Source organism: Streptomyces sp. NPDC004667 (assembly GCF_040609475.1).
Lineage (GTDB): Bacteria > Actinomycetota > Actinomycetes > Streptomycetales > Streptomycetaceae > Streptomyces.
On the sequence record NZ_JBEXKC010000070.1, the window covers coordinates 1 to 41,664 of the forward strand.

Sequence of the window (41,664 nt, forward strand, 5' to 3'; positions counted from 1 at the left end):
CGGAACCCCTCTGGTCCCCGAGCCCCGACCGGATCGCCGCGGCCCGCGTCACCGCCTTCCAGGCCTGGGCCGCGAACCGCTTCGGCGCCCCCGCCCCTGTGCCGGGGGTGGCCGGTGCGGCGGGCCGGGCGGTGCGGGGCAGGTAGTGGACGAGGTCCTCGGTGTCCAGGTCCATCAGCTCGATGCCGGCGGTCCGGCGGAGCCCCTCCACCGCGACGGCCTCGGCGAACCGTTCCGTACGGCTGGTCAGCAGGAGCGGCAGCGCGCTCGTGTTGAGTTCGCGCAGGGCGAGGCCGAGGAGCCCCGTCGCGATCTCGTCGAAGCCGTCGAGCACCGGCAGGATCCACCCGGCGTCCACCAGCGCGGAGGCCAGCGGGGATCCGCCGGGTGCGCGCGCGTCGAGGCCGGGATGGTCGCGCAGGAGGCGCTCGATCAGCCAGTCGCGCAGCGTGGTGACGGCCGGATCCCAGGACCCGATGCTGAAGACCACCGGTACCGGCTCGCCCGCGGAGCGCCCGGCCAGGTAGTCGGTGACGAACCGCAGGACCAGGACCGTCTTGCCGGAGCCGGCCCGGCCGAGCACCAGCAGCCGTCCGGACCGGACGCGCCGGTAGACGTCGGCGATCCCGGCCGGGCCGCCCTGCGGGGACGCCGGGCCGCCGGGGCCGTCCCCGCGGTCCAGCAGGTCCTCCGGGGCCGGCCGCCACCGCACGGGCAGCGGGAACGGGTCGTGGACGCGCCGCTGTTCCTCCTCGCGGACGCAGCGGCCGTACACGTCGAGGGCCAGCGCGTCGGCGACCCCGGCCAGGGCCTGCGACGACGGCGGCAGCGGGCCGGCCCGCAAGGACCGGGGAGGTACGGCCGCCGGCTCGGGCGGGCGCGCGGGCACGGAACCGGCCGTCGCACCGGTGTCCCCGGCGGTGGAACCACTCCCCACGGCTGCGCCGGCGCCGGTGCCCGCGTCCGTACCGGTACCGCCGCCGGCGCCGGTGTCCGCGTCCGTACCGGTACCGCGCTGGGCGGCCAGCAGCTCCGTCCAGACGCCGTCCCGGTCGCGGCGCAGCGCGTCGGCCAGCGCGTGGGCGACCTGCTTCACCGTTCCCATCCGGGCATCGGTGGGTTTGCCGGTCTCCAGCCGGTGGATGGTGCGCACGCCCAGCCGGGACCGCTCGGCCAGCTGCTCCTGGGTCATCCCCGCCTCCAGCCGCAGCCCGCGGAGCAACGCGCCGAACCGGTCGTTCACCCGGACCCCTCCCACCCGGCCGCGACCGCGGCCACCGGTGACGGATGCCCTGCCGGATTCCCCCCGGAAACACGGGGCACGGGCAACCGGCCATATATGGCCGGTCGTTGACATGGTCCGCCGACCAGCGAGAACACCACGATGGGAACCGGTCGCCGCATCCGACGCGGCGTCCGACCCGAACCGAGGGAGACGACCGGTCCCATGACCACCACGAAGCCGCGCGGGCTCGCCCGCCGCCTCCAGTCCGTCATCGCGTCGACCGTCCTGCTGTTCGCCGGGGCCGCCGCCGTACCGCCCGCCGCGCACGCCGACCCCGTGCACCACTACTACATCGAGATCGGCGGCACCGGCGCGGCCACGGACGCCCCCGGGTGCACCAGCAGCTTCACGGCCGCGAACGAGCACTTGAACGGCGGGACCGCGGTTCCCGTCTGCTACCCGGCCAGCGGCGGCCCGTTCGTCGGGAGCCACAACGAGACGCCGGCGCCCTGGGGGACCCCGAGCTTCGGCGACAGCGTCAACGCGGGCTACTGGAACGCCCTGGCCGCGCTGGAGAGCACCCACCGCGCCGACCCCACGGCCCGCTTCACGATCGCCGGCTACTCCCAGGGGGCCTGGGTCGGCGACCTGCTGCTCCGCACGATCGCCGACAACGGCACCGAGGTGCCCCGCTCGCAGGTCGACGGCATGCTCTACTCCGACCCGATGCAGCCCGGCACGGGCTTCTGGCACCTGGTCCCCGAGGGGGTGCTCGTCCCGTTCGTCGCCGATTCCCCCGGCACCGGCCCGGAGGAGTTCCCCGGGGTCCCGGTCCGGCGCTTCTGCATCCGGACCGACGGGGTCTGTGACGCCACGTCCCTGGACTCCTTCTCCGGCTTCCTGCGCCAGCATCCCCGGTACTTCCAGGCGGGCAGCATCATCGAGGAGACCCTCGCGCAGCACGGGGGCAGCGGGACGGTCTGGTATCCGGCGCAGTGACCCGGGACCGCTGAACCGCGACGCCCCACCGCGACGCCCCACCGCGGCCCGGCCCTGTGGCCGGGCCGCGGCGGGGCCGCGGCGCGCCGGGCGCCGTCGCGGGCGGGCCGGGATCAGGCCGGGCCGCGGCCCGGCGGGCCGAGCAGGGCGGTGACCAGACGCCCGCACGTCGCGCGAGCGTCGAAGTCGGGGTCCGGGGAACGCGTCATCAGCAGGTGGTGGACGGTGCCGACGAGCGCGAGCGCGAGGATGTGCGGGTCGGCACCCCCCGGCACGCGGCCGGCGCCCTGTTCGGCCTCCAGGTAGCCGGCGACCGACTCCTGCATCGCCGCGTACCCCGGCTCCCCGGCCTCCAGCGCCCGCCGCGTGTGCAGGGAGGCGGTGGGCCGGGTCATCGCGAGGCCGACGACCGCGGGATCCAGGGAATCCAGCAGCGCCGCCGCGAAGTCGACGAGGTTGTCCGCGACGGTACCCCGTCCCACGCGGTCCGCCAGGGCTTCGGCGCCACGGGCACTGCGGGAGAAACGGTCCAGGACGAGCGCGGCGACGAACTCGTCCAGCCCCGCGAAATGCGCGTGCAGGACTCCTTTCGCGCACTGCGCCTCATCGGTGACCGCCCGGCTGGTCAGGGCGGCGGCGCCGCCCCGGGCCACGACCCGTTCGGCGGCGGCGAAGAGCCGCTCGCGAAGGTCGGGGATCGCCACTCCACGCGGAGACATGGAACCTCTTTCCGGAAAGCCGATTGCCGGTATGGGCGTGCGCCCATACTCTTTGGGCACTTGCCCATTCTATGGCGTGGAGGCATCCGATGGACCAGGCGAACCCGGCCGAGGGCGTGGCCAACAAGGACCAGGAGCAGGCGTGGAACGGCTACGAAGGCGCCTACTGGGCCCGTCACCAGGACCGCTGGGACGCCGTCAACGACGGCTTCAACCAACCGCTCCTCGACGCCGCCGGGATCGCGCCGCGCGACCGGGTCCTGGACATCGGCTGCGGAGCCGGGCGTACGACCCGGCTCGCCGCCCGACTGGCGGCGCGGGGGACCGCCCTCGGCCTGGACCTGTCGGTCCCGATGCTCGAACGGGCGCGGGCGAGCGCGGCGCACGAGCGGACGGCCAACGTCGTCTTCTCGCGGGGTGACGCCCAGGTCCACCCGTTCGCCCCCGGTGGCTTCGACGTGGCCCTCAGCCGGTACGGCGTCATGTTCTTCGCGGATCCGCGGGCGGCCTTCGCGAACATCGGGCGCGCCCTGCGTCCCGGCGGCCGCCTGTCCTTCGTCTGTGCCGCGCGGCCCGAGGAGAACGACTGGTTCCGGGCGCTGGCCACCCTGCACGGGATCCTTCCGGTGGGGGAGTTCGGCACTCCGGGGGCCCCGGGCATGTTCTCGCTCGCGGCTCCCGGGCGGGCCTCCGGGATCCTGGCTGCTTCCGGCTTCGAGGCGGTCGAGTCCGTAGCCGTGGAGGCGTACGGGGACTGGGGGCGCGATGCCGAGGTCGCGGCCGCGTTCCTGCTGGACACCGGTCCCGGCCGTCAACTCCTCGACCGGGTCGGGCCGGCGGAGGCGGAACGCGCCCGCCGTTCCCTCGCCGACGCCCTTCGCCCCTACGAGGGCGGCGGCGCGGTGCGGATGCGCAGTTCCGCCTGGCTGGTCACCGCGCGCAGGCCCGCGGAGTAGCGGTGTGGCGGCGGGGCGGAGCGGCGGTGTCGCGCCAGGGTCCTCCTCCGGCCCCGCCCGTGTGCGACCGGGTCAGAACGCGAGGACGGCGTTGCCGTTGACCGTCGCGGACATCGCGCAGGCGTTGGAGAAGGTGTGCTTCCAGGCGACGCGGGTGCCCTGCCACACGCCGTCCGCCGTGACGGTGACGGGGGCGTAGTGCATCGGACAGGCGCGGTCCGGGTCCGGCGCGCTCAGCAGGCGGTCGAACGTGCCGCCGGCGGACTTGAGGGCGGCGCACGCGGCCTGGGGGTCGGGGTGGGTGCCCGTGGCGGTCGGCGCGCAGCTGAGGGTGGACGCCCGTAAGACGGTGGCCGCCGCGTCGTCGCCCTGGGCGACGGTGAACACCAGGGCCGAGGGCGCGTACAGGCTGGTGGGCTTGGCCTCGGCCATGCCGGTCACTCCGGCCAGGCAGAGGAGGGCGGCGGCAGAGACGGTAGCGATGCGACGCACGACAAGACTCTCTTTCGATTCAAAGGCTGGATGCGATTCTGCTTTTCGGAACCGCTTCCTTACGTGCTTGAGCCTGTCTGATCCGAAGGGGAGACGCACATCGATGACCGATTTACGGACACACCGTCCGCATAGCGGCAACCGAATGGTCGTTCGGGCAGCTCAGTCGGGGTGCGCCGACCGCGCGCGGGCGTGCGGGCGCCCGGCTTCGTGGCCGGTGACCTGCTGTCTTTGGCGCGTCGGCGTACTGTCGGCCGCCCGCGATTCACCGGGCGGCCATGCAGCTTGTCCGGATAGCGCGGTCCTCACCACCGCCCGCCCGGCGCTCGGGTGCTACTGACCGACCTGCTGCCGATCGACCTGCTGCCGATCGACCTGCTACCGACCGACCCGCTACTGGCCGACCCTTCCGTCGACGCACTCGCGCAGCAGGTCGGCGTGGCCGCAGTGGCGGGCGTACTCCTCGACCCGGTGCACCAGCAGCTCCCGGACCGCGATGCCGTCCTTGCCCACGCGCTCGCCCAGGTCCGCGTGTTCGGCCAGCGCGGCGTCGGTCGCGGCCTGCTCGCGCTCCAGATCGGCGTACGCGGCGTCCACCACGGCCTGTTCGGCGACGGCTCCGTGGAAGTCGCCGTCGCGCGCGCCGTACAGCTTCGCCAGCGGGTCGCCGTCGGTGATCCAGTTGCGCCAGTCCCGTTCCACCTCGGCCAGGTGCCGGAGCAGGCCGAGCAGCGACATCGTCGACGGAGGCACCGAGCGGCGGGCCAGTTGCTCCGGGTCCAGGCCCTCGCACTTCATGCGCAGGGTCATGCGGTAGTTGGTCAGGAAGTCCAGCAGCGTCGCGAACTCGCCGTCCGGGCTGTTTCCTTCGGTGTTGCGAGGGTCATCGTCCGGGTCGGCCCACATGTCGGGGTAGACGGTCGCCTGGGTCCATCGTTCGGGTTGCTCGTCCATGCGGTCGATGATCGCCCGCGCCGGTCCGGTCCGCCACCGAGTTCCGGTGCGGGGGCGGCGGCATGGCGGCGTCGGCCGACGGGATGCCCCGTCACCCCGGCCGTGTCACGAAGCGGCGCTGGCGCCCGTGCCGGTCTCCACGCCCGCGCGGGCCTCCATGCCCGTACGGGTCTCCACGCCCGTGCGGTCCGGCCTGGAGTCGCCCTGCCTTAGTTCCGCGAGGAGTTCGCTCTGGCCGACCAGGAGTTCCGTGAGGATGCGGCGGGCCGCCCTCAGCAGATCGGCGACGTCGCCGCCGGCGAGCGCGTAACTCACCGTCGACCCGTCGCGGATGGAGACGACGATGCCCGACCGGCGCAGTACGGCGAGCTGCTGGGAGAGGTTGGAGGGCTCGATGTCGATCTCGGCGAGGAGCTCGCGCACGGGCCGCGGGCCGTTCTGCAGCAGCTCCAGGACGCGGATGCGGACGGGGTGCCCGAGCATGCGGAAGAACTCGGCCTTCGCCTGGTACAGGGGTACCTGGATTCCCACGCGTGCTCCTGCCATCGCCCGCAACGGCGCTCCTCCGCACCGGCGTTCCGGTCGGACAGCCCTCGTGCCCGTCCTGATGCCCCGTCGTCGTGCCCGTCGTGTCCGTCGTCATGTCCGTCGTCGTGCCCAATCATTGCGCCCGCGGGGCCCACGCCTGCCCGAGTTTGACTGCTTTCAGATATGCCGAGTTGAAGAAATCTTCAACTCGTGGGCATGCGTGGGCCCGGAGCACCCCGGCTACAGCTCCAGTGCCGCTTCGATGCGCTTCAGCTGGTGGCGGGCCATGGCCAGGTTGGAGTTGCCCTTGTCCAGTACGAGGTACAGGAACAGGCTGTTCATCCCGTTGCCCCCCAGCAGCCTGATGAGGTGGTACTGGCTGCCGAGCGTGATCAGCAGGTCCTCGATCTCGTCCTGCAGCCCCAGCATCTGCATGGTGCGGACCTTCGCCCGGATCACATCGGTGTTGCCCGCGGCGGCGACCATCAGGTCGAGGTCCTTGCCGCCGCCGAGGGTGCCCAGCGCCATCCCGCTGGTGTAGTCGACGAGCGCCGCCCCCAGCGCGCCCTCGATCGAGGTCATGATCTCCTTCAGGGACACTTCCACATTCGCCATCGGCGCCCGCTCCCTCACTCGCACGTCTGCGCCCGGCACCCATGTCGTAGGCGGGGCCGGACTGTTAGCGGCACTCACGCTACTGAGCGGGCGCCACGACGGGCGGGGAATGACGGAAGTGGCGGAAAACCTCTCCCGTGACCCCGCGTGGGGAACGCCCGCCGTTCCACGGCCTGCCTCCCGCGTGATCTGCGGATCACTCGCGAAGATTCTGGACGTCACATGGGGTTCCGTATCCCCTGTGTTCACCCGGTGGTGGGACGCGCGCCGCCCGAGGAGAGGATGTTCGCGCCATGGACCTGGACGTACCCGATTTCGGTATCCCTCAGAAGCTCGCCTCCCGCATGAGCATGGCCGAGCAGCACGACTACCTGCGCGCCCGGTTCACCCGGCGCGGCGCGCTGCGTGCGGGCGCGGTCACCGCCGCCGTGGCCGGGGTCGGCCTCGGCGCGGGCGCGGCATCGCCCGCCTACGCGGCCCCGGCCGTGCTGCCGGCCTCCTCCGAGCGGCGCGGCGTCGACGGTTCGCTGACCGCCCCCTTCGGACGCCACCTGCAGTACGGCGCCGACCCGAAGACCCAGATGCGCGTCTCGTGGCAGGTGCCCTTCGCCGTCAAGAAGCCGTACCTGCGCGTCGGCACCAGCCCCTGGGCGCTGAGCCGGAAGATCGACGCCGAGGTGCGCCACCTCAGCACCCCCGTCTTCAACGGCGGCAAGATCGCGGCCGCCGAGCAGTTCTACCTGCACGTGGGCCTGGACCGGCTGCGGCCCGGCCAGACGTACTACTACGGCGTCGGCCACGACGGGTTCGACCCGGCCGACCACCGCAACCTCGGCACCCTCGGCACCTTCACCACCGCGCCCGCACGCGCCGAGAACTTCACCTTCACCGCCTTCGGCGACCAGGGCGTGAGCTACCACGCCCTCGCCAACGACGCCGTGCTGCTGGCCCAGAACCCGGCCTTCCACCTCCACGCGGGGGACATCTGCTACGCCGACTCCTCCGGCGCGGGCGCCCCCGGCGACACCTACGACGCCCGCGCCTGGGACCAGTTCCTGGCCCAGACCGAGTCGGTGGCCAAGAGCGTGCCGTGGATGGTGACGACCGGCAACCACGACATGGAGGCCTGGTACTCGCCGCAGGGCTACGGCGGCCAGAACGCCCGCTGGTCCCTGCCCGACAACGGCCCGGACCCGGTCAACCAGCCCGGCGTCTACTCCTTCGTGCACGGCAACGTCGGCGTCGTCGCGCTCGACGCCAACGACGTCTCGTACGAGATCCCCGCCAACTTCGGCATCAGCGGCGGAAAGCAGACCGCCTGGCTGGACCGGCGCCTCGGCGAGCTGCGCCACCACCGCGACGTCGACTTCATCGTGGTCTTCTTCCACCACTGCGCGTTCTCCACCACCAGCTCGCACGCCTCCGAGGGCGGTGTCCGCGACGCGTGGGTGCCGCTGTTCGAGAAGCACACGGTGGACCTGGTCATCAACGGCCACAACCACGTGTACGAGCGCACCGACGCCATCAAGGCCAACCGGGTCGGCCGCAAGGTGGCGATCGGGGAGCGGACCGACCCGACCCGGGACGGCATCGTCTACGTCACGGCCGGCGCGGCGGGCCGCTCGCTGTACAGCTTCCCGGTGCCCGACTCGTACGAGGGCCACGTCGCGGACCGCGACAGCGTGGACACCTACCACTGGGCCAAGGGCGGTGCGAAGGCGACCGAGACCGTCGAGTGGTCGCGGGTCCGGTACACCAACTACTCGTTCCTCGCGGTGGAGGTGGAGACCGGCTCCCACCCGCGGCTGAAGGTCAGCGCGCTCGCCGAGACGGGGCAACGCGTCGACCACTTCGAGATCCAGCGCGGCCGGTAGTCCGGTGGTCCGGTGGCCCGGGGCGACCCGGGCCACCGGACGCGGGCAGGCCCCCCGCACGGGCCCCCGGCACGTGCCTCCGGCCGGATCACGCCGGGTTGGCCGGGAATGCCGGGGCCGGGGCGGGCCGGGAAGCGGCTCCGGGCCCGGCCATGCGTCGGGTGTGAGCCAAAGCGCCGGACCCCGCGCCGCCCCGCGGGTCCATCCCGCCCCACACAGTGCGTACGGTGCGTGTGCTGCCCGTATACAGTGTGTGATCTTCCTTCACGCACTCCCCGCAACCCCTTCGCGGGAGGGACACTTCCGGCCGATCCGCGGACGCACCCTTCCGGGCGGGGCAGACGGCGTACGTGTGTTCTGTCTAGCCTCCCGGGCCATGAGATCACCTCTGACGGGCCGTCTGGGCCTCGCCGCCGTCCTCGCCCTCGTCCTCGCCGTGTTCGGCCTCGCCCCCGCCGCGAGCGCCGACCCCGCGCCGGCCGCGCTGACGTTCAGCACGAGCAGCGCCACCACCACGCCCGGTGGCACCGTGCAGCTGTCGATGACGCTCACCAACAACAAGAGCTACGACGTCTGGTTCGTCTACCAGACGATCGACCCCACCTGGCTGACCACCCAGCGCCCCGACCTCAAGTACAGCTTCACCGGCTGTTCCCTCGCCACCGCCGCGGGCAGCACCTCCTGCGCCGGCACCGGTCCCGCCAACCTCGGCGGGAACTACGGCGCCACCATCCCGCCCGGCCAGAGCCGCACCGTCACGCTGACCCTCCAGGTCGCCGCCGACTCCGGCTGCAACGGCAACATAGGCTTCTACAGCTACTACTACGCGGAGTTCAGCGACAGCAGCAACGCCACCGGCGGTCCCGTGTACACGCCCGAGACCCGCGTGCTCTGCGCCTGACGAACCGCCCGCCCGCCCCGTCGAGGGCGATGGCTTGAAATAACCGGAGATCGGGTGTTCGAATGGTCTCGACCATCGGAGCCCGTCCGGCGGACCGCCACGGTCCGCAAAGATGCACCATTCGGGGCCCGGACCAGCGCGCAATCCTCTGCGCGCCTCCGGGCCCTCGCGCACGGGACGCCCGGAACGCACTCCGGTCCCCTCAAGTGATCCTTGAGTGCGCCCCCATTGTGCGCCTGCGGTTTTCCGCCGGTTTTCGCGACACCATCACAAACGCTACACAGAGACATCACCATGTGACGCGACGGATGCGTCGACGACTGGCTTCTGAGGGGGCGCCGGCGTCGCGCGAGGGGGTGCGTCCGCTCCGTGCGAGCCGTGCTCACCCCTGCCTGGGAGGGGACTTCACCGCATGAAGCGGAACATTCGCACCGCCGTGCTCACGGTGGGCACGCTCATCGCCGCGCTCGGCTTACCCGCCGGCACCGCACACGCCGACGACCCCGCGCCGCGCACCGACCTGCGCGTGCTGGTGGTGAGCGACGGCGGCCCGTCGACCGCCGCCATCGCGGCCGAACTGGACTCGGCCGGAACGCCGTACACCACCGTCGACCTCACCCGGGGCGGGCGGCCGACGATCGACGCCGCCTTCCTCGCCGACACCGTGGACGGCCGGCCGCGCGCCAAGTACCAGGCCGTGGTGATGCCCAACGACAACCCCTTCCCGGCCGGCTCGGCCGAGATGGCGGCCCTGAGCGCCTACGAGCGCACGTACGGCATCCCGCAGGTCGACGCCTACACCTACTCCCGGCCCCAGGTCGGCCTCCAGTACTTCGCCTCCGGCGGCTACGCCGGCAGCCTCGACGGCGTGCGCGCCGGGGTCACCGCGGCCGGCCTCGGCGGCCCGTTCGCCTACCTCGACGGGGCCGTCCCCTTCGAGGACAACTCGCCCACCGTCGGCGAGAGTTACGCCTACCTCGCGCAGCCCGCCCCGGGCGCCGACTTCACCACCTACGTCGACGCCCCCATACCCGGGACGCCGAGACGAGGATCGCTGGTCGGCGAGTACCGGCACGACGGACGGCGCGAGCTCGTCGTCACCTTCGTCTACAACCAGTACCAGCAGCAGTTCCGCCTGCTGGCCCGCGGCATCGTCGAGTGGATGACCGGCGGGGTCCACCTGGGCGCCTCGCGCAACTACTTCGCCGTCCACGTCGACGACGTCTTCGCCGCCGACGACCGCTGGGACAGCGTCCTCAACTGCACCCCCGGCGACGTGGACTGCGCCAACGGCGCGGGCACGCCGAGCCCGATCCGGATGACCGGCGCGGACGCCACGTACGCCGCGCAGTGGCAGACCGACCACCGCTTCACCCTCGACATGGTCTACAACGGGGCCGGCAGCCTGGACCAGCGCGAGGACAACAACGGCGTCGACGTGCTCGCCGACACCCTCATCGCCCAGCGCGACCGCTTCCGCTGGGTCAACCACACCTACACGCACGCCTACCTCGGCTGCGAGCAGGACGTCAGCGCCGTGCCGTGGAAGTGCGCCACCCTCCCCGGCGGCGCCACCAAGTGGGTCAGCAGGACGGCCATCAGCGACGAGATCGCGCTCAACCGCGTCTGGGGCCAGGGCGTCGGACTGCCCCTGCAGAACGACGAGTTGGTCACCGGCGAGCACTCGGGCATGAAGCTGCTCCCGCAGCAGCCGCAGGACAACCCCAACCTGGCGCTCGCCCTCGCCGACAACGGCGTCAAGTGGCTCGCCTCGGACAACTCCCGCGACCCCGACCAGCGCCCCGTCGGCCCGGCCGCCACCGTCGCCCGCTACCCGATCAACGTCTTCTACAACGCGGGCAAGGCCGTCGAGCAGGCCGACGAGTACAACTGGATCTACACCCGCCGGTCCCAGGGCGGCAGCGGAATCTGCGAGGACCACGCCGACACCACCACCTGCCTGCCCGCCCCGCTGGACACGGCCACCGGGTACGCGCAGTACATCGCGCCGCAGGAGGTCCGCACCGCCCTCGGCCACGTCCTCTCCAACGACCCCAAGCCCCACTTCATCCACCAGTCCAACCTGGCCGAGGAACGCATCGCCTACCCCGTCCTCGACGGGGTCCTCGACGGGTACGACGCCCTCTTCGCGGCCAACACCCCCGTGGAGAACCTCCGGATGAAGGACATCGGCGTCGAACTCCAGCGCCGCGCGGCCTGGAAGGACGCCGTGAAGGCCGGTCAGGTCACCGCCTACCGCATCGGTGACACCGTCACCGTCCAGGCCCCGAACGGCCTCGCGGTCCCCGCGACCCTGCTCCCCGGCAGCCGCCAGGGCACCGCCGCCTTCGGCAGCCCCTACGCGGGCCGGGCCTCCGGCTGGACGGCCTCGGCCGGGACGCCGCTCGCCTTCACCCTTCCGGCGTCCGCCGCCACCGGAGCGCAGTCCGCAGCCGCCACCTTCGCCCGGCCGGCTCCGCAGACCGCCCCCGCCCCGCGCACCGAGGTCCCCGCGGCCGTGCGCGAAGGCGGCTCCCGAGCCCCCAAGGGCTGACCGACCGGCGCACGCGAGGTCCCGGCCGCCCCTGCGCGGCCGGGACGGCCAGGTCCACCGACCGCGGCCACCCCCACATCTTTTCCGGCCGTGGAGCCCACCCATGCACGTTCACCACGGCGCGCGCCGCCCCGGAGCGACGCGTGTCACCCTGCTCACCGAAGGCACCTACCCGCACAGTCACGGCGGCGTCAGCGTCTGGTGCGACCAGCTCGTCCAGGGCATGCCCGACCTCGACTTCGACGTCATCGCGGTCACCGGCACCGGCCGCGAAGCCCTCGCCTGGGACCTGCCCGCGCACGTCCACAGCGTCCGCTCGGTCCCCATGTGGGGTGCCCCGCCCGAAGGCCGACGGCCCCACGGGCGGGCCGAGCGCCGGCTGGCCGCCGCGTACGAACGGTTCCTGACGGCGCTCCTCGACCCGCAGGCCGAGGACGGGTTCGCCCCCGCGCTCTACACGATGGCGCGCGCCGCCGCGGACGGGCAGCTGAGCCCGTTCCTGCGCGGCCACCGCGCCATCACCATCCTCGCCGCGGTGTGGAACCGTCCGGGACTCGCCGTCCGCGAGGCCCGCCCGACCCTGCGCGACGCGCTCACCGCCACCACCCTGCTGGAACACGCCCTGCGCCCGCTCGCCGCACCACCGCCGAGCGACGGCGTCGCACACGCGGTCAGCGGCGGCGTCGCCGTACTTCCCGGTCTGGCCGGACTCGAACGGCACGACGTACCGCTCCTGCTCACCGAGCACGGGGTCTACCTGCGCGAACGCTACATCGGCTACCGCACCGCGCCCTACCGCTGGCCGGTCAAGGCCCTCGTGCTCGGCTTCTTCCGGCTGCTGGCCCAGGAGAGCTACCGCCGGGCCGCCCTGATCACCCCCGGCAACCGCTACAACCGGCTGTGGGAGGAGGAAGGAGGCGCCGCCCCGGAGTCCATACGCACCGTGTACAACGGCGTCGACCCCGCCGCCTTCCCACCGGCCGGGCCCGAGCCCGAGGTCCCCACGCTGAGCTGGGCGGGCCGGGTCGACCCGATCAAGGACCTGGAGACCCTGATCCGCGCCTTCGACCTGGTCAGGCGTCAGGTACCCGAGGCCCGGCTGCGGCTGTTCGGCGGCACCCCCCGGGGCGGGGAGGCCTACCGGGAGCGGTGCGAGGCACTGGCCGCCGAGCTCGGACACGCAGACGCCGTCGTCTTCGAGGGCCGCGTCGACGACATCAAGGACGCCTACGCCGCCGGCAACGTCGTGATGCTCTCCAGCATCAGCGAAGGCTTCCCCTTCACCCTCATCGAGGCCATGTCGTGCGGACGGGCCACCGTCTCCACCGACGTGGGCGGCGTACGGGAAGCCGTCGGCGAGGCAGGACTCGTGGTACCGCCGAGGGACCCGGCCGCCATGGCCGCCGCCGCCGTGGAACTGCTCGCCGACGCCCCGCGGCGCGCGGCGATGGGCGAGGCCGCCCGGCTGCGGGTGATCGAACAGTTCACCCTGCGCCAGACCATCGACACCTTCCGCTCCATCTACCTGGAACTGCCCGCCCTCGCCCGGTCCGCCGCGGCCCCGCCCCGCATCGCGGTGGCACCCGTGCCCGCGCAGACGTCCACGGCGGCCGCCTCCGCACCGGCGGCCACCTCCGCACCGGCGACCGTCACGGGACCGGCCGTCGCGCAGGCACCCGCCCCGCAGCCGGCCGCCCCGGCCGGTACGCGTCCGCGGCGCCCCGTACCGTCCTGGGCCAGGGCGGACGCCCCCGAGGAGAGCACCGCACCGGCGGTCTCCGGCACGGGGAGCCTGGCCGGATGAGCGGACCCATGGACCTCGAACCGCGCCACGGGCAGGACGACACACTGGCGCTCCGGCTGGCCGTTCCCAAACGGCCGGCCCGCCCCCGCCGCGGCACCGGCACCCCCGGGCCGCGCGGGACCGCCCACGACGGCGAGGCCGTCACCCTGGGGCTGCGCCTGCCCGGACCCGCCCGCACCGACGAGGCCGTCAACGGGCTCGCCGCCGACATGGCCGACCGCGTGGGACCCGCCGTCCACCCGTACGAAGTGGCCGCGCTGCTGGAGGCGGACGGGCTCTCCGCCGAGACCATCCGGCAGCGCTACGGCCACCCCGACATCTTCTCCCTCGCCACCGCACTCTACGAGCGGGTGCCCCGCGTCTTCCCGGAACCGGCCCGCGCGGCCGACCCGTGGCGCCCCGACCACCTGCGCTGCCTGCTGCGCGGAGTGCTGTTCGCCCTCCCCGCCCTCGCCTACCTGCTCACCGCACCGCTGTGGCAACCGGGGAAGCACGCCGCAGCCCTCGTCGTCGCGGGCATCGTCTCCTGGGCGTGGGGCCAGGCCCTCGGCCACCGCGCCTACCTGTGGATGGTGGCCGGCCGGCGCGAGGCCGCCCGCACCCTGCTGCGCGGGGCCCCGCTCGGCGCCGCGCTCGCCACCGCGGCCGCCGCCGTCCCCGCCCACGGCTCCCCGGTGATCTGGGCGGCGGCCGCGCAGTCCCTCTACCTGGCCGCCGCGGGCGTCCTGCTCGTCCTGGGCCGGGAAACGCTGCTGCTCGCCGCCCTCTCACCGCTCGCCGCGGGCGCCGCCGTCCTGCCCTGGTGGGAACCCGGCCCACTGCTGCGCACCGGACTGACACTCCTGGCCCTCGCCGCCACGCTCGCCGCCGCCGGCCGCACCCTGCGCACCGAGTACGCCGCCGCGCCCGCGGCCGGCGAGGGCTCCGGGCCGCCGCTGCCGCGCTCCCTGCCCTACGGCCTGTTCGGCCTGGCCGCAGCCCTGCTGGTGCTGCTCGCGGGCCGCCGCGAGCCGTACGCGGTGATCGTGCTCACCGTCAGCATGGGCCCCGCCGAATGGCTGCTCTACCGCTACCGAGGTCTGTCGGCCGCCGCTCTCGGCGCGTCCGGGAGCCCCGTCGGCTTCCGGCTGCGGTCGGCCGGCGTCCTGGCCCTGTGCCTGCTCCTCTACACGCTCCCGCTGGTGCCCGCCGCACTGCTCACCGGCGCCGGCCCCGCCACCCTGCCCCTGCTCGCCGCGACCCTGTGGACCGCCCTGCTGCTCCAGGCCTTCGCGGTGGCCTGGGCCCCGGCCCTGATCTGCCTCGCGGCCGCCGGCGCCGCCGGCGCGGTCACCCTGTTCCACCTGCCCCCGGGACCCTCCGTCCTGCCGCTCTGCTGCGCCGGGGCCGCCCTGTGCCTCATCGGGTGCACGCTGCGGCTCCTCGGACGGCCCGCCTCCCATGCCTGACGACCCCGACCCGGCCCGACCCCGGACCGCACCCGTACCCGTACCACCCATCGAAAGGAGAGGTCGGTTGACCTCCGCACCGCTCGCAGCCGTCACCGGAGCCGAAGGCTTCATCGGCTCCCACCTCACCGAGTCCCTCGTCGCCCGCGGCTACCGGGTCAGGGCCATGGCCCAGTACAACTCCTTCTCCTCCTACGGCTGGCTGGAGACCCTCGCCCCCGACGTCCTCGACCAGGTGGAGATCGTCCTCGGCGACGTCCGCGACCCCGGCTCGGTCCGCGGGCTGCTGGAAGGCGCCGACTGCGCCTACCACCTCGCCGCCCTCATCGCGATCCCCTACTCCTACCGGGCCCCGCACAGCTACGTGGACACCAACGTCACCGGCACCCTCAACGTGCTGGAGGCCGTCCGCGCGCTCGGCACACCGCGCCTGGTGCACACCTCCACGAGCGAGACGTACGGCACCGCGCAGACCGTCCCGATCACCGAGGACCACCCCATCAACACCCAGTCCCCGTACGCCGCTTCGAAGGCCGGCGGCGACCGGCTCGCCGACAGCTACCACGCGAGCTTCGAGACCCCCGTGGTGACCCTGCGGCCCTTCAACACCTTCGGCCCGCGCCAGTCGATGCGCGCGGTGATCCCCACCGTCATCGGCCAGGTGGCGGCCGGGGAGCGCGTCATCACCCTCGGCGACCTGCGCCCCACCAGGGACTTCAGCTACGCCAAGGACACCGCCGCGGCGTTCCTCGCGGTGGGCACCGCCCCCGCCGAGCGGGTGGTCGGCCGCACCTTCAACTCCGGTACCGGTACCGAGATCTCCGTCGGCGACCTGGTGGCACTGATCGGCAAGGTGATGGACGTCCCGATCGAGGTGCGCGAGGACACCGAGCGACTGCGGCCGGCCGCCTCCGAGGTCATGCGGCTCGTCGCGGACGCGAGCCGGCTCACCGCCGCCACCGGCTGGGAACCGGCCCACAGCCTGGAGGAAGGCCTGGCGCACACCGTCGAGTTCTTCCGCGACCCGGCCAACCTCGCCCGGTACAAGACCGGCATCTACAACGTCTGATCCCACCGGACCCCACACCCCCCACGCCCACCCCACCGCCATCCCCACGTCCCCCCACCACGGCTCCGCACACGACTGATGGAGGAACTCCCCATGTACGCAGTGATCCTGGCGGGCGGCAAGGGCGTCCGGCTGCGCCCTTACACCACTGCCCTCCCCAAGCCGCTCGTCCCCATAGGTGACCAGCACGCCATCCTGGAGATCGTGCTGCGCCAGCTGTCGGCCGCCGGATTCACCCGCTGCACCATCGCCATCGGTCACCTGGGCGAGATCATCCGCGCCTACGTGGGCGACGGATCCCAGTGGGGGATGGCCGTCGACTACGCGACCGAGGAGAGCCCGCTGGGGACCATGGGCCCGCTGCTCAACCTCCGCGACCGGCTCCCGGAAAGATTCCTCGTGATGAACGGCGACGTCCTCACCGACCTCGACTACGCCGACGTGCTGCGCCGCCACGAGGCCTCGCGCGCGCCGCTGACCATCGCCACCTACCCGCGCAAGGTGCACGTCGACTTCGGGGTGCTCACCACCGACGCCACCCGCGTCGTCGGCTTCACCGAGAAGCCCAGCATGGACTATCGCGTGTCCATGGGCGTGTACGGCCTGAGCCGCGACACCCTCGACGGATACACCCCCGGCCTGCCGCTCGGCTTCGACGAGCTCGTCCTCGACCTCCTCAAGACCCAGAACCCGCCGCACGCCTACGAGTTCGACGGCTACTGGCTGGACATCGGCCGCCCCGACGACTACGACCGGGCCAACGCCGAATTCACCACCCGCAAGTCCCTGCTGCTCAAGGGAGCCTGAGGCACGTCATGCGCATTCTCGTCCTGGGACGCACCGGCTATCTCGGCGCGCACGTCGCCGACCGGCTGGGCGCCCTGCCGGATGTACGGGTCCTCGACGCCGGGCGCTCGCCCGGCGCCGGGTTCGGCATCGACCTCGCCACCGACCGGACCGAACGGCTGGCCAAGACCCTCGCGGGGGCGGCCCCCGATGCCGTGGTGAACTGCGCGGGGGCGACCGGCGGTGACCCGGTCACCCTCGCCGAGGTCAACTCCCGCGGACCCGCGGTGCTGTGCGCGGCACTGCGGGAGGCCGCCCCGCAGGCCCGCCTGGTCCACCTGGGCTCGGCGGCCGAGTACGGGCCGGGCGCGTTCGGCGTCCGGGTGGGGGAGTCGGCGGCCACCCGCCCGGTCAGCCCGTACGGGGCCACCAAACTGGCCGGGACCGTCACCGTGGCCACCTCCGGCCTGGACGCGGTGGTGCTGCGCGTGGGCAACCCGGTCGGGCCCGGCGCACCGGCCACCGGGCTGCCCGGCAGGCTCACGGCCCTGCTGCGGGAGGCCGGCCCGGACCCGGCGGCGGTGCTGCGGCTGGGCGACCTCTCCGCGTACCGCGACTTCGTGGACGTACGGGACGTGGCCCGCGCGGTGGAACTCGCGGTCACCGCCACCGGTCCGCTGCAGTCGGTGCTGAACATCAGCACCGGCGAGGCGGCGCCGGTCCGCGAACTGGTGCACGGACTGGCCCGCCGGGCGGGCTTCCGGGGGCGGATCGAGGAGAACACGGGCGCCGCGCCCGGCTCGGCCCGCTCGGCAGACGTGTCCTGGCAGTGCTCCGACGTCACGGCGGCGGACCGGGTCCTGGGGTGGCGTCCGGCCCGTCAACTGGACGACATGCTCGCCTCGTTGTGGGAGGCGGGCACCCGGAGCGGCAGCCCCGCGCGATGACCCTGCTGGTTCCGCTGTACGTACACCCGGCGGAGGACCCGGGGGCCTGGGCGCGGCTGATCGGGGCCGCGCCCCGGACCTACGCGGTGGTGCTCAACCCCGCGAGCGGTCCGGGCCCGCGCCCCGATCCCGCGTTCACGGCCGCCGCCTCGGCCCTGCACGCCGCCGGCGCGCGGCTGCTGGGATACGTCGACACCGCGTACGGGCGGCGGGACGGGGCGGAGGTCAACTACGAGATCCTGCGCTACCGGGAGTGGTACGGGGTCGACGGCGCTTTCCTGGACCGGGTGACGGCGGAACGCCGGGGGCTGCGCGCCTGCCGTCGCCTGGTCCGGTCGCTGCGCAGCCTGGGGGCGAGCACCGTCGTCCTCAACCCGGGCGTCCACCCGGACCCGGGCTACCTCCGCCTGGCGGACCTGGTCGTCACCTTCGAGGGCGACTGGAGCACGTACGTGTCGGCGTTCAGCCGGCCCGGGTGGACCGCCCGCCACCCGCCGGAGCGCTTCTGCCACCTCGTCCACGGGGTTCCCGAGGCCCTCGTCCCGCTCGCGGTGCGCACCGCCGGCGAGCGCGGCGCGGCGGTCTCGGGTCCGGTCACCGGCCACCTCCCCAACCCGTGGACCGAGCCGACCCCGGCCCTGCACACCCCCGGAAGCTGACGTCCGGCCGGGTGGCCCCGCCTCATCCGGAGGCGGGGTCCCCGGCGACCCGGAGGGTGGCGGGGCCGGCGGACGGCAGGGGGGCGGAGCGGCCGCCCTCGTGGTCCGCCGCGACCCCGTGCAGCGGGCGGGTGCCCTCGGCGGCGCCGGCCAGCCACCGCCAGATCGGGGCCGCGGCGTCGGAGGGATCCGGCGCGGACTCCCGGCCGGAGATCCACGTCGTGAGGGTGAACCGGTGGTCGGCGAACCGCCTGCTGGGGCAGGTCGACGGGACGACCTCGTGGAAGGCGGCGGCGGGGAAGAAGACGATCGTGTCGTGCTCGGGCTCGATCGTGCGGTACGTCTGGGACGGCCGCGCCCGGTGGCCGTCGACCACGGTGTCGTGGAGGCGGAGCTGGCCGCCGCCGAAGCCGCGGGGCCGGCGGTGGAGGTAGTAGACCGCGGACACGGCCGTGCTCACGTCGGGCACCCGCGACGCGTCGGTGTGCATCCCGTAGTGGCCGCCGTCGCCGTGCGCCGTCAGGACCGTCAGGGACCGGTCGAGCGCGGCCCGGTGGCCGAGGGACTCCTGGACGAGCGGCAGGCAGTCGGCGAGGTGCCGGCTGAACACCCCGCTGGTCACGGGAAGGACCAGCGAGTCCCTCCCCTTGTGGGACTCCTCTCCGGTCAGGGGGTCGGGCACGGTCCCCGCCGTGAAGTCGCCCTGCCGCCCGATCGCGTACTCCAGCAGGGCGTCGGCGCGTTCGGCGCCGAGGAAGTTCTCGAATCGGCACACCGGCGCCGGTACCACCAGAGCCGGGGACCATCGGTCGGAGGAGGGCAGGACCCGGGTGCCGATTTCCGTCGCAGAGGCCGGTTCCTTCGCGAATCCGCTCATGGCCCGGAACCGTACGCGCGCCCCGGGCCACGGCGAAGGAGCACAGGGGGGCGCACGGGGGAACGTCCACGGTGCCCCGTACGTGCGCCTCGGCGCGTGGGGGCCGCCCGGCGGGGCGGGTCAGTGGAAGACGCCCGCCCTGGCCGCCGCGCAGGCGGCGCGGGCCGCACGGCGCGGGAGTTCCGGGTCGGGGGCGCTGCGCAGGAGCAGCAGTTCCTGGTACAGCGGCGCCGTGGCCGTGACGAGCAACGCGCGGGCGTCCAGGCCCGGTTGGAGCTCGTTCCGGTCCACCGCCCGGTCGGCCACCGGCGCCGAGCGGGCGTAGCGGCCCTCCCAGAAGCGGTTCAGCGCGCCCGCGGCCTGTGCCGAGCGGAAGGAGGCGGCGATCAGCGCGGTGGTGAGGTTCGCGCCGGAGCCGGAGCCGGAGCCGGAGCCGGAGCCGGAGCCGTCGGTCGCGTCGGTCCCGCCCGGGCACAGGGCGTCGTAGACCTCCTGGTTGAGGGCCGTGAGGTCGCCCTCCAGGGACCCGGTGTCGGCCGGGCGCCAGCCGTCGTCGGCGGCCGCGTCGAGGACGTCGGCCAGCAGCCCGCCGACGTCGCGCCACCGCCGGTACACGGTGGTGCGGTGGACCCCGGCCCGCTCGGCGACGGCGTCCACCGTCAGCGCGTCGTACCCGGCCTCCACGAGGAGCGTTCCGACCGCCTCGACGACCTGCGCGCGGACACGGGCGCTGCGGCCGCCCGTCCGGCGCCGGGCGCCCTCGGGAGTGGACTCGGGAAGATCGCTTGCGTTCTGGGGGGACGTCATGTCACGATCTTAACGCAACATCCGTCGCTTTAGGGAGTTCCGATGCTCATCCGTCGTATCCGGCCCGCCGGCCGCCGCCCCGGTTCCGCCCCCGCCCGCCCCTCCCACCACCCGGAGACCCTCCATGACCGCGACCGACACCTCCGCACGGCTCACCGCGCTTGACGTCACCAAGGCCTACGACGGCCGCCTCGTCCTCGACTCCGTCACCTGCTCCGTCACGGCGGGGGACCGCCTCGGGATCGTCGGCGAGAACGGCTCCGGCAAATCCACCCTGCTGCGCATCCTGGCGGGCGCCGAACAGCCCGACGGCGGAAGCGTCTTCATCCGTTCCCGGGGCCGCGTCGGCCACCTCGCCCAGGAGGAGGAACTGCCCGCGCACCTCACGGTCCAGCAGGTCATCGACCGGGCCCTCGGCGAACTGCGCGGCATGGAAGCCGGGCTGCGCCGACTGGAACGCCGCATGGAAGACGGCGACACCTCCGTCCTGACCGCCTACGCCGACCTGCTGACCGCCTACGAACTGCGCGGCGGATACGAAGCCGACGCACGCGTCGAACGCGCCCTGCACGGTCTCGGCCTGCTGCGGCTGCGCCGCGACCGCCCGGTCGGCGCACTGTCCGGCGGGGGCCGGGTCCGGCTGCGCCTCGCGACGCTGCTGGCCGCCGAGCCCGAGGTGCTGCTGCTCGACGAACCGACCAACCACCTGGACGACTCCGCCCTGACCTGGCTGGAGGAGCACCTGCGCACCCGCCGCGGCACCACGGTGGCCGTCTCCCACGACCGCGTCTTCCTCGACCGCGTCACCACCTCCCTCCTGGAGGTCGACGGCGACACCCACACGGTCGTGCGCCACGGGAACGGCTACAGCGGCTACCGCGCCGAACGGGCCGCCGCCCGCGAGCGCGCGGAACAGGCCCATGAGGCGTGGACCACCGAGGTCGCCCGGCTGCGCGACGCCGCCGCCGGCACCGCACGGCGGGTGGCGCCCGGACGGGCCCGCAAGGACGGCAACAAGATGGCCTACGACCGGGCCGCCGGCCGGGTGCAGCAGTCCCTGGCGAGCCGGGTGCGCCAGGCCGAGGAACGCCTCGGCCGCCTGCTGGCGCACCCGGCGCCCCGGCCCGCACCGCCCCTGCGCTTCACCGTCGTCCCCCAGGGGGGCGAGGTGCGCGGAACGCTCCTCGCGGCGCACCGCGCCGAGGTTCCGGGGCGTCTGGCGCCGACCAGCCTGACCCTCGGCCCCGGCGACCGCCTCCTGATCGGCGGACCGAACGGCGCGGGCAAGAGCACCCTGCTCGACCTGCTCGCCGGAACGTCACAGCCCGCGCACGGCAGCGTCGAACGCCGGGGCCGCGTCGGACTGCTCCACCAGCTGCCGGACCCCGGGCCGGACGGGCGCACCGTCCTCGCCGCCTACGGGCAGGGACGCGCCGGACACCCGGAGGAACACGCCGAACAGCTGCTGGCGCTCGGGCTGTTCCACCGCGACCGGCTCGGCGTCCCCGTCGGCAGCCTGTCGGCCGGACAGCGGCAGCGGCTCGCGCTGGCGCGCCTGGTGACCGAGCCGTACGACGTCCTGCTCCTCGACGAGCCGACGAACCACCTCTCCCTCGCCCTGGTGGAGGAACTGGAGACGGCCCTCGCGGGCTTCCCCGGTGCGGTGGCCGTCGTCAGCCACGACCGGATGCTGCGCGCCCGCTGGCAGGGCGCGCGCCTGGACCTCGCGGCGGCGGCCCCCGCCGACGGCCGCTGCGCGGCGCTCCCGACGGCCACCGCCCACGCGGCCTGACCCCGATCCGCCCCTCGATCCGCCCCTTCCGAGAGGACCCGTATGCCCCACACCCTCACGCCCGACCGCTCCTTCCCCGTCTCCCACCCGGGCTCCGGCCCGTACGCCCTGACCACCGGCCCCGACGGCGCGCTCTGGTGCACGCTCGTGCACGCCGGCCGGATCGCCCGGCTCACGCCCGAGGGCCGGCTCGACGAGTTCCCGCTCGACTCGGACGTCTGCGGCCCCTCCCTCATCACCGCGGGCACCGACGGCGCGCTCTGGTTCACCCGCATGCGCGACGACCGGATCGGCCGGATCGACCCGGACGGGCACGCCCGCTCGTACGCCCTGCCCACACCGGGCGCGGGCCCGTACGGCATCGCGGCCGGACCCGACGGCGCCCTCTGGTTCACCCAGCTGCACAGCGACCGGATCGGTCGCATCGACACCGGGGGAGCGGTCGTGGAGTTCCCGCTGCCCGGCCTCGAAGGAGCCTTCCCCTCCATGATCACGGCGGGCGGCGACGGCGCCCTCTGGTTCACCCTCAACCAGGCCCACGCCATCGGCCGGATCACGACCGCGGGCGAGGTGACCGTCCATCCGCTGCCCACGCCCGGGGCGGCACCCGTCGGGATCGCGGCGGGAGCCGACGGAAGCCTGTGGTTCACGGAGATCGGGGCGGGCCGCATCGGGCGGATCACGACGGCGGGGGAGGTGACCGGGTTCCCGCTCCCGGACCCGGCCTGCCGCCCGCACGCGATCACCACCGCCCCCGACGGCTCGGTGTGGTTCACCCTGTGGGCGACCGGAAGGATCGGTTCCCTCACCCCCGAGGGGGACCTGGAGGAACACGCCCTCCCCGACCCCGCCTGCGAACCCCACGGCCTGGCGTTCGGCCCGGACGGCGCCCTCTACACGGCCCTGGAGACGGGGGAGATCCTGCGCCTCGTCCGCGGCGGAGCGTGATCCCCGCACACCGCCGGCGCCGGACCGGCCGGCACCCGCAGCGGCGGCGCCGGCCCGGTCAGGCGGCCGTGAAGAAGGTGTCGGGCACGCCGTCGAGGATGAACCCGTTGTCGAAGCGGACGCGGAGCGTCACGCGCAGCCGCTGCCGCCGGTAGGCGGTCCACTCGGGTTCCAGGGCCGCGATCTGCTCTTCGAGCCGCTCCCTGCTCTGCGCGGGCATGTCCCGGCCGAAGGAACCGAGCAGCGACGCGAGCCGCTCGTACTCGCGGGCCCCCTGGCTCGGCCGGTCGTGCTCGGCCACCCGCACCACGGTTCCCGGCGTGCCCGCCGCCAGCCACAGGGACCCCACGGCGCCGCATGCCGCCGCCTCGTCCCCGGGGCGCTCTTCCCGGCCGTCCGCCACGGCGTCCGTGATCGCGACGCCGTCGCTCAGCCTGGTGTCCGCCGCCAGCTCGACCCGCAGGCCCTCGTGGAACGTCATCGGTACGTCATCCCTCGGTTCGGTGCACGCTGCCCGCAACCCCGGGCGGTGCCATTATCCGTACCGGACCCGGACGTCACGTCCGCCGGCCGGCCCCCACCAGGGCGCCGTCCCGGGCCACGATCCGGCCGCCGCGCACGACCACGTCGCGCCGCGGCACGTCGACCACGGCCTGGGGGACGCACTCGCCCTCGACGAGCACGAAGTCCGCCGGGGCACCCGGGGCGAAGTCCGCGTGCGCCAGTCCCATCACGTCGGCGCCGCCATGGGCGGCCACGGTGAAGCAGGACGTCAGCTCCTCGTCGAGACGGGCGTCCGTGGTCCAGCCCAGGAGGTGTGCGCGGTGCAGCATGTCGGCGTTCCCGAACGGACTCCAGGAATCGCGGACCCCGTCCGAGCCCAGGCCGACGCGGACGCCGTGCTCCCGGAGCCGGGCGACGGGCAGGACCAGGGACTCGCTCGGGGCGACCGTCGTCAGGGCGATGTCCAGGTCGGCCAGATCGGCGGCCGTCGCGTCGAGCTCGGGCCCGGACAGGAACGGCAGGCAGAAGACGTGGCTGACCGTCACCTTCCCGCGCAGCGACAGCGCCCGGGTGCGCTCGACGACGGCCCGCAGGACGCGCGTGCCCTTCTCGTCCCGGTCGTGGAGGTGCAGGTCCACGCCGACGCCGTAGCGGTCCGCGAGCCCGAAGACCAGGTCCAGCTGCTCGTCGAGGGCGTGGTCGAAACCGATCGGGTCGATGCCGCCGATCAGATCGACGAGGCCGCTGCGCGCCGCGTCCTCCAGCAGCGCGGCCGTGCCCGGGGCCCGGACCACACCGTGCTGGGGGAACGCCACGATCTGCACGTCGAGCGCACCGGCGAGGCGCTCCCGGGCCTCGGCGACGCCCTCGACACCGGCCAGGCCGTACGCGGGCGCCACGTCGGTGTGGGCCCGCATGGCCCGGGTGCCGCGCGTCACCGCGTGCGCCATCAGCCCGTACGCGCGCTCGCCGACCGGGCGGGCCTGCGCCCGGTGGAGCTCCACGTCCTGGTCGCAGTAGCCGGCGATCCCGGCCGCCGGACGGCGCGACACCCAGCCGCCGCCCCAGCTCGTCTTGTCGGGGTGGATGTGCGCGTCGACGAGCGAGGGCAGCGCCATGCGGCCCGCGCAGTCCACCACCTCGGCACCCTCGGGCGCGGGGGCGCCGGAGACGCGGCCGTCGACGACCACCAGGTCCACGGGCCGCCCCACCCCGAGGGGACGTACGTCGCGGAAGACCACGGACATGGGGGCTCCTTGGGGCAGGGGGAGGGCTGGTGGCCCTTTTGTATACCAACGAAGGACCGGCTTACAAGAATCCCCGGACCGAGACCCGGGAGAACTGGGCCCTCAATCCGTCTTGGTATACAAACTGGTATCCCCGAAGAGCGACTGCAATGCCACGGAGCGACTGTCGCGCACGTGCAACAGCGTGCTCGCGGCAGCGGCCTCCTCGTCACCCGCCGCGATGCGCCGGAAGATGTCCGCGTGCTGCGCCCGCATGTGCCCCGGCTCCGCACGCAACCCGAAGAGCAGACGGAGCTGCCAGTCGAGCTGCTCCATCGTCCGCGCCAGCAGCGGATTGCCGCTCAGCGCCACGATCCGCTCGTGGAAGGCGGCGTGCTCGGCCACCTCCCGAGCCCCCTCGTCCGCCGTGGCCGCCCGCTCGGCCCCCTCCAGCGAGGCCCGCAGGGCGGCCAGCCCCGCCGGCTCCCCGGGGAGGGCCGAGGCCACCGCCCGGGCGGCGAGCCGCGACGCCTGCACGGCGAGCGGCTCCCACACCTCGTACAGCCACCGCACGTCGGCCCGTTCCAGCCGGCGCACGCGCACCCCGCTGTGCGGCAGCAGCTCCAGCAGCCCCTCGGCGACCAGGGCCCGCAGCGCCTCGCGCACCGGGACCCGCGACATCCGCAGCTCCTCGGCGACCTCCCGCTCCACCAGGCGCGAGCCCATCGGGTAACGGCGGTCGACGATCCGCTCCCGCACCGCCTCCCGCGCCCGCGCGCTCAGCGACGTACGCGGCGCCGGGGCACGCCCCTGCGCCGCGGGCTCCCGCCCCGATGCCGCTCCGCCGCCCGCCATGCCCACCCGTCCTCCGCTCGCCGTGCCCCGGGCGAGGATACGGCCCGGACCCGCCGGCTCACCCGCCGCCGGGCCCGCCGCCGTTCCCGGGACGGACCCCGGGACCCCGGCGGCGGCCCGGCCGGTGGTCGCGCCTACCGGGACGACCACACCGTGCCGCGGGCCTCGTACTCCAGCATGGCCTCGACCCCCGTCGCCGCGTCGGCGCCCAGCTCGCGGCGGACGAGCCACAGGGCGAGTTCGAGCCCCGAGGTGATGCCCCCGGCCGTCACCAGATCGCCGTCGTCCACGACCCGCGCGTCCTTCAGTACGCCGCCCTCCCGCTCCAGGTCCGGGCGCGCCCTGTGGTGGGTGGTGCAGGGCCGGCCCCGGGTCAGTCCGGCGGCGGACAGCAGCATGACGCCCGTGCACAGGGCGCCGATGGTGAGCCCCGGACGCGGTGCCTCGCGCAGCGCCCGCGTCAGGACGCCGCGCCGGATCTCGGCCCACACCCCGGGATCCTCGCGACGGGCGTAGCCGCCGCCCGGCACCACCACGACGTCGGCCTGCCGCGGGTCCCAGCCGTGCTCGACGCCGACGCGCGTCCCGTACGACGCCCGGACGGAACAGGGGCGGGACGCGGTGACGTAGCGGACCTCCACCAGCCGGTCCGTGAAGAACCGGGCGGCCGAGAAGACCTCGTACGGGGCGGCGAAGTCGAGCTCCTCCACCCCGTCGAACATCACGATGTGCACCCTCCAGGGCTTCGCGCCCCCGCCCCCGCCCCCGCCCCCGGCCGCGGAGGCGGCCGGGGCCCCCGCGAGCCCGGCGACCCCCGAGAACGCTCCGGTGGCACCCAGGGCGGTCGACGCCCGGAGCACGTCCCTGCGGTTCACGCTCATTGCGGCACTCCTCTGTACGGTTCGCACGGATCAGAGGGGCGATCGGACCACGGCCCCGTCGAAGGGGTCGGGAGCAGCGGAGCACGGGTTCCCGAGGACCCCTGTGGCGCGCCCCACACCGCGCCCCCCGGCCCGCGCCCAGGAACGCCCCCCCCCGCACCGTCCGCGACCCGGGACCCACCCGCCGTACACGGTCCGTGGCGTCCCACGGCGAACCGGGACGATCGAACATACGATGGGCGCAACCGGCGCGGGCGGCTCGCCGTGCCGCCGGACCGGGACGCTCGGGTGGGTGGGAGACGTATGGCAGAGGCCGCCGACACAGCACGGACCGTCATCCTGACCGTGGACGACGACCCGGGAGTCTCCCGCGCCGTCGCCCGCGACCTGCGCCGGCGCTACGGCGCCACGTACCGCGTCGTACGCGCCGAGTCCGGGGAGTCGGCGCTGGAGGCGCTGCGCGAGCTGAAGCTGCGCGGCGACCTGGTGGCCGTCATCCTGGCCGACTACCGCATGCCGCAGATGAACGGCATCGAGTTCCTCGAACAGGCCCTCGCCGTCTACCCGGGCGCGCGGCGCGTCCTGCTGACCGCCTACGCGGACACCAACGCGGCGATCGACGCCATCAACGTCGTCGACCTCGACCACTACCTGCTCAAACCCTGGGACCCGCCGGAGGAGAAGCTCTACCCGGTCGTCGACGACCTCCTCGCCGCCTGGCGCACCAGCGACTACCGGCCCGTGCCCGCCACCAAGGTGGTCGGACACCGCTGGTCGGCGCGCTCCTCCGACGTGCGGGAGTTCCTGGCCCGCAACCAGGTGCCCTACCGCTGGTACTCCTCCGACGAACCCGAGGGGCGGCGCCTGCTGGAGGCCGCCGGGGCCGACGGGGAGCGGCTCCCTCTGGTGATCACCCCGGAGGGCTCCGTGCTGATCGAGCCCGAGGCGGCCGAGCTGGCGGCCCACGTGGGACTCGCGACGACGCCGGCCGCCGAGTTCTACGACCTCGTCGTCATCGGCGGCGGTCCGGCCGGCCTGGGCTCGGCCGTGTACGGCGCCTCCGAAGGGCTGCGCACCGTACTCGTCGAACGGTCGGCCACCGGCGGACAGGCCGGGCAGAGCTCCCGCATCGAGAACTACCTCGGCTTCCCGGACGGCGTGTCGGGCGCACAGCTCACGGACCGCGCCCGCCGCCAGGCCGGCCGGTTCGGAGCCGAGATCCTCACCGCCCGCGAGGTCACCGGGCTGGAGGTCAACGGCGCCTCGCGCGTCGTCCGCTTCTCCGACGGCACGGCGGTCGCCGCGCACAGCGTCATCCTGGCGACCGGCGTGTCCTACCGCCAGCTCCACGCACCGGGCTGCGACACCCTGACCGGCTGCGGGGTGTACTACGGCTCCTCCCTCACCGAGGCCGCCTCCTGCCAGGGCCATGACGTCTACATCGTGGGCGGCGCCAACTCCGCCGGACAAGCCGCCATGTACCTGGCGCGGGGCGCGAAATCGGTGACCCTGCTGGTACGCGGCGACTCCCTGAGGGCCTCCATGTCCCACTACCTGATCCAGCAGATCGAGGACGCCGCGAACATCACGGTACGCACCCGGACCGTCGTCGACGAGGCCCACGGCGACGGGCACCTGGAGCAGCTGACGCTGCGCGACGTGGACACCGGAACGACCGAACTCGTCGACGCCCAGTGGATGTTCGTGTTCATCGGCGCCGCCCCGCTCACCGACTGGCTCGACGGCACGGTGCTGCGCGACGAACACGGCTTCATCCTGGCCGGGCCGGACCTCACCCCCGACGGACGGCCACCCGCCGAGTGGGAACTGGACCGGCCGCCCTACCACCTGGAGACCAACATCCCCGGCGTGTTCGTGGCGGGCGACGCCCGCGCCCAGTCCGCGAAGCGCGTCGCGTCCGCCGTCGGAGAAGGAGCCATGGCCGTGATGCTCGTCCACCGGTACCTGGAGCAGTCGTGAGCGGCCGGGCCGTGCCCTGCGCCCCGCAGGAGATCGCCACGCTCTTCCTGTTCGAGAAGCTCACCCCCGAGCAGCTCGGGAGGCTGTGCGCCGAGGGACGGGTCGAGTGCTTCGACCCCGGCCCGGTGTACACCGAGGGCGAGCCCGCCACCTGCTTCTACGTCATGATCGAGGGCACCGTCGTCCTGTACCGCCGGGTCGGCGCCGACGACGTGGAGGTGAGCCGCACCTCCCAGCGCGGGGTGTACTCCGGCGCCATGCAGGCCTACCTGGGCGACCGGGTCCCGCAGCTCTACACCAACTCCATGCGCGTGACCGAGCCGACCCGGTTCTTCGTCCTGCCCGCGCAGTCGTTCGCCGACGTCATGCGGGAGTGGTTCCCGATGGCCGCCCACCTGCTGGAGGGACTCTTCTTCGGCTCGAAGAACACCCAGCGGGCCATCGGACAGCGCGAACGGCTCCTGGCCCTCGGCTCGTTGTCGGCCGGCCTCACCCACGAGCTCAACAACCCGGCCGCGGCGGCCGTCCGGGCCACCGCGACCCTGCGGGAACGGGTCGGCAAGATGCGGCACAAGCTGGCCGTCATCGCCCAGGGCCCCTACTCCCGCGAGGCACTGGCCGAGCTCATCGACATCCAGGAGCGCACCGCCGAACGCGTGGCCAAGGCACCGGTACTGAGCCCCCTGGAGGCGTCCGACCGGGAGGACGAACTCACCGACTGGCTCGAAGAGCACGGCATCCCGGAGGGCTGGCGGATCGCACCGACCTTCGTCCAGGCCGGACTCGACACGGACTGGCTGGAACAGGTCGCGGCCACCGTGGCCGAGGACATCCTGCCGGGTGCCATCGGATGGCTCAACTACACCGTCGAGACCGAACTGCTGATGGACGAGATCGACGACTCCACCACCCGCATCTCCCACCTCGTCGACGCGGCCAAACAGTACGCGCAGCTCGACCGGGCCCCGCACCGGCCCGTCGACGTCCACGAACTCCTCGACAGCACCCTGCTGATGCTGTCGGGCAAGATCGGCAACCGCATCCGGGTGGTCAAGGACTACGACCGCTCCCTGCCCGACGTGCCCGCCTACCCGGCGGAACTCAACCAGGTGTGGACCAACCTCGTCGACAACGCCGTCTTCGCGATCGGCAGCACCGGCGGCGACGGCACCCTGACCGTCCGCACGGCACGGGAGGGCGACCGGCTGCTCGTGGAGTTCCGCGACACCGGCCCCGGCATCCCGGCCGACGTCCGCGGCCGCATCTTCGACCCCTTCTTCACCACCAAACCGGTCGGCGAGGGCACCGGGCTCGGCCTGGACATCTCCTGGCGGATCGTCGTCAACAAGCACCACGGCAGCCTCCAGGTCGAGTCCGCGCCGGGCGACACCCGCTTCCAGGTACTGCTGCCGCTGACCACCCCGGAACCCGAGACCACCGAGGAGCCCGTATGACCGGCATCGAAGGAATCGACCCGAGCGTCCCGCCCACCGGCACCGGCTGCGCCGACTGCGACGCGGCGGGCGGCTGGTGGTTCCACCTGCGGCGCTGCGCCCAGTGCGGCCACATCGGCTGCTGCGATTCCTCACCCGCCCAGCACGCCACCGCCCACTGGAAGTCCAGTGGCCATCCCCTGGTGCAGAGTTTCGAACCGGGCGAGGACTGGTTCTGGGACTACGACGGGGCCGAGCTGTACACCTCGGGCCCGGACCTCACGCCCCCGGTCGCGCATCCGGCGGACCAGCCGGTACCGGGCCCGGCAGACCGGGTCCCCCAGGACTGGACACGGCTGCTGCACCGCTGAACCCCGGCCCCGGGGGCCGTCGGGGCGCGGACGGGCCCGCGCACCGACGGCCACGCCGCGATCAGGTGTTGATGCAGGTGTTGCCGGCGGCGGGGTTGAGGGCACCGATGAGGTTGATGGAGTTGCCGCAGAGGTTGATCGGGATGTGGATGGGCACCTGGACCACGTTGCCGGAGAGGATGCCGGGGGAGCCGACGGCGAAGCCATTGGCATCGGCATCGGCGATGGCGGTGCCGGTGGCGCCGAGGATGCCGACCGCGGCGAGGGCGGCGGCGGCGATGGCGGTACGGATGCGCATGTCACTCCAAGGTCGATGACGGAACGTCGAAGCAGGATCACACCGCGTGCGGAGGCCTCCCGTCGGGCATTCACCCGACCCGGGCGTGTTGCGCGGATCCGGGTGACGCGTCGGCGCGCCGGGCGCCCCGGAGCCGGGCAGGGAGCGCCCCCATCCCCGGCCCGGGACCGGGCAGAGAGCGCCCCCGCCCCCGGTCAGCGTCCCGCGGGCCTGCCCGAGGTCAGCCGGGACGCCTCGATCTCGGCCCACACGGCCTTGCCGTCCTCATGGGCGCGGGTGCCCCAGCGATCGCAGACGCGCTCCACGATGTACAGGCCGTGGCCGCCCGGGAGGCCCGGCCGCGGGGCGGGCTGGCGCAGGGGAGGCGTCGTCGAGCCGTCGAAGACCTCGACCCGCAGGAACTCGCCTCCCGTGAGGGCGAGTTCGGTGCAGCCCCCGGCGTGCAGGGACGCGTTGGCCAGCAGCTCGGAGACGACCAGCAGGGCGTCCTCGGAGGTCTCCGTCCCGTCCCAGCCCCAGTCGCGCAGCGCCCGGCGCGTGAAGTCGCGGCCCTTGGCCACATGGCCCCGGACACCGGACAGGGCCAGCCGGCGGCGCTGCCGCACGACGAGGGGAGGCCCGGTGGGCAGCGCATCGCCGGTCGCCGTGCCGATGGTCTCCATCGTGCCCTCCCACCCCCACCCGTTGACGTCGGCCCCGGACGTCTCGTGTACCCCCCGCGCCCGGGAACATCCGGGAATGCCGGTGACAGTGTAGGGGACCACCGGTGTCAGCGGGTGGCCGTGCGCATCCTCAGTGTGAGGCCGCCGTCCGAGGCGTGGTCCTCGCCCGGCCCCGCGGCATCGCCCGCCGCCCGGACTTCCACCTCCCGCACGGCCGTTGTCGCACACCTCCTCCAACAGCCCTGCGGGCAGGCGCCGTCGGGCCGCCGGAGCCGGCCGGCCCCGGCCCTCGGTGCCCTCGTCGGGCCGATGAACAGGCATACTCGCTCCCGGGGGGCCTTACAGGTGACGATCCGGGAGGCGTACATGGCCGGGGCACGGGACACGGACCACGACGGCGTGGTGGCGGCAGGCCGCGCGGCCGGAGCCGGATGGGTGGTGACCGCGCGCGGGGAACTCGACCAGGACACGCTGCCCCCTCTCCGGGAGGCGCTCGTCTCCGCCGCCGACCGGTATCCGCTGGTGGTGCTCGACGCCGCCGGCGTCACCTTCGGCGACTCGTCGTTCCTCAACCTGCTGCTGCGGGTGCACCGGCTGACGACCCTGCGCATCGCCGCCCCCGGTGATCGGCTGCGCCGCCTCTTCGCCCTCACGGGCGCCGACACGGTGCTCTCCCTCCATCCGGACGTCGAGGACGCCGTCGGCGGGCCCTGACCGGGCACCGCCGGTTCCGGTTCCCGCGCGGGGTTCCTCAGTAGCGCAGCGCCGTGCCCGTCCGCGCCGTCACCGTGCCGGACAGCTTGTGCGTGCTGCGGGCCGTGCCCTGCCCGGTGCCCTTCCCGGGGACGTCCGTCACCGTCACCACCACCGTGTCCAGGAGGTTGCCGGCCTCGTCCCGGAACTCGACCTGCACCGCGAAGGACTTCTCGCCGTCGTCGGTGTTGCTCACCGTCACCGGTACCGTCGTGTACCCGTTGCCTTCGGTCGCGACCGGGCCCAGGGCCACCTGCTCCTTGGCGTTGACCCCGTCCTTGACCTCGGCCAGTTTGTCCTTCGCCACGGCCGCCGCGGACTGGGCGGCCTTCCCGGCCTCGGCGGCGGCCGACGAGACCGCCTCGCCCGCCGACCGCACCGCCGCGGCGGCGCTCGACACGGCGTCGGACGGACTGCCGCCGCTGTCCGAGCAGCCCGCGGCGCCGCACGCCGTCACCGACAGCAGTACGGCTGCCGCACCGCGCCTCCACGCGTCCGCCGCCACCACGCCTCCAAGGGGTTCGGGGACTCCCAGTCAACGGCCCGGCGGCCCGGATGCCCAGCGGTCGGGGCATCCGGGTGACGGCGGGCCCGCCGTCACAGGGAGCGGGCCGCCGCCAGACGGTGTTCGTGGACGCGCAGGTGGAGGGTGGCGAGGTCCAGCAGGGGAGTGGACACGCCCAGCGCGCGGGCGCGGTCGGTGAGGTCGGTCAGGACGTGGTCCGCCTCCGTGGGGGCCCCGGCGACGAGGTCACGGTAGAGGGAGGGCGTGAGCGGGGAGCCGGGTGCCGTGACGGTCGCCCCGGTGAAGGCGAGTTCGGCCTCGGGTACGGGGTGCCCGGCCGCGCGCGACACCGCCGCGGCCTCGGCCAGCAGGGCGGGGCCGAGCGCGGCGCCGCCGGGAACGGCGTTGATCTCGCCGACGGTGCCGCGCATCAGGCAGGTCAGGGCGACCAGGGTGGAGATGAACACCCACTTGTGCCACATCGCCGCGACGATGTCCTCGGTCGCCGGTGAGTCGATTCCCGCGTCGGCCAGGACCGTGCGGATCCCGTCGACGCGTCCGGAGGGCCGGGCGTCGGTCTCGCCGGTCAGGATGACCGCGGGCGGCGCCATGCGCAGGATGTCGCCCTCCGCGTTCAGGGTGGTGACGACCTTCGCGACCCCGCCGAGGACCGCCGCGTCCCCCAGGGCCGCGACGAGCGCGTCGAGGTGGGCGATCCCGTTGAGCAGGGGGACGACGGCGGTGTCCGGGCCGACGGCGGGCGCGATGTCGGCCAGCGCGGCGTGCAGGGCGGTCGCCTTCACGGACAGCAGGACCAGATCGTAGGGCCCGCCCGGGGCGTCGGCCGTCACCAGCCGCGGCGCCAGGTGGATCTTCTCGCCCTGGCCCTCGACGCGCAGGCCGCGGGCCTCCAGGGCCTTGGCGCGCGCGGGCCGGACCAGGAAGGAGACGTCCTGGCCCGCCGTGGCGAGCCGGGCGCCGAAGAAGCCGCCGACGGCGCCCGCGCCGACCGTGAGGATCCTCATGAGGACTGCCTTTCGTGGGAGGGGATGTGGGAAGGGGCGTGGGAGGGAACGCGGGTGGGAACGTGGGTGGCGAGGGGAGCCGGACCGCCGCCGTGCTCCGGTTCCCTGCGCGGGGAGCGGGGCACGTAGCGGGAGACCGCCACCCCGGCCAGGCAGAGCGCCCCGCCGAGGAGGGTCAGCCAGGCCGGCACCTCGCCCAGCAGGGCCCAGCTCAGCAGGACGACCACCGCGGGGACGGCATAGGTCGTCGCGCCCAGCTTTCCGGCGGGCATCCGCGCCAGGGCGTAGGTCCACGCGGTGAAGGCGAGGGCGGTCGGCACCACGCCCAGGTAGACCATGTTCAGCGTCGCGGACACAGGCGCCCGGGGCAGTTCCGTGAGCAGCCGGCCGCCGAAGGGCAGGCAGGCCACGGTTCCGGTCAGGCAGCTGAACGCGGTGATCTGCAGGGGTGTTCCGTGCGAGAGCGCGGGCTTCTGGGCGATGACTCCGGTCGCGTAGGCGACCGCCGCGAGCAGGCAGAGCACGACCCCGAGCACCGGGGTGGAGCCGGCGTCGCCGGACGACATGGAAAGGCCCACGACCACCGCACCGGCGAAGGACACCGCCATGCCGGCCAGCAGCCGCGGAGGCAGCGCCTCGCCGAGGAACCGCGCCGCGAGCAGCGCCATGAGGATGGGGCCGGTGTTCACGAGCAGGGACGCGGTCCCCGCGTCGACCAGCCGCTCACCCCAGTTCAACGCGACCGTGTAGCCGCAGAACCACACGACGCCGGACAGCAGGATGCCGGGCAGGGCCGCGCGGGGCGGCAGGCCCTGACGGCGTACGAGGAGCAGGACGGCCAGGGTCAGCGAGGCGGCCAGCAGCCGGCCGAGGGCCAGGGCGCCGGGGGAGTAGGCGGCGCCCGCGCTGCGGATGGAGACGAAGGCCGAGGCCCAGGCGAACACGGTGAAGGAGACGGCGCCGACCGTGAGGAGGCCGGCGGGGAGGAGGGGGCGGGAGCGGGACGTCATGCGCCCACCCTAGAGGCTCAACATTTCGGTGTCGACCGAAATATTGATGGACAGGGGTTCGGCCCCGCCGGCAGGCGGCTCAGCTCCATGCGTCGGGTGTGATGCCCAGGAGCTCGGCGAAGGCCCGCTCCCCGGTCGAGGTCACCTCCAGCGCCCGCCCGCCGCCCTCCGGGTGCACCACCCATCGCCCCTCCAGTGCCCGCGCGTGCAGTCGCGCCCCGGCCAGGCCGCCCAGGTGGCGTCGCCGCTCGGTCCAGTCCAGGCAGGAACTGACCTGCGGCCTGCGCCCCTCGCCGGTGAGGTCGACGCCGGTCGCGGCGCACCAGGCCCGCCCGTCGTCCGTCAGCTCGAACACGCCGTCCGTGCGCAGCAGCCCGCGCCGCTCCATCGCGTCGGTCACCGCCATGCCGAGCCGCCCGGCGAAGTGGTCGTAGCACGTCCGGGCGCGGGCCAGCGGGTCGGGCGCGGCGACCACCGGGACGGCGTGCGCCGCGTCCCGGTCGGGGATCGCGTACGAGGCGAGCGCGTCGACGAGGCGGGCGGTCGCCGCGTCGGCGATGCGTACGTAACGGTGCCGGCCCTGCCGCTCGGTGACGCAGATGCCCGCGTCGAGCAGCCGGACCAGATGGCCGCTGACGGTGGACGGGGCCACGGCGGTGATCCGGGCCAGCTCGCCCGCGGTCCAGGCGCGCCCCTCCAGCAGGGTCATGCAGATGGCGGCCCGCGTCTCGTCGGCCAGGGCGGCGGCGAAGGCCGCCAGGAGGGCGGCGGGGGCCGGAGTGCCGTCCGGAGGCGGCGTACCGAAAGGCAATGCGTTCATCCGTCCAGGATGCCCCATCGCTTCGGTATTCGCCGAATGATCCGGTGCTCCCGGAGGCCGAGGCAGTGCTCCCGGACCGGCTGCCCCGCTCCGTGCGGCGGGGCATCAGTGCCCGGCGGCGGCCTTGACCAGGGCCACGGACAGGCCGATCGCCGCGTCGAGGGCACCGGCCAGCAGGGCGATCGTCGGACCGCTGCCCATGCGGACCCCTCCGTACCACCCCCAGCCGAAGAGGCTGGCGACGTTCACCCCGGCGGCGGCGTACAGGGCCGTCGTCAATTCCATCACGCCCAGGGCGGCCGAGCAGATGAGGATCAGCGGGCCGGCCGCGGACAGCAGCAGCGGGCTGCCGACCCACAGCATGCGCCGCAGCTCCGCGCCGGTGGCGAGCCGGCCGTGGACCACCCGGTGGGCCTGCTGGTCGGCGACGAGGCTCGCCAGCCACAGCCCGACGGCCGCCGTGAGCACTGTGGCCGTGGCGCCGAGGACGTCGACGTGCTCGGACGCGGCCAGGCCGATCACCACGGAGATCATCGTGATGGTCGCGTACAGCCGTTCCTTCAGCCGCGCGGCGGACGCCTCGGGCGTCGCGATGGCGGCGGTGGTGGTGGCGGGCCGGTCGGACCCGGCGTCGTGCCCGTCGTCGCCGACGTCCTCGAGACCCATGGCGGAAGCCTAGACCAACGGGTCCGCCTCCTGCGGGGTTCAGGCCCCGGAGCCGCCCGCCCTGCCCGCCACCGTGGCGACCGCCGTCAGCAGGACCAGTACGAGCGCCAGTACCCACCCCGGCCCGGGCCCGGAGTGCAGCAGGCCGCCGACGAGGGCCCCGCAGGCGAGCACCGCCACCGACAAGGCACGCCGGGGCGCGGCCGGCCGCCAGGGGTCGGCGGCCAGACCCGTCAGCGTCCGCGTGACCACGGTCGTCGTCAGATCGGGCAGCCCGAGCCGGTGCACCACCGCGTTCTGCAGCCCCATCCCGGCCGCCAGCGGAACGAGGACCGGGTACCGGCCGAGGTCCCACCCCAGAGCCGCCAGCGCCACCGCGACCAGCACCGCCTGCCCGGCCACCAGCGGGGCGAACAGCCGGACCGGCGGCCCGTCGCGCCGCCACCACCCGCCCGCCGCGGCTCCGCCCAGGAACGCGGCCAGGGCCGTCGCGGACGCGGTGGCCGACAGCCCGGCCGCACCGCTCAGCGCGAAGCCGAGGAGGACCACGTTGCCGGTCATGTTCGCCACGAACACGCGGCCGAGACCGAGGAAACTCACCGCGTCGACCAGACCGCTGGCGAACGTCAGCACCAACAGCAGCGGCCCCAGGTGCGCGTGGACGTGCCCCTCGGGGAAGAGCCACCCCCTCGGCAGGCGCCGTTGCGCGCTCACCCCGTGCCCCTCCGGTAGGGCCTCGCGTCGGCGTCCATGCCCACCAGTGGATCATCCGGGCACGGGAGCCGCGACCGGCGCGTGCCCCGCCGCCGTGCCCCGAGGCCGCTCAGGGGCGAAAACGCAGCGGGTGGTCCGCGGGCACCTCCACGACGGCGATCCGTACGCCGTCCGGGTCGGCGATCCACATCTCGATCAGCCCCCACGGCTCGCGCACCGGGGGCCGCAGCACCCGCGCCCCCCGGCCGCTCAGCTCCTCGTACGCCGCCCGGACGTCCGCGACCTGCAGCCACAGGCGCAGTGCGGGCGCGGGCGGTTCGTCGGCGCGGCCCGACACCTCCAGGAAGCCGCCGCCGAGGAAGTAGACCGTGCCCCGCTCGGGACCCGTGCCGAACTCGCGGTAGACGGCGAGACCGAGCGTGTCGCCGTAGAAGGTCCGCGACCGTTCGGGATCCGTGGGACGCAGCAGAACGCGGCTGCCCAGTACGTGCACCATGCTCCGGACTTCCCTTCGCTCATCCGTGCTCCCGAGAGCCCGGTACGCCCCTACGGCCCCTCGTCGTAGGTGCCCGCCTCGATTTCGAGGGCAAGTTCCTGGAGGACCTCGATCGAGGAGAGGTCCGTACGGCCGTTGTCGTGCGCGATCGCCAGGCTGGTGAACGCCAGGCTGAACCCGGAGACCATCGTGTGCAGGGCCGGGCCCAGGGCCTGGGCCACCAGGGCCGCCACCTGCTGCGGGGAGGCGTCGGAGGGGACGCTGATCGACGGCAGCATTTCGTTCAGCAGCGTCGTGGCCACACCGGCCGTGGCCGCCGGACCGTCCCGGTGGCCGCCCTCGTGGCCGTTCGCGGAGCCCTCACCGGTGGTGTCAAGTCCGCTTTCGACGGCCCGGCGGATGTCCTGGGCCTCGGTGAGGATGCCGATCACCCGCTTGAGTACCTCTGCGCGTTCCATCCTGCGCAGCGTAGTCCCGGACCCGTCGAGCGCGTGTGAGGGTGCGCACCTTCGCGGGCCACCGCACCATGACCGTGTACCCGTACCCCGAGCGAAGGAGACGGCCATGCCCTCGGGCCCCGCGCCACACACGACGTCCTCGGCCTCCGCAGGGGCCTTCGGGTGCCGGCTGCTGCTGGTGCGGCACGCCAAGGCCGTGCCGAAGGAGGAGTCGGTCGAGGACGTCGAGCGCGCCCTGAGCGAGAGCGGCAGGGCCGACGCCGCCCGGACGGGCCGGTGGCTGGCGGAGTCCGGGTTCACGCCCGCCCTGGTCCTGTGTTCCCCGGCGCGCCGCACGCGCCAGACCTGGCAGCTGATGGCCCCGGCGCTGGCCGACCCGCCCGACGCCGTGCACGACGACCGGCTGTACGGCGCGGCGCCGAACGCGATGGTCACCGTACTGGCGGAACGGGCGGCGGGGCTCGGGTGCGTGGCCCTGATCGGCCACAATCCCGGCGTGCAGGAGCTGGCTTCGGCCCTGTGCGGGTCCGGCCGGCCCGAACCGCCGAAGGCGCTGGGGGCGGGCTTCCCGACGGCGGGGGTCGCCGTCGTGGACTTCGCGGGCGGCTGGGACGCCCTGACCCCCGGCTCGGGGACCCTGACGGCCTTCTGGGCGCCGGGCCGCTGATCCGCCCCCTCCTCCTGTGGTCTGCGTACCGGCTCCTTCGGACGGCCCCGTACGGGTGATGATCGTCCGAGCGTGACGGACGGGGCGCGTCGGCCTGACGTTTCGCGGCCGTGTTCCGTCGAAGACGGTGAAACGCACGCGGACCGAACGAGGGAGCCGACGAGACCATGACCACCCCATCCCGGCGCGAGCACGCGTCCCCCACCGATCCCGCCCTGAGCGCGATCATGAGCGAGCGCCGGCAGCTGATCAACCTCGCCTACCGCCTCCTCGGTTCCCTGGCCGAGGCGGAGGACGCCGTGCAGGAGACCTACACCCGCTGGTACGCCATGTCCCGCGAACGGCAGGAGGCCATCGAGTCGCCCGGCGCCTGGCTGACGAAGGTGGCCGGCCGCATCTGCCTCGACGTCCTCGGATCGGCGCGGGCGCGGCGCGAGAGCTACGTGGGCGAGTGGATACCGGAGCCGCTGCCCGACCGCGCGGAATGGGCGGCCGGTCGGCCCGGTGACGGCGGGGGATACCCGGCGGACCCGGCCGACCGGGTCACCCTGGACGAGTCGGTCGACATGGCCTTCCTGGTCGTACTGGAGTCGATGACCCCTGCCGAACGGGTCGCCTTCATCCTGCACGACGTCTTCCGCTACCCGTTCGCCGAAGTGGCCGCGATCGTCGGCCGTACGCCGGCGGCGTGCCGGCAGCTCGCCTCGTCGGCCCGCCGCCGCATCGGCGCCGCACCGGCCCCCGTGTCCCCGGCGACGGAGCGGGCGGGCGTCATCAGGGACTTCAAACAGGCGTGGGAGGCCAAGGACATCGCCGCCCTCGTCGCCCTGCTCGACCCGGCGGCCACGATGACCGCCGACGGCGGCGGCCGGGTCGGCGCGGTCCTCCGCCCGGTCGTGGGCGGCGAACGGATCGCCCGGTACATCGTGGAGATGGCCGGCCGGGCACCCGCACCCGGCCTGGACCTCCTGGAACGTTCGGTCAACGGCAGCCCCGGTCTGGTCGCCCGGTACGGCGGTGCCACGGTGACGGTGGCCGCGTTCGCCGTCGCGGACGGCCGGATCACGCACATCTGGGTGGTGCGCAACCCCGAGAAGCTCCGGCCGTGGGGCGCCTGACGGGGCTCCGGGGCGCGGGTCGGCCCGGATCGGGGACATCGCCCGGGCCCCCGGCCGCCGTTGTCAGGCGCGGTCGACGAAGTGCACGTCGTAGCGCTCCTGTTGGGGGAGCAGGTCGTCGAAGGACTGGAGGCCGTGCCGGATGCGGCCGAGCGCCCGGAAGTAGCCGAACCGCTCGACCGCCGGGCCCAGGACGGCCAGCAGTTCGGCCGGGCCGTCCGCCGTGGCGCCGAAGGCGTGCGGCAGACCCGGTGGGACCAGGACCGTGCCCCCGGCGCCGACCGTCTCGACGGCGCCGTCCAGCCGGAACTCCACCGTTCCGGCGAGTACGTGGAACAGCTCCGCCGAGCGGGCGTGGAAGTGCGGCCGGGCGCCGGCCGCGCCGGGCCCCAGGGCCAGCCGGTTGGCACCGAGCGGGGCGCCGTCCGTCAGCAGGGTGAAGCCGCCGCCGTGCGGCAGGGGCACGTACTCGGCGTCCTCCGCCCGGACGACCACCGCCACCGCCGTCGCCGTGGTCGGGTCCGTCTCCGTGGCCGTTCCCGCGCTCCGCTTCCCGTCCGCCGCCATGTCCATGGGTCCTCTCCTCCGCACCGCTCCGACGCCTCCATTCGACCCGGGGAAGAGGCCGCGAACCAGAGCCGTTTGCGCATTGCGGCGATCATCGATCGTGACGAATGGACGCATGAGGGGGAGCGGGATGGAACTGCGGCAACTTCGGTACTTCGTGGCGGTGGCGGAGGAGGGCGGTTTCGCCCGCGCGGCCGAACGGCTCCACGTCGTCCAGTCCGCGGTCAGCCAGCAGGTGCGCCGCCTCGAACGGGAACTCGGCCTCACCCTCTTCGAGCGGTCCACCCGGCGGGTGTCCCTCACCGTGGCAGGCGAACGGCTGCTGCCCGAGGCGAGGGCCGTGCTCGACGCCGCCGGGCGGACCCGGCGCGTGGCGGCGGACCTGGCCTCCGCCGGCACGGGCACCCTCCGCCTGGGCACCGTGCGCGGACCGGGGCAGCGGGTCTACCGGCTCCTGGCCCGGCTGGCCGAACTGGCCCCCGAAGTCCGGGTGCGGGTCAGCAGCCTGACGGTCTGCCAACGACTCGCCGCCGTCCGTACCGGAGCCCTGGACGCCGCCCTCGTACGCGCCCTGCCCGCGGCCCCCGGTCTGGAACTCCTCCCGCTCTGGGAGGACCCCCTGTACGTGGCCCTCCCCGCCGGGCATCCGGCAGCCGCCCTGCCGCGGCCCGCGCTCGGGGACCTGGCGGACCTCCCGCTGCGGCTGGCGGCCCGCGAGCGCAACGCGCCCTTCCACGACCTGGTGACGGCCGCGCTGCGGGCGGCCACCGGCGCCGCCCCGCCGGCCGGTCCGCCGTTCACCGACCTCCAGGACACCCTCACCGCGATCGGGGCGGAAGGCGAGCGGGCCCCCTCCTGGACGGTCTTCTACCGGGTGAGCGGCCTTCCCGAGGTCGCCGGCACGGCCGTTCGCCCGCTGGCGGCCCCGGGCGTCACGACCTCGCTCGCCGTCCTGCCCGGCCCACCGGGCGCCGCCCTGCGCGCGCTCCTGGCGGCGGCGGCCTCGACCGGCGCCTGACGGGGGCGGGGGACCGGCGTTCAGAAGGTCCAGCGCGTGTGGCTGTAGACCCCGTCGTCCCGGCCGAACCCGTACGCCGTGTCCGGAGCCACAGCGAACACCGTCACGTCGCCCCTGCGGAACGCGTCCCCGATGCCGTGGAAGGTGCCCTCGGGCGAGGTGATGTGCGGCCCGTACTTCGCCTCGTACGCGGCGATCACCTCCTCCAGCACCGCCGGCTCGGAGACCGGCTCGGCCTCGCCCTCGACGACGAGGTCGAGCCCCGCGGTGAGCGAGTTCCCTCCGGTGGTCAGCGCGCAGTGCCCGTCACGGGCGAGGTTCTTCGCCTTCTGCTCGTCCGGGCCGGTGGAGAAGTACAGCACGCCGCGGTGCCAGGCGGCGATCACGGGTGTGACGTGCAGCCGGCCGTCGGGCCGGACCGTGGACACCCAGAAGATCTCGGCGGCCTCCAGGTGCCGCTGGGCCTCGGACCATTCGGTGGCGGTGACGTCCTCGGCCCCCGGGCGGGGACGCAGCGCGGAGCTGTAGCGGGCGTCGAGCTCGGTCGTGGGCCGGTTCGAGGGTTCTCGTGTCGACATGGTGGATCTCCTTCCTCACGCCACCAACGACCGTCGCCCCGTACCGCAACCATCGGGCGCCCCGACACCACCCTCCTGGCGCCCTCCTGACCCCGCCGCCTCCGG

The 41,664-nt window shown here is 74.2% G+C and carries 44 protein-coding genes; 20 read left to right on the plus strand and 24 right to left on the minus strand.

Annotation, left to right across the window (positions count from 1 at the left end; genetic code table 11):
* Window positions 1–1,243, minus strand: a 1,243-nt coding sequence (locus tag ABZW32_RS29950; RefSeq protein WP_356221705.1) for a helix-turn-helix domain-containing protein, incomplete at its 3' end; no start/stop codon positions are given.
* Between the two features lie 204 nt (window positions 1,244–1,447).
* Between ABZW32_RS29950 and ABZW32_RS29955 the strand changes: the two genes are divergently transcribed.
* Window positions 1,448–2,224: a PE-PPE domain-containing protein gene (locus ABZW32_RS29955; RefSeq protein WP_356221708.1), complete on the plus strand. Its 777-nt coding sequence runs from the start codon at window positions 1,448–1,450 to the stop codon at window positions 2,222–2,224.
* 113 nt (window positions 2,225–2,337) lie between these two features.
* On the opposite strand, the gene ABZW32_RS29960 is transcribed toward ABZW32_RS29955, so the two are convergent.
* Window positions 2,338–2,943 (minus strand): TetR/AcrR family transcriptional regulator, encoded by a 606-nt coding sequence (locus ABZW32_RS29960; RefSeq protein WP_356221711.1) that lies wholly within the window; start codon window positions 2,941–2,943, stop codon window positions 2,338–2,340.
* Between the two features lie 89 nt (window positions 2,944–3,032).
* On the opposite strand from ABZW32_RS29960, the gene ABZW32_RS29965 reads away from it, so the two are divergent.
* On the plus strand, window positions 3,033–3,899 hold the full coding sequence (locus tag ABZW32_RS29965; protein WP_356221714.1) for a class I SAM-dependent methyltransferase: 867 nt from the start codon (window positions 3,033–3,035) through the stop codon (window positions 3,897–3,899).
* Window positions 3,900–3,971: 72 nt separating this feature from the next.
* Here ABZW32_RS29965 and ABZW32_RS29970 read toward each other — a convergent pair whose 3' ends face one another.
* From ABZW32_RS29970 to ABZW32_RS29985, 4 genes are all read right to left on the minus strand, one after another.
* Entirely contained in the window at window positions 3,972–4,331 is a 360-nt protein-coding gene (locus ABZW32_RS29970; RefSeq protein ID WP_356221811.1) for a subtilase-type protease inhibitor, read from the minus strand.
* A 453-nt stretch (window positions 4,332–4,784) separates the two neighbouring features.
* Window positions 4,785–5,345 (minus strand): DinB family protein, encoded by a 561-nt coding sequence (locus ABZW32_RS29975; RefSeq protein WP_356221716.1) that lies wholly within the window; start codon window positions 5,343–5,345, stop codon window positions 4,785–4,787.
* A 105-nt stretch (window positions 5,346–5,450) separates the two neighbouring features.
* Window positions 5,451–5,870 carry a metalloregulator ArsR/SmtB family transcription factor gene (locus ABZW32_RS29980; RefSeq protein WP_356221814.1) on the minus strand — a complete coding sequence of 140 codons (420 nt, stop codon included), beginning with the start codon at window positions 5,868–5,870 and terminating at the stop codon, window positions 5,451–5,453.
* A gap of 243 nt (window positions 5,871–6,113) precedes the next feature.
* Entirely contained in the window at window positions 6,114–6,488 is a 375-nt protein-coding gene (locus tag ABZW32_RS29985; RefSeq protein WP_280919650.1) for a hypothetical protein, read from the minus strand.
* 299 nt (window positions 6,489–6,787) lie between these two features.
* On the opposite strand from ABZW32_RS29985, the gene ABZW32_RS29990 reads away from it, so the two are divergent.
* From ABZW32_RS29990 to ABZW32_RS30030, 9 genes are all read left to right on the plus strand, one after another.
* Window positions 6,788–8,362: a metallophosphoesterase family protein gene (locus ABZW32_RS29990; protein ID WP_356221817.1), complete on the plus strand. Its 1,575-nt coding sequence runs from the start codon at window positions 6,788–6,790 to the stop codon at window positions 8,360–8,362.
* A gap of 376 nt (window positions 8,363–8,738) precedes the next feature.
* Window positions 8,739–9,263, plus strand: a complete 525-nt coding sequence (locus ABZW32_RS29995) for a hypothetical protein (RefSeq protein WP_356221718.1) — start codon at window positions 8,739–8,741, stop codon at window positions 9,261–9,263.
* Window positions 9,264–9,675: 412 nt separating this feature from the next.
* The gene (locus ABZW32_RS30000; protein ID WP_356221720.1) at window positions 9,676–11,817 is read left to right on the plus strand and encodes a hypothetical protein; all 2,142 of its coding nucleotides are present in this window, start codon (window positions 9,676–9,678) and stop codon (window positions 11,815–11,817) included.
* A gap of 103 nt (window positions 11,818–11,920) precedes the next feature.
* Window positions 11,921–13,621: a GT4 family glycosyltransferase PelF gene (gene pelF, locus ABZW32_RS30005; RefSeq protein ID WP_356221723.1), complete on the plus strand. Its 1,701-nt coding sequence runs from the start codon at window positions 11,921–11,923 to the stop codon at window positions 13,619–13,621.
* Window positions 13,618–15,069 carry a hypothetical protein gene (locus ABZW32_RS30010; RefSeq protein WP_356221726.1) on the plus strand — a complete coding sequence of 484 codons (1,452 nt, stop codon included), beginning with the start codon at window positions 13,618–13,620 and terminating at the stop codon, window positions 15,067–15,069. The genes pelF and ABZW32_RS30010 overlap by 4 nt, the downstream gene beginning before the upstream one ends.
* A gap of 67 nt (window positions 15,070–15,136) precedes the next feature.
* Window positions 15,137–16,138, plus strand: coding sequence for a GDP-mannose 4,6-dehydratase (locus ABZW32_RS30015; protein WP_356221729.1), 1,002 nt, complete (start codon window positions 15,137–15,139; stop codon window positions 16,136–16,138).
* 93 nt (window positions 16,139–16,231) lie between these two features.
* Window positions 16,232–16,945, plus strand: coding sequence for a sugar phosphate nucleotidyltransferase (locus ABZW32_RS30020; protein ID WP_356221731.1), 714 nt, complete (start codon window positions 16,232–16,234; stop codon window positions 16,943–16,945).
* 8 nt (window positions 16,946–16,953) lie between these two features.
* Entirely contained in the window at window positions 16,954–17,871 is a 918-nt protein-coding gene (locus ABZW32_RS30025; protein WP_356221733.1) for an NAD-dependent epimerase/dehydratase family protein, read from the plus strand.
* A complete protein-coding gene (locus tag ABZW32_RS30030; RefSeq protein WP_356221736.1) occupies window positions 17,868–18,530 on the plus strand; it encodes a spherulation-specific family 4 protein in 663 nt (220 codons plus the stop codon). Before ABZW32_RS30025 ends, ABZW32_RS30030 begins: the two co-directional genes overlap by 4 nt.
* 22 nt (window positions 18,531–18,552) lie before the next feature.
* On the opposite strand, the gene ABZW32_RS30035 is transcribed toward ABZW32_RS30030, so the two are convergent.
* The gene (locus tag ABZW32_RS30035; protein ID WP_356221739.1) at window positions 18,553–19,407 is read right to left on the minus strand and encodes a 2OG-Fe(II) oxygenase; all 855 of its coding nucleotides are present in this window, start codon (window positions 19,405–19,407) and stop codon (window positions 18,553–18,555) included.
* 120 nt (window positions 19,408–19,527) lie between these two features.
* Window positions 19,528–20,214 (minus strand): TetR/AcrR family transcriptional regulator, encoded by a 687-nt coding sequence (locus ABZW32_RS30040; protein WP_356221742.1) that lies wholly within the window; start codon window positions 20,212–20,214, stop codon window positions 19,528–19,530.
* Window positions 20,215–20,338: 124 nt separating this feature from the next.
* On the opposite strand from ABZW32_RS30040, the gene abc-f reads away from it, so the two are divergent.
* Both abc-f and ABZW32_RS30050 read left to right on the plus strand, forming a co-directional pair.
* Window positions 20,339–22,006, plus strand: a complete 1,668-nt coding sequence (gene abc-f, locus ABZW32_RS30045; RefSeq protein ID WP_356221745.1) for a ribosomal protection-like ABC-F family protein — start codon at window positions 20,339–20,341, stop codon at window positions 22,004–22,006.
* Window positions 22,007–22,048: 42 nt separating this feature from the next.
* Window positions 22,049–22,954, plus strand: coding sequence for a virginiamycin B lyase (locus tag ABZW32_RS30050; RefSeq protein WP_356221748.1), 906 nt, complete (start codon window positions 22,049–22,051; stop codon window positions 22,952–22,954).
* A gap of 58 nt (window positions 22,955–23,012) precedes the next feature.
* Here the strand turns inward: ABZW32_RS30050 and ABZW32_RS30055 are convergent, their stop codons facing one another.
* The 4 genes from ABZW32_RS30055 to ABZW32_RS30070 all read right to left on the minus strand — a co-directional run bounded on the left by ABZW32_RS30055 (window position 23,013) and on the right by ABZW32_RS30070 (window position 26,420).
* Entirely contained in the window at window positions 23,013–23,435 is a 423-nt protein-coding gene (locus ABZW32_RS30055) for a hypothetical protein (protein WP_356221750.1), read from the minus strand.
* Between the two features lie 76 nt (window positions 23,436–23,511).
* Complete coding sequence (locus tag ABZW32_RS30060) at window positions 23,512–24,705, minus strand: amidohydrolase (protein WP_356221752.1); 1,194 nt, start codon at window positions 24,703–24,705, stop codon at window positions 23,512–23,514.
* A 102-nt stretch (window positions 24,706–24,807) separates the two neighbouring features.
* Entirely contained in the window at window positions 24,808–25,539 is a 732-nt protein-coding gene (locus tag ABZW32_RS30065; protein WP_356221755.1) for a GntR family transcriptional regulator, read from the minus strand.
* A 134-nt stretch (window positions 25,540–25,673) separates the two neighbouring features.
* Window positions 25,674–26,420, minus strand: coding sequence for a DJ-1/PfpI family protein (locus ABZW32_RS30070; RefSeq protein ID WP_356221758.1), 747 nt, complete (start codon window positions 26,418–26,420; stop codon window positions 25,674–25,676).
* Between the two features lie 303 nt (window positions 26,421–26,723).
* Between ABZW32_RS30070 and ABZW32_RS30075 the strand changes: the two genes are divergently transcribed.
* Genes ABZW32_RS30075 through ABZW32_RS30085 form a run of 3 tightly spaced genes read left to right on the plus strand, consistent with a single transcriptional unit; the run spans window position 26,724 to window position 30,204 of the window.
* Window positions 26,724–28,400, plus strand: coding sequence for an FAD-dependent oxidoreductase (locus tag ABZW32_RS30075; RefSeq protein ID WP_356221761.1), 1,677 nt, complete (start codon window positions 26,724–26,726; stop codon window positions 28,398–28,400).
* Complete coding sequence (locus tag ABZW32_RS30080) at window positions 28,397–29,854, plus strand: ATP-binding protein (RefSeq protein WP_356221763.1); 1,458 nt, start codon at window positions 28,397–28,399, stop codon at window positions 29,852–29,854. Before ABZW32_RS30075 ends, ABZW32_RS30080 begins: the two co-directional genes overlap by 4 nt.
* Window positions 29,851–30,204 carry a UBP-type zinc finger domain-containing protein gene (locus ABZW32_RS30085; RefSeq protein ID WP_356221766.1) on the plus strand — a complete coding sequence of 118 codons (354 nt, stop codon included), beginning with the start codon at window positions 29,851–29,853 and terminating at the stop codon, window positions 30,202–30,204. Before ABZW32_RS30080 ends, ABZW32_RS30085 begins: the two co-directional genes overlap by 4 nt.
* 61 nt (window positions 30,205–30,265) lie before the next feature.
* Here ABZW32_RS30085 and ABZW32_RS30090 read toward each other — a convergent pair whose 3' ends face one another.
* Together ABZW32_RS30090 and ABZW32_RS30095 are read right to left on the minus strand one after the other, a co-directional pair.
* Window positions 30,266–30,502: a chaplin gene (locus ABZW32_RS30090; protein ID WP_280919666.1), complete on the minus strand. Its 237-nt coding sequence runs from the start codon at window positions 30,500–30,502 to the stop codon at window positions 30,266–30,268.
* A gap of 194 nt (window positions 30,503–30,696) precedes the next feature.
* A complete protein-coding gene (locus tag ABZW32_RS30095) occupies window positions 30,697–31,164 on the minus strand; it encodes an ATP-binding protein (RefSeq protein ID WP_356221768.1) in 468 nt (155 codons plus the stop codon).
* Between the two features lie 366 nt (window positions 31,165–31,530).
* Between ABZW32_RS30095 and ABZW32_RS30100 the strand changes: the two genes are divergently transcribed.
* Window positions 31,531–31,878 carry an STAS domain-containing protein gene (locus ABZW32_RS30100; protein WP_356221771.1) on the plus strand — a complete coding sequence of 116 codons (348 nt, stop codon included), beginning with the start codon at window positions 31,531–31,533 and terminating at the stop codon, window positions 31,876–31,878.
* A gap of 37 nt (window positions 31,879–31,915) precedes the next feature.
* Here the strand turns inward: ABZW32_RS30100 and ABZW32_RS30105 are convergent, their stop codons facing one another.
* The 8 genes from ABZW32_RS30105 to ABZW32_RS30140 all read right to left on the minus strand — a co-directional run bounded on the left by ABZW32_RS30105 (window position 31,916) and on the right by ABZW32_RS30140 (window position 37,611).
* A complete protein-coding gene (locus ABZW32_RS30105; RefSeq protein ID WP_356221774.1) occupies window positions 31,916–32,422 on the minus strand; it encodes a hypothetical protein in 507 nt (168 codons plus the stop codon).
* Window positions 32,423–32,514: 92 nt separating this feature from the next.
* Window positions 32,515–33,447 (minus strand): 2-dehydropantoate 2-reductase, encoded by a 933-nt coding sequence (locus tag ABZW32_RS30110; RefSeq protein WP_356221776.1) that lies wholly within the window; start codon window positions 33,445–33,447, stop codon window positions 32,515–32,517.
* On the minus strand, window positions 33,444–34,457 hold the full coding sequence (locus ABZW32_RS30115; protein WP_356221779.1) for a DMT family transporter: 1,014 nt from the start codon (window positions 34,455–34,457) through the stop codon (window positions 33,444–33,446). The genes ABZW32_RS30110 and ABZW32_RS30115 overlap by 4 nt, the downstream gene beginning before the upstream one ends.
* A gap of 79 nt (window positions 34,458–34,536) precedes the next feature.
* Window positions 34,537–35,277, minus strand: a complete 741-nt coding sequence (locus ABZW32_RS30120; RefSeq protein WP_356221782.1) for a helix-turn-helix domain-containing protein — start codon at window positions 35,275–35,277, stop codon at window positions 34,537–34,539.
* A gap of 105 nt (window positions 35,278–35,382) precedes the next feature.
* A complete protein-coding gene (locus ABZW32_RS30125) occupies window positions 35,383–35,943 on the minus strand; it encodes a hypothetical protein (RefSeq protein WP_356221785.1) in 561 nt (186 codons plus the stop codon).
* A 39-nt stretch (window positions 35,944–35,982) separates the two neighbouring features.
* The gene (locus tag ABZW32_RS30130; protein WP_356221788.1) at window positions 35,983–36,657 is read right to left on the minus strand and encodes a YoaK family protein; all 675 of its coding nucleotides are present in this window, start codon (window positions 36,655–36,657) and stop codon (window positions 35,983–35,985) included.
* A 109-nt stretch (window positions 36,658–36,766) separates the two neighbouring features.
* Window positions 36,767–37,153 carry a VOC family protein gene (locus ABZW32_RS30135; protein WP_356221791.1) on the minus strand — a complete coding sequence of 129 codons (387 nt, stop codon included), beginning with the start codon at window positions 37,151–37,153 and terminating at the stop codon, window positions 36,767–36,769.
* Window positions 37,154–37,203: 50 nt separating this feature from the next.
* Complete coding sequence (locus ABZW32_RS30140; protein WP_356221794.1) at window positions 37,204–37,611, minus strand: hypothetical protein; 408 nt, start codon at window positions 37,609–37,611, stop codon at window positions 37,204–37,206.
* A 106-nt stretch (window positions 37,612–37,717) separates the two neighbouring features.
* Here ABZW32_RS30140 and ABZW32_RS30145 point away from each other — a divergent pair, with 106 nt between their 5' ends.
* Window positions 37,718–38,278, plus strand: coding sequence for a histidine phosphatase family protein (locus tag ABZW32_RS30145; protein ID WP_356221797.1), 561 nt, complete (start codon window positions 37,718–37,720; stop codon window positions 38,276–38,278).
* Between the two features lie 167 nt (window positions 38,279–38,445).
* A complete protein-coding gene (sigJ, locus tag ABZW32_RS30150) occupies window positions 38,446–39,396 on the plus strand; it encodes an RNA polymerase sigma factor SigJ (protein ID WP_356221800.1) in 951 nt (316 codons plus the stop codon).
* A 63-nt stretch (window positions 39,397–39,459) separates the two neighbouring features.
* Here sigJ and ABZW32_RS30155 read toward each other — a convergent pair whose 3' ends face one another.
* The gene (locus ABZW32_RS30155) at window positions 39,460–39,969 is read right to left on the minus strand and encodes a cupin domain-containing protein (protein ID WP_356221803.1); all 510 of its coding nucleotides are present in this window, start codon (window positions 39,967–39,969) and stop codon (window positions 39,460–39,462) included.
* Between the two features lie 109 nt (window positions 39,970–40,078).
* Here ABZW32_RS30155 and ABZW32_RS30160 point away from each other — a divergent pair, with 109 nt between their 5' ends.
* Window positions 40,079–40,981: a LysR family transcriptional regulator gene (locus tag ABZW32_RS30160; protein WP_356221806.1), complete on the plus strand. Its 903-nt coding sequence runs from the start codon at window positions 40,079–40,081 to the stop codon at window positions 40,979–40,981.
* Between the two features lie 20 nt (window positions 40,982–41,001).
* Here ABZW32_RS30160 and ABZW32_RS30165 read toward each other — a convergent pair whose 3' ends face one another.
* Window positions 41,002–41,559: a pyridoxamine 5'-phosphate oxidase family protein gene (locus tag ABZW32_RS30165; RefSeq protein ID WP_356221809.1), complete on the minus strand. Its 558-nt coding sequence runs from the start codon at window positions 41,557–41,559 to the stop codon at window positions 41,002–41,004.
* Window positions 41,560–41,664 lie beyond the last annotated feature (105 nt).

Bases quoted from the DNA above. Each gene is read 5' to 3' on its own strand.
- ABZW32_RS29955 (WP_356221708.1), top strand. From the start codon at position 1,448: ATGACCACCACGAAGCCGCGCGGGCTCGCCCGCCGCCTCCAGTCCGTC.
- ABZW32_RS29960 (WP_356221711.1), bottom strand. From the start codon at position 2,943: ATGTCTCCGCGTGGAGTGGCGATCCCCGACCTTCGCGAGCGGCTCTTC.
- ABZW32_RS29965 (WP_356221714.1), top strand. From the start codon at position 3,033: ATGGACCAGGCGAACCCGGCCGAGGGCGTGGCCAACAAGGACCAGGAG.
- ABZW32_RS29970 (WP_356221811.1), bottom strand. From the start codon at position 4,331: ATGGCCGAGGCCAAGCCCACCAGCCTGTACGCGCCCTCGGCCCTGGTG.
- ABZW32_RS29975 (WP_356221716.1), bottom strand. From the start codon at position 5,345: ATGGACGAGCAACCCGAACGATGGACCCAGGCGACCGTCTACCCCGAC.
- ABZW32_RS29985 (WP_280919650.1), bottom strand. From the start codon at position 6,488: ATGGCGAATGTGGAAGTGTCCCTGAAGGAGATCATGACCTCGATCGAG.
- ABZW32_RS29995 (WP_356221718.1), top strand. From the start codon at position 8,739: ATGAGATCACCTCTGACGGGCCGTCTGGGCCTCGCCGCCGTCCTCGCC.
- ABZW32_RS30000 (WP_356221720.1), top strand. From the start codon at position 9,676: ATGAAGCGGAACATTCGCACCGCCGTGCTCACGGTGGGCACGCTCATC.
- pelF (WP_356221723.1), top strand. From the start codon at position 11,921: ATGCACGTTCACCACGGCGCGCGCCGCCCCGGAGCGACGCGTGTCACC.
- ABZW32_RS30010 (WP_356221726.1), top strand. From the start codon at position 13,618: ATGAGCGGACCCATGGACCTCGAACCGCGCCACGGGCAGGACGACACA.
- ABZW32_RS30020 (WP_356221731.1), top strand. From the start codon at position 16,232: ATGTACGCAGTGATCCTGGCGGGCGGCAAGGGCGTCCGGCTGCGCCCT.
- ABZW32_RS30025 (WP_356221733.1), top strand. From the start codon at position 16,954: ATGCGCATTCTCGTCCTGGGACGCACCGGCTATCTCGGCGCGCACGTC.
- ABZW32_RS30030 (WP_356221736.1), top strand. From the start codon at position 17,868: ATGACCCTGCTGGTTCCGCTGTACGTACACCCGGCGGAGGACCCGGGG.
- ABZW32_RS30035 (WP_356221739.1), bottom strand. From the start codon at position 19,407: ATGAGCGGATTCGCGAAGGAACCGGCCTCTGCGACGGAAATCGGCACC.
- ABZW32_RS30040 (WP_356221742.1), bottom strand. From the start codon at position 20,214: ATGACGTCCCCCCAGAACGCAAGCGATCTTCCCGAGTCCACTCCCGAG.
- abc-f (WP_356221745.1), top strand. From the start codon at position 20,339: ATGACCGCGACCGACACCTCCGCACGGCTCACCGCGCTTGACGTCACC.
- ABZW32_RS30050 (WP_356221748.1), top strand. From the start codon at position 22,049: ATGCCCCACACCCTCACGCCCGACCGCTCCTTCCCCGTCTCCCACCCG.
- ABZW32_RS30055 (WP_356221750.1), bottom strand. From the start codon at position 23,435: ATGACGTTCCACGAGGGCCTGCGGGTCGAGCTGGCGGCGGACACCAGG.
- ABZW32_RS30060 (WP_356221752.1), bottom strand. From the start codon at position 24,705: ATGTCCGTGGTCTTCCGCGACGTACGTCCCCTCGGGGTGGGGCGGCCC.
- ABZW32_RS30065 (WP_356221755.1), bottom strand. From the start codon at position 25,539: ATGGCGGGCGGCGGAGCGGCATCGGGGCGGGAGCCCGCGGCGCAGGGG.
- ABZW32_RS30070 (WP_356221758.1), bottom strand. From the start codon at position 26,420: ATGAGCGTGAACCGCAGGGACGTGCTCCGGGCGTCGACCGCCCTGGGT.
- ABZW32_RS30075 (WP_356221761.1), top strand. From the start codon at position 26,724: ATGGCAGAGGCCGCCGACACAGCACGGACCGTCATCCTGACCGTGGAC.
- ABZW32_RS30085 (WP_356221766.1), top strand. From the start codon at position 29,851: ATGACCGGCATCGAAGGAATCGACCCGAGCGTCCCGCCCACCGGCACC.
- ABZW32_RS30090 (WP_280919666.1), bottom strand. From the start codon at position 30,502: ATGCGCATCCGTACCGCCATCGCCGCCGCCGCCCTCGCCGCGGTCGGC.
- ABZW32_RS30095 (WP_356221768.1), bottom strand. From the start codon at position 31,164: ATGGAGACCATCGGCACGGCGACCGGCGATGCGCTGCCCACCGGGCCT.
- ABZW32_RS30100 (WP_356221771.1), top strand. From the start codon at position 31,531: ATGGCCGGGGCACGGGACACGGACCACGACGGCGTGGTGGCGGCAGGC.
- ABZW32_RS30110 (WP_356221776.1), bottom strand. From the start codon at position 33,447: ATGAGGATCCTCACGGTCGGCGCGGGCGCCGTCGGCGGCTTCTTCGGC.
- ABZW32_RS30115 (WP_356221779.1), bottom strand. From the start codon at position 34,457: ATGACGTCCCGCTCCCGCCCCCTCCTCCCCGCCGGCCTCCTCACGGTC.
- ABZW32_RS30120 (WP_356221782.1), bottom strand. From the start codon at position 35,277: ATGAACGCATTGCCTTTCGGTACGCCGCCTCCGGACGGCACTCCGGCC.
- ABZW32_RS30125 (WP_356221785.1), bottom strand. From the start codon at position 35,943: ATGGGTCTCGAGGACGTCGGCGACGACGGGCACGACGCCGGGTCCGAC.
- ABZW32_RS30135 (WP_356221791.1), bottom strand. From the start codon at position 37,153: ATGGTGCACGTACTGGGCAGCCGCGTTCTGCTGCGTCCCACGGATCCC.
- ABZW32_RS30140 (WP_356221794.1), bottom strand. From the start codon at position 37,611: ATGGAACGCGCAGAGGTACTCAAGCGGGTGATCGGCATCCTCACCGAG.
- ABZW32_RS30145 (WP_356221797.1), top strand. From the start codon at position 37,718: ATGCCCTCGGGCCCCGCGCCACACACGACGTCCTCGGCCTCCGCAGGG.
- sigJ (WP_356221800.1), top strand. From the start codon at position 38,446: ATGACCACCCCATCCCGGCGCGAGCACGCGTCCCCCACCGATCCCGCC.
- ABZW32_RS30155 (WP_356221803.1), bottom strand. From the start codon at position 39,969: ATGGACATGGCGGCGGACGGGAAGCGGAGCGCGGGAACGGCCACGGAG.
- ABZW32_RS30160 (WP_356221806.1), top strand. From the start codon at position 40,079: ATGAGGGGGAGCGGGATGGAACTGCGGCAACTTCGGTACTTCGTGGCG.
- ABZW32_RS30165 (WP_356221809.1), bottom strand. From the start codon at position 41,559: ATGTCGACACGAGAACCCTCGAACCGGCCCACGACCGAGCTCGACGCC.